The 57,671-nt window shown below is 39.6% G+C and carries 53 protein-coding genes and 1 tRNA gene (1 of these 54 only partly in view); 21 read left to right on the top strand and 33 right to left on the bottom strand.

The features are described from left to right. Together ACG59Z_RS09070 and ACG59Z_RS09065 are read right to left on the bottom strand one after the other, a co-directional pair. A protein-coding gene (locus tag ACG59Z_RS09070; protein ID WP_400198881.1) for a TIGR01777 family oxidoreductase crosses the window boundary here: on the bottom strand, positions 1–878 show its 5' portion. The gene continues 28 nt to the left of window position 1, outside the view; 878 of the gene's 906 nt are visible here — the first part of the coding sequence; the start codon lies at positions 876–878; the stop codon falls past the left edge of the window. Positions 879–960: 82 nt separating this feature from the next. After that, a complete protein-coding gene (locus ACG59Z_RS09065) occupies positions 961–1,413 on the bottom strand; it encodes an ABZJ_00895 family protein (protein ID WP_107972257.1) in 453 nt (150 codons plus the stop codon). A gap of 374 nt (positions 1,414–1,787) precedes the next feature. Here ACG59Z_RS09065 and ACG59Z_RS09060 point away from each other — a divergent pair, with 374 nt between their 5' ends. Further along, on the top strand, positions 1,788–2,165 hold the full coding sequence (locus ACG59Z_RS09060) for a VOC family protein (protein WP_400198879.1): 378 nt from the start codon (positions 1,788–1,790) through the stop codon (positions 2,163–2,165). A gap of 74 nt (positions 2,166–2,239) precedes the next feature. Here the strand turns inward: ACG59Z_RS09060 and ACG59Z_RS09055 are convergent, their stop codons facing one another. After that, complete coding sequence (locus ACG59Z_RS09055; protein WP_400198877.1) at positions 2,240–2,713, bottom strand: OsmC family protein; 474 nt, start codon at positions 2,711–2,713, stop codon at positions 2,240–2,242. A gap of 163 nt (positions 2,714–2,876) precedes the next feature. On the opposite strand from ACG59Z_RS09055, the gene ACG59Z_RS09050 reads away from it, so the two are divergent. Then, entirely contained in the window at positions 2,877–4,145 is a 1,269-nt protein-coding gene (locus tag ACG59Z_RS09050) for an exonuclease SbcCD subunit D C-terminal domain-containing protein (RefSeq protein ID WP_400198876.1), read from the top strand. A gap of 9 nt (positions 4,146–4,154) precedes the next feature. Further along, positions 4,155–7,751, top strand: a complete 3,597-nt coding sequence (locus ACG59Z_RS09045) for an AAA family ATPase (protein WP_400198874.1) — start codon at positions 4,155–4,157, stop codon at positions 7,749–7,751. 122 nt (positions 7,752–7,873) lie between these two features. Here ACG59Z_RS09045 and ACG59Z_RS09040 read toward each other — a convergent pair whose 3' ends face one another. Together ACG59Z_RS09040 and ACG59Z_RS09035 are read right to left on the bottom strand one after the other, a co-directional pair. Next, complete coding sequence (locus ACG59Z_RS09040) at positions 7,874–8,716, bottom strand: undecaprenyl-diphosphate phosphatase (protein ID WP_400198872.1); 843 nt, start codon at positions 8,714–8,716, stop codon at positions 7,874–7,876. A gap of 107 nt (positions 8,717–8,823) precedes the next feature. Then, positions 8,824–9,516, bottom strand: a complete 693-nt coding sequence (locus ACG59Z_RS09035; protein WP_400198871.1) for a YggS family pyridoxal phosphate-dependent enzyme — start codon at positions 9,514–9,516, stop codon at positions 8,824–8,826. 126 nt (positions 9,517–9,642) lie between these two features. Between ACG59Z_RS09035 and ACG59Z_RS09030 the strand changes: the two genes are divergently transcribed. Beyond that, positions 9,643–10,680 carry a type IV pilus twitching motility protein PilT gene (locus ACG59Z_RS09030; RefSeq protein ID WP_107972265.1) on the top strand — a complete coding sequence of 346 codons (1,038 nt, stop codon included), beginning with the start codon at positions 9,643–9,645 and terminating at the stop codon, positions 10,678–10,680. Between the two features lie 27 nt (positions 10,681–10,707). Continuing rightward, positions 10,708–11,826: a PilT/PilU family type 4a pilus ATPase gene (locus ACG59Z_RS09025; protein ID WP_107972266.1), complete on the top strand. Its 1,119-nt coding sequence runs from the start codon at positions 10,708–10,710 to the stop codon at positions 11,824–11,826. A 69-nt stretch (positions 11,827–11,895) separates the two neighbouring features. Here the strand turns inward: ACG59Z_RS09025 and fur are convergent, their stop codons facing one another. Further along, positions 11,896–12,333, bottom strand: a complete 438-nt coding sequence (fur, locus tag ACG59Z_RS09020; protein WP_002052029.1) for a ferric iron uptake transcriptional regulator — start codon at positions 12,331–12,333, stop codon at positions 11,896–11,898. A gap of 111 nt (positions 12,334–12,444) precedes the next feature. Here fur and ACG59Z_RS09015 point away from each other — a divergent pair, with 111 nt between their 5' ends. Beyond that, positions 12,445–12,843 carry an outer membrane protein assembly factor BamE gene (locus ACG59Z_RS09015; RefSeq protein WP_400198868.1) on the top strand — a complete coding sequence of 133 codons (399 nt, stop codon included), beginning with the start codon at positions 12,445–12,447 and terminating at the stop codon, positions 12,841–12,843. A gap of 55 nt (positions 12,844–12,898) precedes the next feature. On the opposite strand, the gene ACG59Z_RS09010 is transcribed toward ACG59Z_RS09015, so the two are convergent. From ACG59Z_RS09010 to ACG59Z_RS08965, 10 genes are all read right to left on the bottom strand, one after another. Next, entirely contained in the window at positions 12,899–13,222 is a 324-nt protein-coding gene (locus tag ACG59Z_RS09010) for an RnfH family protein (protein WP_400198866.1), read from the bottom strand. Beyond that, on the bottom strand, positions 13,222–14,289 hold the full coding sequence (locus ACG59Z_RS09005; protein ID WP_400198865.1) for a hypothetical protein: 1,068 nt from the start codon (positions 14,287–14,289) through the stop codon (positions 13,222–13,224). Before ACG59Z_RS09005 ends, ACG59Z_RS09010 begins: the two co-directional genes overlap by 1 nt. A gap of 152 nt (positions 14,290–14,441) precedes the next feature. Continuing rightward, positions 14,442–14,897: a bacteriohemerythrin gene (locus ACG59Z_RS09000; RefSeq protein ID WP_000782976.1), complete on the bottom strand. Its 456-nt coding sequence runs from the start codon at positions 14,895–14,897 to the stop codon at positions 14,442–14,444. Positions 14,898–15,148: 251 nt separating this feature from the next. Continuing rightward, on the bottom strand, positions 15,149–15,997 hold the full coding sequence (locus tag ACG59Z_RS08995) for a class II glutamine amidotransferase (RefSeq protein WP_032047991.1): 849 nt from the start codon (positions 15,995–15,997) through the stop codon (positions 15,149–15,151). Positions 15,998–16,105: 108 nt separating this feature from the next. Further along, positions 16,106–16,888, bottom strand: coding sequence for a GNAT family N-acetyltransferase (locus tag ACG59Z_RS08990; protein WP_400198864.1), 783 nt, complete (start codon positions 16,886–16,888; stop codon positions 16,106–16,108). Positions 16,889–17,006: 118 nt separating this feature from the next. Beyond that, positions 17,007–17,915, bottom strand: a complete 909-nt coding sequence (gene argB / locus ACG59Z_RS08985; RefSeq protein WP_263613091.1) for an acetylglutamate kinase — start codon at positions 17,913–17,915, stop codon at positions 17,007–17,009. Positions 17,916–17,929: 14 nt separating this feature from the next. Continuing rightward, the gene (locus ACG59Z_RS08980; protein ID WP_400198863.1) at positions 17,930–19,348 is read right to left on the bottom strand and encodes a phosphomannomutase/phosphoglucomutase; all 1,419 of its coding nucleotides are present in this window, start codon (positions 19,346–19,348) and stop codon (positions 17,930–17,932) included. A 188-nt stretch (positions 19,349–19,536) separates the two neighbouring features. Next, positions 19,537–19,989, bottom strand: a complete 453-nt coding sequence (dut, locus tag ACG59Z_RS08975) for a dUTP diphosphatase (RefSeq protein WP_000868152.1) — start codon at positions 19,987–19,989, stop codon at positions 19,537–19,539. A gap of 24 nt (positions 19,990–20,013) precedes the next feature. After that, complete coding sequence (gene rep / locus ACG59Z_RS08970) at positions 20,014–22,053, bottom strand: DNA helicase Rep (protein WP_263613088.1); 2,040 nt, start codon at positions 22,051–22,053, stop codon at positions 20,014–20,016. Positions 22,054–22,246: 193 nt separating this feature from the next. Next, positions 22,247–22,900, bottom strand: coding sequence for an OmpA family protein (locus tag ACG59Z_RS08965; RefSeq protein ID WP_263613087.1), 654 nt, complete (start codon positions 22,898–22,900; stop codon positions 22,247–22,249). 244 nt (positions 22,901–23,144) lie between these two features. Between ACG59Z_RS08965 and ACG59Z_RS08960 the strand changes: the two genes are divergently transcribed. From ACG59Z_RS08960 to ACG59Z_RS08935, 6 genes are all read left to right on the top strand, one after another. Continuing rightward, positions 23,145–24,071 carry an acyltransferase gene (locus ACG59Z_RS08960; RefSeq protein ID WP_002051994.1) on the top strand — a complete coding sequence of 309 codons (927 nt, stop codon included), beginning with the start codon at positions 23,145–23,147 and terminating at the stop codon, positions 24,069–24,071. Between the two features lie 14 nt (positions 24,072–24,085). After that, a complete protein-coding gene (locus ACG59Z_RS08955; RefSeq protein ID WP_400198862.1) occupies positions 24,086–25,132 on the top strand; it encodes a preprotein translocase subunit SecA in 1,047 nt (348 codons plus the stop codon). Positions 25,133–25,253: 121 nt separating this feature from the next. Then, positions 25,254–25,976 (top strand): septum site-determining protein MinC, encoded by a 723-nt coding sequence (gene minC / locus ACG59Z_RS08950; protein WP_400198861.1) that lies wholly within the window; start codon positions 25,254–25,256, stop codon positions 25,974–25,976. A gap of 70 nt (positions 25,977–26,046) precedes the next feature. Next, positions 26,047–26,859 carry a septum site-determining protein MinD gene (gene minD, locus ACG59Z_RS08945; protein ID WP_134262941.1) on the top strand — a complete coding sequence of 271 codons (813 nt, stop codon included), beginning with the start codon at positions 26,047–26,049 and terminating at the stop codon, positions 26,857–26,859. Between the two features lie 2 nt (positions 26,860–26,861). Then, positions 26,862–27,134, top strand: a complete 273-nt coding sequence (gene minE / locus ACG59Z_RS08940; protein WP_000896934.1) for a cell division topological specificity factor MinE — start codon at positions 26,862–26,864, stop codon at positions 27,132–27,134. Positions 27,135–27,217: 83 nt separating this feature from the next. Beyond that, positions 27,218–27,505, top strand: a complete 288-nt coding sequence (locus ACG59Z_RS08935) for a PA4642 family protein (RefSeq protein ID WP_001218560.1) — start codon at positions 27,218–27,220, stop codon at positions 27,503–27,505. 50 nt (positions 27,506–27,555) lie between these two features. On the opposite strand, the gene rhtC is transcribed toward ACG59Z_RS08935, so the two are convergent. Continuing rightward, on the bottom strand, positions 27,556–28,176 hold the full coding sequence (rhtC, locus tag ACG59Z_RS08930; protein WP_087606707.1) for a threonine export protein RhtC: 621 nt from the start codon (positions 28,174–28,176) through the stop codon (positions 27,556–27,558). A 150-nt stretch (positions 28,177–28,326) separates the two neighbouring features. Next, entirely contained in the window at positions 28,327–31,359 is a 3,033-nt protein-coding gene (locus ACG59Z_RS08925; RefSeq protein ID WP_400198860.1) for a DNA translocase FtsK, read from the bottom strand. A 269-nt stretch (positions 31,360–31,628) separates the two neighbouring features. Here ACG59Z_RS08925 and trxB point away from each other — a divergent pair, with 269 nt between their 5' ends. The 3 genes from trxB (at position 31,629) to ACG59Z_RS08910 (ending at position 34,261) form a co-directional block, all read left to right on the top strand. After that, positions 31,629–32,576: a thioredoxin-disulfide reductase gene (gene trxB, locus ACG59Z_RS08920; RefSeq protein ID WP_343569884.1), complete on the top strand. Its 948-nt coding sequence runs from the start codon at positions 31,629–31,631 to the stop codon at positions 32,574–32,576. 119 nt (positions 32,577–32,695) lie between these two features. Beyond that, the gene (gene aat / locus ACG59Z_RS08915) at positions 32,696–33,427 is read left to right on the top strand and encodes a leucyl/phenylalanyl-tRNA--protein transferase (protein ID WP_400198859.1); all 732 of its coding nucleotides are present in this window, start codon (positions 32,696–32,698) and stop codon (positions 33,425–33,427) included. An 18-nt stretch (positions 33,428–33,445) separates the two neighbouring features. Then, the gene (locus tag ACG59Z_RS08910) at positions 33,446–34,261 is read left to right on the top strand and encodes an arginyltransferase (RefSeq protein WP_263613083.1); all 816 of its coding nucleotides are present in this window, start codon (positions 33,446–33,448) and stop codon (positions 34,259–34,261) included. 43 nt (positions 34,262–34,304) lie between these two features. On the opposite strand, the gene rimI is transcribed toward ACG59Z_RS08910, so the two are convergent. From rimI to ACG59Z_RS08870, 8 genes are all read right to left on the bottom strand, one after another. Then, entirely contained in the window at positions 34,305–34,760 is a 456-nt protein-coding gene (rimI, locus tag ACG59Z_RS08905) for a ribosomal protein S18-alanine N-acetyltransferase (protein WP_263613082.1), read from the bottom strand. 109 nt (positions 34,761–34,869) lie between these two features. After that, the gene (locus ACG59Z_RS08900; RefSeq protein WP_002052039.1) at positions 34,870–35,745 is read right to left on the bottom strand and encodes a metal-dependent hydrolase; all 876 of its coding nucleotides are present in this window, start codon (positions 35,743–35,745) and stop codon (positions 34,870–34,872) included. 239 nt (positions 35,746–35,984) lie between these two features. After that, on the bottom strand, positions 35,985–36,866 hold the full coding sequence (locus tag ACG59Z_RS08895; RefSeq protein WP_400198858.1) for a metal-dependent hydrolase: 882 nt from the start codon (positions 36,864–36,866) through the stop codon (positions 35,985–35,987). Between the two features lie 203 nt (positions 36,867–37,069). Continuing rightward, complete coding sequence (tuf, locus tag ACG59Z_RS08890) at positions 37,070–38,260, bottom strand: elongation factor Tu (protein WP_002157016.1); 1,191 nt, start codon at positions 38,258–38,260, stop codon at positions 37,070–37,072. 94 nt (positions 38,261–38,354) lie between these two features. Then, positions 38,355–40,493 carry an elongation factor G gene (gene fusA / locus ACG59Z_RS08885; RefSeq protein WP_263613080.1) on the bottom strand — a complete coding sequence of 713 codons (2,139 nt, stop codon included), beginning with the start codon at positions 40,491–40,493 and terminating at the stop codon, positions 38,355–38,357. 178 nt (positions 40,494–40,671) lie between these two features. Further along, entirely contained in the window at positions 40,672–41,142 is a 471-nt protein-coding gene (rpsG, locus tag ACG59Z_RS08880; RefSeq protein WP_001138055.1) for a 30S ribosomal protein S7, read from the bottom strand. Positions 41,143–41,301: 159 nt separating this feature from the next. Next, positions 41,302–41,676: a 30S ribosomal protein S12 gene (rpsL, locus tag ACG59Z_RS08875; RefSeq protein ID WP_002050319.1), complete on the bottom strand. Its 375-nt coding sequence runs from the start codon at positions 41,674–41,676 to the stop codon at positions 41,302–41,304. A gap of 200 nt (positions 41,677–41,876) precedes the next feature. Further along, positions 41,877–43,193 carry an EcsC family protein gene (locus ACG59Z_RS08870; RefSeq protein WP_400198857.1) on the bottom strand — a complete coding sequence of 439 codons (1,317 nt, stop codon included), beginning with the start codon at positions 43,191–43,193 and terminating at the stop codon, positions 41,877–41,879. Between the two features lie 296 nt (positions 43,194–43,489). Between ACG59Z_RS08870 and ACG59Z_RS08865 the strand changes: the two genes are divergently transcribed. From ACG59Z_RS08865 to ACG59Z_RS08840, 6 genes are all read left to right on the top strand, one after another. Beyond that, the gene (locus ACG59Z_RS08865; protein WP_004738399.1) at positions 43,490–44,719 is read left to right on the top strand and encodes a beta-ketoacyl-ACP synthase II; all 1,230 of its coding nucleotides are present in this window, start codon (positions 43,490–43,492) and stop codon (positions 44,717–44,719) included. Between the two features lie 18 nt (positions 44,720–44,737). Then, positions 44,738–45,190 carry a protoporphyrinogen oxidase HemJ gene (gene hemJ, locus ACG59Z_RS08860; protein ID WP_004738397.1) on the top strand — a complete coding sequence of 151 codons (453 nt, stop codon included), beginning with the start codon at positions 44,738–44,740 and terminating at the stop codon, positions 45,188–45,190. Positions 45,191–45,360: 170 nt separating this feature from the next. Continuing rightward, positions 45,361–46,221: a pirin family protein gene (locus ACG59Z_RS08855; protein WP_400198856.1), complete on the top strand. Its 861-nt coding sequence runs from the start codon at positions 45,361–45,363 to the stop codon at positions 46,219–46,221. Between the two features lie 90 nt (positions 46,222–46,311). After that, positions 46,312–46,872, top strand: a complete 561-nt coding sequence (locus ACG59Z_RS08850) for a hypothetical protein (RefSeq protein WP_400198855.1) — start codon at positions 46,312–46,314, stop codon at positions 46,870–46,872. Positions 46,873–47,257: 385 nt separating this feature from the next. Next, positions 47,258–48,883: an NAD+ synthase gene (locus ACG59Z_RS08845; RefSeq protein ID WP_022575859.1), complete on the top strand. Its 1,626-nt coding sequence runs from the start codon at positions 47,258–47,260 to the stop codon at positions 48,881–48,883. Next, complete coding sequence (locus tag ACG59Z_RS08840) at positions 48,876–49,904, top strand: hypothetical protein (RefSeq protein WP_400198854.1); 1,029 nt, start codon at positions 48,876–48,878, stop codon at positions 49,902–49,904. Before ACG59Z_RS08845 ends, ACG59Z_RS08840 begins: the two co-directional genes overlap by 8 nt. A 43-nt stretch (positions 49,905–49,947) precedes the next feature. On the opposite strand, the gene ACG59Z_RS08835 is transcribed toward ACG59Z_RS08840, so the two are convergent. The 7 genes from ACG59Z_RS08835 to ACG59Z_RS08805 all read right to left on the bottom strand — a co-directional run bounded on the left by ACG59Z_RS08835 (position 49,948) and on the right by ACG59Z_RS08805 (position 57,630). Then, a tRNA-Met gene (locus ACG59Z_RS08835) sits at positions 49,948–50,024 on the bottom strand. Between the two features lie 157 nt (positions 50,025–50,181). Beyond that, positions 50,182–51,138, bottom strand: a complete 957-nt coding sequence (cntB, locus tag ACG59Z_RS08830) for a carnitine monooxygenase, reductase subunit CntB (RefSeq protein WP_311087063.1) — start codon at positions 51,136–51,138, stop codon at positions 50,182–50,184. Between the two features lie 47 nt (positions 51,139–51,185). Continuing rightward, positions 51,186–52,637 carry an NAD-dependent succinate-semialdehyde dehydrogenase gene (locus tag ACG59Z_RS08825; protein WP_400198853.1) on the bottom strand — a complete coding sequence of 484 codons (1,452 nt, stop codon included), beginning with the start codon at positions 52,635–52,637 and terminating at the stop codon, positions 51,186–51,188. A 63-nt stretch (positions 52,638–52,700) separates the two neighbouring features. After that, positions 52,701–53,816: a carnitine monooxygenase subunit alpha gene (gene cntA / locus ACG59Z_RS08820; protein WP_002120432.1), complete on the bottom strand. Its 1,116-nt coding sequence runs from the start codon at positions 53,814–53,816 to the stop codon at positions 52,701–52,703. A 42-nt stretch (positions 53,817–53,858) separates the two neighbouring features. Further along, the gene (locus tag ACG59Z_RS08815; RefSeq protein WP_400198852.1) at positions 53,859–54,833 is read right to left on the bottom strand and encodes an alpha/beta hydrolase; all 975 of its coding nucleotides are present in this window, start codon (positions 54,831–54,833) and stop codon (positions 53,859–53,861) included. Between the two features lie 11 nt (positions 54,834–54,844). Beyond that, positions 54,845–56,497, bottom strand: coding sequence for a BCCT family carnitine transporter (locus ACG59Z_RS08810; protein WP_202724699.1), 1,653 nt, complete (start codon positions 56,495–56,497; stop codon positions 54,845–54,847). Positions 56,498–56,517: 20 nt separating this feature from the next. Further along, positions 56,518–57,630 (bottom strand): tartrate dehydrogenase, encoded by a 1,113-nt coding sequence (locus ACG59Z_RS08805; RefSeq protein ID WP_400198851.1) that lies wholly within the window; start codon positions 57,628–57,630, stop codon positions 56,518–56,520. Positions 57,631–57,671: the final 41 nt, after the last annotated feature.

Below are 57,671 nucleotides of genomic sequence, written 5' to 3'. Positions count from 1 at the left end.
GCCATTTTTAATTTAGGATAAGCAAATTCAAATCCTTCTGCTTGCAGGGCTGCGGGTTTAACGTATTGGCCATTTAAGATCAATTGCGACTGTTCACCCAATAAACAGCGAAAAACCGTGCTTGGTGCTGACAACATTGGTTTCTTATTAAGTACCGCAGCAGCTTGTTCAACAAATACCTTTTGAGTCACGTTTTCTGGCGCTACGACATTGTGAATTTGGGCAGATTGAGGATGCTTAAATATAAACTCGATTGCGTTTAATACATCTTCAATGTGTACCCAAACCACAGGCTGACGACCATGACCAATTTGACCGACTAAATTGAGTCGAATCGGAAGCAACATTTTAGGCAAGATGCCACCACCCTGCCCAAACACTACGCCTAAACGAATAATTTTAGTATTTTGCTGAGTATCTGCTAAAGCTGCGTGTTCCCACTCTTGGCAAAGCTCGGACATAAAAATAGGCTGTGGCGGGCTTTGTTCTGTAAATACCTCTGTCCACTTTTCTTGATCGTCTATACCGTAATAGCCAATCGCTGAACCAGAAACAATCACTTCTGGAAAAATTTGAGATTGCTTGAGCCACACATAAAGTTTTCGGGTCGTATTTACACGGCTTTCAATGAGTTGTTTTTTACGTGACTCAGTCCAGCGTTTCTCACCAATATTTGCCCCAGCCAAATTCACTACATAGTCAATTTGACGTGTCGAAATATCTTCAAACTTTTGTACCCACTGTAAGGCAGGATGGTCAGATTCCTTTCCAGCCTGCCGTGTCACAGCAATCACGTTATAATTTTTTTGTAATAGGAACTTAATTAAATGTGTTCCGATAAAACCACTAGCACCAGTGATTAATACATTCTTATTCATATTTCCTCCAAAACGAGGACAGCAGTTTTATTTCATTATATAAGGATCATTTAGATCTAATCTTAGCTGTTTTTGTAGTGATCTATTGCACATTCAACATTTTGTCTGCCATGCGCTGTGCCTGTTTGCCATAGAACCAGTAAGTAATTAAGTAAAGTGGAATAGCTAACATTAAAATCATAATCACCATGATACTTAAGAACTGAGGCTGTTTGAGGTAAAGCATAAAGTTTTGCAAAATCTCAGGGTCTTGTCTTGAAAATAAAAACAGACCAAACAAAACACCACACAAGTTATAGCCCCAAAAGATGAGGGTAAAGCCTAAAGTAAATTTCTTTTTTTCTGGTACAGTCGGAGCACGGCGTTCTTTTTTTAAAAATCTAAACAAGACAAAAATCATTGCACCTAAATATGGAACGGCTGTTAAAATACCACCTACACTCGCTGGCAATAGTGCTGCAACTACACCGACTATTAAGGTAAGTACGATGCATATAGCAAAAAACCAGAGAAAGTAAGAACGTAATTTGGTCATATTTTTGCCTAATTTATGGGTTCAAAAAATAATTATAAATTTTTTTCGATTTTTTTTCATTTTTCTGTCAACCAATCCTGATCTCTCGACGTTATATAGGGTAACAAGGTCGCAGCAACCGAATACTTCCTTTGCACGGCATCCGCAAAATTGTTTCGGTGACCTTTCATTACGACTCTTTCTTCCTTCGGATTAGGTTTTGTTAGCAGCCAAACCCTTGATGAAGTCTTTGACCGACGATTCTCTCATCACTCGAATCGTCGGTTTTTATTTTCTAGCACGTTCATTTTACGCTCAACATACACAATCGTTATTTCATAGCCATGAAAGTCATGCGTATACTTTTTACACCATAAAAATATGTTTTAAATAATATGAACAATATTGCCTATTTTGAAATCCAGTCTTCAAACCCTGCCCGCGATGCGAAGTTTTACCAAGCTGTGTTTGGCTGGCAATTTAAATTAGATCCAAACTTACCGATTGAATATTATCGTATAGAAACGCCGTCACTCATGGGTGGATTATTAAAACGCCCTGCCCAAACGCCTCCAATGGAATATGGCACCAATGCATTTACCTGCTCGGTTCAGGTGGAAAACTTCGATGAAGTAGCTGCAAAAATTTTAGCGCAAGGTGGCATTGTCGCAATGGATAAATTTGCTATTCCGGGCCGTGCTTGGCATGGCTACTTTGTCGATTTAGACCACAACGTTTTTGGTATTTTCCAAGTCGATGAAAATGCAGCTTAAAGATCTTATTTAACAGCTCTATTTATTTTTAATGTATAGCCACCGCCTTTTTATCGGTGGCTATTTCATATTAATTATTCAGCAAAGCTAAAGCTGGCTTCACATGTAATTGGAAAATTTACTGAATTGGCAATCATGCATTCGTGATGTGCTTCTTCATGCAGTTTTGCAGCAAGCTCTGGTTCAGCACCTTTTTCTAAAACAACCTCGGGCCTTAAAATAATTTGAGTGAAGTGACCACGTTTGACTGGATCTGCATCTTCCATAAATCCCAGTGCGTGATCGACATAACTCAGCACATGAATATGATTGACTGCACATAGGTGCAAATACCAAAGCTTATGACAAGCTGAAGCTGATGCAACCAATAAATCTTCTGGGTTCCATCTGGTCACATCTCCCAAATAAGCAGGGTCTGATGAACCTTGAATAGTAACTTTTTGAGGATGTTGAATACTAAAATCGCGTTTATATGAACGATAAGATGAAGTGCCTGTACCCGTATTGCCTTCCCACTGTATTTTTACTTCGTATTCATGAATGGTCATTTTGTTCTCAAAGTTCATGGTTTAAGTGGATAGTAACAAAGCAGAGCTTAAAGGGACAAAATAATTCAGGTTTCATTGCTGGCTTAAATAACGAGCACTTTAAAATGTCTTGATAAAATCTCCTGCCAATTTATGCTAACGTATCTGTGTTTATTTTGGCTTGATGTCTGTTTCTATGTCCGTACATTTTTTACATACTTCTGACTGGCATTTGGGGCAGTTTTTTTATAATCATTCACGTCACTACGAACACCAACAATTTTTAAGCTGGTTGCTCATTCAAATTCAAGAAAAACAACCGCATGCCCTGCTCATTGCCGGCGATATTTTTGATGTGATTAATCCGGGTTCTCAAGCACAAAAACAACTCTATCAATTTTTAGCAGATGCACATCGCCTTGCCCCACACATGCAAACACTCATGATTGCGGGTAACCATGACTCAGGCTACCGTATTGAACAGGTCGAGCCACTCTTAGAAAAATACAATGCAAAAACCGTGGGCGTGGTTCGCTGGAATGAAGATAAAACCCTAGATCTCGATCGATTACTTTTACCTATTTATAATCAAAATCAAGATATTGTAGCGTGGTGCCTTGCCCTGCCTTTTTTACGTTCAGCCGAAATTACGGGCTTTAACGAGCATACCACCAATAGCAAAAATGCGATTGCCTATTTGCACCAGCAACTCATTGCCGAAGCAAAACGTCGCAAGACACCAGACCAAGCCCTGATTTTGATGTCGCATGCGCACATGCAAGGTGGAGAAACATCCGACTCTGAACGCCCCATTATTATTGGTAATGAAGAGGCACTTTCAACGACTTTATTTGAAGATGCAGTCGACTATGTGGCTTTAGGGCACTTACATAAACCACAAAAAGTAGGCCAGCCGCATATTCGTTATAGCGGTTCACCCATTCCCCTGTCTTTTAGTGAAATTAACTATAAGCACCAAGTGGTTGAGGTCAAAATTGACCCAGCTCAAGAGACAGACAACCGTTTGCAATTTGAAGCTATAGAAATTCCACGTTGCATACAATTGCACCGTATTCGTGGTGAATTAAACGAAGTGCTGCAACAACTCAAAGCATTGCCAAACGGTGTGATTGAGAATATTGACCACCGTGAATATGTCGATATTGAATATTATAGTTTAACGCCACCACAGCCGAATTTACGTCAGCAGTTTGAAGCGGCTCTACCACCTGACCGCTACCGTTTAGTACGTATTTCACGTCAATATGTGAATAAAGACACCACCGATTCAAATACCACTCAGCAAATCGCTCTTGAACCGCCAACACCAGAAAAACTCTTTCAAAATATCTGGGAAAAACAAGGTTACAGCGCCGATGATGCGGTCTTAAAAGATTTTCTGAGTCTGGTACAAGAAGCACAAAAAAATCTTGAAAATGATGCAACCCCTTAAGGATATGTCATGAAAATTTTATCCATTCGAATAAAAAATCTGGCATCTCTTTCTGATGAACACTTTATTGATTTTGAAAGCGCGCCTCTTGCCCATGCAGGTCTTATTGCAATTGTAGGAAAAACTGGTGCTGGTAAGTCGACCATTTTAGATGCCATGTGCCTAGCTTTGTTTAATCGGGTGCCTCGCCTTAAAGACAGCGACGGTAAATTAAAAGATGTTGATGGTTCAGAGTTACTCACTAACTCACCTTTGACTGTATTACGCCGTGGTACAGGACATGGTTTTGCTGAACTTTGCTTTATCGCACAAGATCAAAAACGCTATTTGGCACGTTGGGAAATTAAACGTGCGCGTGAAAACCCAAATGGTAAATTACAAAGCGTACAACGGCATTTAAAATGCCTGACCGATGGCGTGGTGCTTGCCGACAAAGCCAAAGCAGTTGATGAAAAAGTTAAACAAATTACCCAGCTTTCATTTGAACAGTTTACTCGTGCGGTATTACTTGCCCAGTCAGAAGTAACCGCATTTTTAAAAGCACGAGACAGCGAACGCGGTGAATTACTTGAGTACCTGACCAACTCCAGCATTTTCGCCAAAATTGGTGAGCTGGCTTTTCGTAAAACCGCAGATATTGCAAAGCAGCGTAAACAGCTTGAAGAGTTCTTAGGCCATATCGAAATTTTGTCTGATGAAGAGATTGCTGCATTTACCGAGCAATATCAGCAAGCCGAGCAAAACCATCAACAGTTAGAACAACAAAAAAATGTCTTAGACAAACAACAACAATGGTTTGAACGTAAAGCGAAACTTGAGCAAGAAGTTCAAGCTAAACAACAACAGTTTCAAACCCAGCAAAACCATCATCAGCAACTTGTGCCTGAACGTGAGCAATTAAAACGGCTCGAAGTTTTTTCTGAAATACGCCAACAGGTTTTTCAGCAAGCTCAAAATTTACAAACCCTACAACAACTTGAGCCGCAAATTCAGCAAGCTCAGACCAAGTTTAATGAGTTGGTGCAAATTTTTGAAACGGGACAAAAACAATATCAACTTGCAGAACAAGAACTCAAACAGACACTCGATTTTGAGCAACAGCATCAACAAGCTTTAAATCAAGTTCGACAGTCCATTCAAGAACGTGCTTTTATTGCCGATGAATATAAAAAGTGCAAAGAAAAGAAAAATGTACTTGAGCAGAAACTCAGTCCAGTGCAACAACAGCAAAACAGTGTGCAACAGCACATTGCACAGCTTGAGCAGAACCAAATTCATCTACAACAGCAGCTTACTCAGACTCAGCAATATGCTGTGTTGGACAAAGGCCTCTCAGCGCATCTGCATCAGCTCGGACAATTTATTCAAAATTACCAAGCGATTGAACAACAGCTCGGTAACCCTACCCTTGCCCGCCAAAAGCTAGCGGAAGCTAAAAGTGAACTCGAACAACTCGTAACTTCACTAGGCACAGTTGAACAGATTGAGTTAAAACTTGAACAACAGCATAAAGACAAAGATCAGAAGCTTGCTCAAATCACTCAGTTAGATCTGATTCAACAGAAAATAAAAATTTATCATGAGCTATATGCTGAGCTTCAGCAATTCACTGAAAAACAAACTCAAGTCTCAGCCCAAGAACAGCAGCTTAAAACCGTTTGCCAGTTAGCTGAACAAGACTACCAAACAGCAAAAACTGAACGTGAAAAGTTACAGCACATCCTGCAACAGCAGCGTTTATTACACACCGAAAATATTGAGCAGCTACGGGCCAATCTTAAAGATGGCGAAGCTTGTTTAGTGTGTGGAAGCACACATCACCCCTATCGTGTTGATGACAGTGCAATCTCTAAAGCTTTATTCGACTTGCAGCAACAACAAGAGCAACAGGCAGTAGCGCTAGAACAAACTAAATTTAATGCATGGCAAACCCAGCAACATGCACTTACTCAGTGCCGTGCCGAGCTTGAGCAAGTTCAGAAATACCTAGCTCAACTGCAAGTAAAACAGACGCACTTACAGCAAGAACTTGAGCAAGCGTTTAACCTCAATCAATTACACATTGAGCTTAATCAAGCTCCTGAACAAATCTTACAAACACTTAATGAGCTGAGACAAGCGACGCAAACTGCCATAAGTTTATTTGACTCAGAAAATGTGCGTTTAACCCAAGCCATTAAACAACACAATCAGCTTGTTCAAACTATTCAGCGCAATGAAAGCTTGCTCAATACAGCACAGCAATGGCAACAACAAGTTCAACATATTGTTGAGTGTTTATCGGAAACCGAACAGCACGCATGGCAGCAAGCAAGTAGCCAAACAGCTAAGCAGACTTGGGCTATTCTTGATGCACGTGCTAAGCAACTTGAACAACAAGAACAGCTTTCACAGCGTTTTGAACAACAGCAGCAAGAACTTAAAATGCTGTCTGCTAGCCTTGAGCAAATGATCAAGCAAATTGATGAGATCGATCAAAATCTCCAAGAGATTACGCTTAAAGGCCAACAAAATAATGAAAAAGCGGTATCGCTCATTCAGCAAATGACGGGCCATTCGGATATTAAGCCGCATGAATGGTTAATTGAGCATGACGCTAAACGTCAGCACCAACAAACGGCGTATCATGAGGCTAAACAACGTTTCGAACAAACCAGACAGCACTTTGAACAACAAAAACAGGCGCTCGATCAACTTAAACATCAGCATCAACACACAGAACAACATCAGCAGCAGATTGATGGGCAAATTCAAAACTGGTTAAAAGCCCATACTGATTTTCAGGTATCTGATCTTACGGCGCTCATACAGATTAATTCTGCACAAGAGCAAGACATTCGTAACCGTCTTAATCATGCCGAGCGTTTATTAAGTGAAGCCTCTTCTGCTCTTAAGACCATGCAAGAGCAATTGAGTGAGCATTTACAAACTCAACCAGATATTGAGCATGAAAAGCTTGTGAGCCTCATTCAAGACAATATTGCAGAACTTAAAGCACAACTTGAAGTACGTGATCGACTTAAGCTTAAGCTCGAAGTACATCAGCAAAACCTTGCGAAGCAGCAACAATACGCCGAACAAATTCAAAACATTCAGCAAGAAGAACATCGCTGGAGCAAAATTTCAGGTTTGATTGGTGACGCCAAAGGTAAAGAGTTCCGCGACTACGCTCAGCAATATCATTTAGATATTTTAGTAGAACATGCCAACCAACAACTGGCGATGCTTTCTCAGCGTTATACGTTAAAACGTTTAGATCAATCTTTAAGTCTTGCGATTATTGACCATGACATGGATGGAGAAACCCGCTCTGTTGCCTCTTTATCTGGCGGTGAGTCATTCTTAACTGCGCTGGCTTTGTCTTTAGCCATTGCCAATATGGCCTCGGGTTCAATGAAAATTGAATCGCTGTTTATTGATGAAGGTTTTGGTACTTTGGATGCCTCATCTTTGCATATGGTTATGAATGCTTTGGATCAATTGCAAAATCAGGGTCGTCAGGTCATTCTCATTTCACATATTCAAGAAATGCATGAGCGTATTCCTGTACAAATTCAAGTGAAACCACTTGGTGCTGGCGCAAGTACAATTGAGGTCGTGGGTTAACTTACCAAGATTTCCTATCTTAAATTTGATTGAATCTTATATAACAAAGAGGCGTATTATTTACGCCCCTTTGTTTCTTGTATGGTCATGTACTAATTTTTTATTTTTAAAACATAAAAGAATTAATTCACGCAGAGTACGACAATCGCAAAACCAATACAGTACAGACCGAACAAATGCCAACGGCCATGTTCTAACCATGAAGACAACCATTTCAATGCCAAAAGACCAGCACCAAAGCTAAAGCACATACCCAACAAGCTTAGAACCATCGAATGGAACACTTGTCCATGAGCTACGGTTTGTAAGCCTTGAGCGTGAACTAAACGATATAATTCTTTTAAAATTACTGCTGGTGTTAATACCACAGCCAACGCAAAACTGAACTCTTCAGCCTTTTGGCGAGATACACCTAAAAATAGCCCTGTAGAAATGGTTGCACCTGAACGTGAAAAACCACGGAAAGGTAAACATAACGCCTGTACTGCCCCAATAATAGAAGCACTACGCAAACTGATTTCACCCGATTGTCCGCGATCTAAACGCGAAGATAAAATAATCAGGACACCTGTTGAAATTAGTGCAGCAGCCATGAGTTTTGAGTTACTAAACAAATGCTCAATTTCGAAACTGCTCGCGCCACCGAAAAACACATGTTTAATAATAGATTGGAGCGCTAAACCAAGTACACCAGTAATTAGGGTTGCCAAAATAATATAGAAGGCTTGTTTTTTAAAACTTTCCCAAGAAGAAAAATAAGTTTTTTTCCAAGATTTCCAAAAGTAAACGATCACTGCAAACATCGTACCTGTATGCAACATTACAAGTAAGAATGTCATGTCAGGTGCAGATGGATCATACCCCATTAACTTTTCAGCTAAAATAACGTGTGCGGAACTAGAAACTGGCAATAATTCAGCAAACCCCTGAATGACTGCCAGAATGAAAACATGCAACAAATCCATACATTACACACTCAAATATTAAAATATCTGGTTTATAAATGAGGAAAATTAAATTTAAATTAACTGATTACAGTTCCACCACAAAATATTTAGCTAACCCGTAAAAGTTATTTTTTCTCAATCGGGTCACGCTTACCAAACAAAGCTGTACCTACACGGACCATGGTCGAACCTGCGGCAATTGCGGCATCTAAATCACCCGACATTCCCATGCTTAATGTATCCCAGTCTTGCACATGAGCGTGTTGCTCTTTCACCTCATCAAATAGCTTTTTAGCATCTGCGAAAGCTGCAGTATTGTCCGGTGCCGGAATGACCATTAAGCCACGTAGTTTAATTTTCGGCAGTTGACTAATTTGAGCAACTAACTCGGCAACTTCTTCCGGCGCACAGCCATCTTTACTGTCTTGGCCATCAATATTCACTTGCAAACAAATATTAAGTGCAGCTTGGTCATCACCACGTTGGTTAGACAAACGCTCTGCAATAATCAAACGATCTACACCATGTACCCAATCAAACTTTTCAGCCAAATGCTTAGTTTTGTTGCGTTGAACATGCCCAATAAAATGCCATTCAATGTCTAAGTCATGCAGAGCTTCAATTTTATCCAAAGCTTCTTGTAAATAATTTTCACCAAATGCCCTTTGCCCTGCTGCATACATTTCATGCAATCTTTCACTTGGATGTGTTTTTGATACGGCTAAAAGTTGCACAGTTTCAGGCGCACGCTGAGCATGTTCACAAGCAGTTCTGATTTGCTGTAATACGTGCTGTCGCGCATCTTGCAGGTAATTCATTGACAAGGTTCTCATTTTCAAAAAACTTTTTTGCTTTTCACCTAAAGCGAGGTGTTGGTAAGCCTCGGTGAAAGCCGTATATTATTCTACAAAATAATGACATATTTTAATTTACTTGGGGAAATTATGGATATTACAGAGCTACTCGCCTTCTCTGTGAAAAATGGCGCGTCCGATTTACACTTATCTGCTGGCATGCCACCAATGATTCGTGTCGATGGTGAAGTTCGTCGTATTAACTTACCAGCCTTAGAACATAAAGATGTCCACCGTCTTGTTTATGACATCATGAACGATAAACAGCGCCGTGACTATGAAGAAAAACTTGAAACTGACTTTTCTTTTGAAGTACCTAATGTTGCACGTTTCCGTGTGAATGCATTTAACCAAAACCGTGGTGCTGGCGCAGTATTTCGTACCATTCCATCTAAAGTACTCACCATGGAAGATTTAGGCTTAGGTCAAATCTTTAAAGATATTTGCGACTATCCTCGCGGGATTGTACTGGTGACAGGGCCAACAGGTTCGGGTAAATCAACTACGCTTGCGGCAATGATGGACTATATTAATGAAAACCGTTATGACCATATTTTAACGGTTGAAGACCCAATCGAATTTGTACATCAGTCCAAGAAATGCCTGATTAACCAGCGTGAAGTACACCGTGATACACATGGCTTTAATGAAGCACTTCGCTCAGCACTACGTGAAGACCCTGATATTATTTTGGTCGGTGAGATGCGTGACCTTGAAACGATTCGATTAGCACTTACTGCTGCCGAAACAGGTCACTTGGTATTTGGTACGCTTCACACCACGTCAGCTGCAAAAACCATTGACCGTGTAATTGACGTATTCCCTGCCGAAGAAAAAGACATGGTTCGTGCCATGTTGTCTGAATCTTTACAAGCCGTTATTTCGCAGACCCTACTTAAAAAGAATGGCGGTGGTCGTGTGGCAGCACATGAAATCATGATTGGTATTCCTGCCATTCGTAACTTAATTCGTGAAAACAAAGTCGCACAAATGTATTCAGCTATTCAGACAGGTGCCAACCATGGTATGACGACCCTCGACCAAAGCTTAAAAAACTTGGTGTCTCGTGGTGTAATTAGCCCGCAAACGGCTCGTACAGCGGCGAAACAGCCTGAATCATTCCTATAAAAATAACAAAACAGCGAGAATACAATTATGGATTTTAATGACTTGCTCAACCTGATGGTTGAGAAAAAATCATCGGATCTTTTTATTACAGATGGCGTTGCACCATCAATGAAGATTAACGGGCAAATTGTTCCAATTTCAAAAAATAGTCTTTCAGGCGAAGTAATTGGTCAACTCTTACATTCCATCATGAGTGACAAACAGCGTAAAGAATTCGCAGACACTCGTGAATGTAACTTTGCCATTATGAACCGCGATAAAACGGCGCGATTTCGTGTGAGTGCTTTTCAGCAACGCGATATGCCGGGCATGGTACTACGTCGAATTGAAACTAAAATTCCTTCAATTGATGACTTACAGTTACCCACTGTGCTTAAAGATTTATCGATGACCAAACGTGGCATTATTATTTTCGTAGGTGCAACAGGTACTGGTAAATCGACTTCATTGGCTTCAATGATCAGCCATCGTAACCATAACTCCAAAGGCCATATCATTACCATTGAAGACCCAATTGAGTTTATTCACGAACATGCGGGCTGCATTATTACACAACGTGAAGTCGGTATCGATACTGACTCATTCGAAATTGCTTTAAAAAACACGTTACGACAAGCACCCGATGTCATCTTAATTGGTGAGATCCGTTCGCGTGAAGTGATGGACTATGCAATTGGCTTCGCTGAAACAGGTCACCTTGTATTAGCTACCATGCACGCCAACAACGCTAACCAAGCGCTCGACCGTATTATTCACTTCTTTGAAAGTGACCGACATAGTCAGCTCTACATGGACTTATCGCTTAACTTAAAAGCCATGATTGCACAGCAGCTTATTCCAACACCAGACGGTAATTCACGTCGTGCAGCGATTGAGATTTTAATTAACTCACCATTAATTTCAGACTATATCCGTAAAGGCGAAATTCATGAAATTAAAGATTTAATGAAACGCTCACGTGAACTGGGGATGCAGACCTTTGACCAAGCTTTATTTGATTTATATAAAGCAGGCCAAATTACTTATAAAGATGCCCTTAAACATGCCGACTCACCAAACGATTTACGTTTAACGATTAAGCTTGCAAATGAAGGTCCTGATCAAATTACAGACGAAAAACAGCATTTAACTTTCGACCGTCAGTAATTTCTTCATAAAAAAAGGAAGGTTAAACGTAACCTTCCTTTTTTATTTGTTTTCTTTATGTGAAAACGATTATTTCTTGCGCAGTGCATCCTGACATTCAGGTTCATTACAGTAACCATAGAGATTTAATGAGTGACCCGTTAAGGTGAACCCATGTTGTTCTGCTACAGAATGCTGTTCTTTCTCGATAACATCATTAGTAAATTCAATAACTTTGTTACAGTTTTGGCAAACCAAGTGATCGTGGTGATCTTCTTGCATAATTTCGAAAACAGAATGGTTATTTTCAAAATGATGACGTTGAATAATGCCCGCAGCTTCAAATTGTGTTAACACACGGTAAACTGTCGCAAGTCCGACATCTTCCCCTTGCTCTAACAAAGTCTTGTAAATATCTTCAGCGCTAAGATGATGCTGTTTTGAATTTTCTAATAATTCCAAAATCTTAATTCGTGGAAGGGTAACTTTAAGTCCAGCTTTGCGCAAATCTTGATTGGAAATAGGCATGAAAAAAGGTCTCTCAACAAATCTCAAGTTGGAATAGGCAATAGAATTTATATGAAGTATGATCTATCCTTTGATCAAATGCATCATAATTTATTGGGATAGTGTAGCAAAATGCAAAAACTCATGCTGACGTTATTCGTCACTTCACTCCTAGCTGGTTGTTCAATCTTTGGTGTATATAAGGTTGATATTCCTCAAGGGACTCCATTGACTAAAGCTCAAGCCTCTCAAGTACAAGTCGGCATGAATTTCCAGCAAGTGCGCTTTTTGCTTGGTAGCCCAACAGTGACTGATCCCCTCAATCCACAACGTTGGGACTATATCTACAACTATATCCCGGGAACATATGCTAAAAAAGCGAAAATCCCCGCAGCACATGGTCAGCATTTAAAAATTTACTTTGATGGAACTGGAACTGTAACTAAAATTGAAGGTTTAGAAACTATTCCAGAATCGCAACCAGGTTTACCTGCTTCTAAAGAGGCGATCTTAACTGCCCCACCACTATAATCGTTTTTTCTAATAAAAAGAAACCCCTCAAGTGAAAAAACTTGAGGGGTTTTGCTTATTGAGCTGATTGCTTAAAGCGATTGCCTTTAATGTATCTGCCCACAGGATTCTTCGCGGCACGTTTCCGGCGAATATCTTTTGGATTAATCGTTAAAGGTCTATAAACCTCAACTCGATCACCTGCTTGTAGTACTGTATTAGCTTCTACTTTTACACCAAAAACACCGAGCTGAAGTGGTTCAGGCAAATCAACTTGACTTGATAAACCACTAACTTGAACTGCCTGTGAAGCAGTCATTCCCTGTTCAAATAGAACAGAGATTAGGAACTGTTGCTCTGGCGCCGCAAACGCCACCCAAACTTGTTGAATGCGTTCCATTAGATACTTTGCCCAATTACAGCAATCATTGCCACAATAATTGAAAGTGGCAATACAATACGTACAGCAATACGCCATAAATTATAGAAAAGCTCATTGCTGAAATTCATCGATTTACGTAAGTGACTAATTTTCATAATCCAACCTGCAAAAATTGCATAGATCAAACTAATGAGTAAGCCCCAAAGCATAAGAACAAGCGTAAATAAGTGATGAAGTTCAGGCACCGCCCAAACTGCAATCGCAACAACAAGAATTACCCATTGTAAAACAGGCATAAGCTGACGCTGAGCAAGTTGCTCTCTTGCCAATTGCACAAATAACGCTGAGGTCATCACACCTGTAAATATCCACGTAAGGACAGGTAATTGAGCTTGAAGCGAGAAGAAACCAAAAGCAATTACAGCGATGAGCTGAGCCAACCAAATTGGAAGAACAGTTTTAGTTGCACCTTCTTGAGTCTGAACAGTGCCGACACTATTTTGCCAGTAAAGTCCTAAACCTAAACCACTCGCTACAAGCGCAAGTACGGTTGCATTACCCCACTCTTTAAACTCTACATTGGTCCAATGCCAAGGCTGTAAAGTCGTACCCATCATGTTTGCTAACACGATAGAAGCGATTACCCCTAAGGTCATTAACAAAACAAGAATTTGACGAGGAATAAATGATAAGACCAAGGCAGCAACTGCAAGGCCTGCAAAAATGATTTGACCTGAAATGCTTGGAGCAAACTGCGCAACTAATATATTGCTTGCGGTGCTCAGCACATTACCCGCCAAGAAAGGAATAAAAACAACAGCAAGCCAGCCAACCACGCGCCATTTAGGCGAGCTATCTGCTTCACGAGTTAAACTCGATAACGCATTTAAAGCGGTTGTTTTAGATCGTTTTGCTAAAGCAATTTCCAAATAACAAACTGGTAATGCCAATAACAACATTGTGCCAAACCACAATAACCAGAAATCGAGCTGACGATCAATCTGGATGCCCATGGTTGGTGCCAAAGTGGCCATGATGACAAAAGATAAGCAAAACGCCATAAGAGGCGATAACCAACGTGACATAGGTATGTCCTGCATTATGCATTCCTTGAAAAAGTCTTTAGATATTTTGCCCGTCTCATGCATGAAAATCAAAGTTTGCGCCATAAAAAAAGCAAACCACCGAAACGATAGTTTGCCGCGCTAACTGTATATTAGAGTTTTTCGAGTTAGAGTTATGAGAAAAAACGGGCGAACCAGTTCTTTCCTTTCTTCTTTTCTTTTTCTCTAATAATCCCCATCATATTTTCTTTTACTGCTCCCACATAATCAGCATCATCATGTTGAATATGATTAATTAACCATTTAGCCAAAATCTCTTGTAATTCAGCTTCAATCGTATGTCCCATTTCAAAACGTTCTCGGTATAACTCTATTTTCTTAATAAACAAGTCATGTACACGTTTATGAGGTACTCTATATTTATAATCAGCTTCTTCTTGCAAACTTTCTTCAAAGGTAAAATGTGACTGCGTATAATCAATAATGTTATCTAAAACATCCTTAATACGACGTCTATCTTCATCATCTTTTACATCATCAATTTCGTTAATATAATCAAGAATCCGTTTGTGTTGCTCATCAATAACATCAATACCCGTATTATATTCTGAAGCCCATTTCATTTTCATACACCACCCCCAATGATGTTCAATGACTGTTGCATAAGCCGCATCTTATCTTTAAAGGGTATAAATAAAAACAAACCTATTTCGTCGGCTTTATATAAATAAAAATAGATAATGAATTAAGTATCTGATTTTTAATAAATTAAATAATATTAACCGACTAAAACAATAAAGTATTTTTTAAACAAAATACTTTATCATTAATTAAGCAAATATATATATTAATTAAGCATTTACACTCATTTACTTAAAAATTAATATTGGTCTGCCCGAGTAATACGTTTAAGTTCAGGGTTTTTCTCTTCACGTATTAATCTTTCAACATGTGTTATTGATTTTTTTATAGGCTGACCATGTTGAAATAAAATCATTTCACCGGGTTGATAAGCTGTCCAAGTTTCATTATGTGTTAAAGGCTCAGTAGTAATTACTGCAACTCGATCTTCAGGAGTAGTCACCTGACTAAAATCAACTTCGACATCTAAATCAATTAAATGTGCATTATTAAATGGATATTCACGAACTAACCAATGTAATTTAGTAATGGCATAACTAAATAATGCTTTACCATTAGATAAACAGAAATTAAATGTGCCATATTCTGCAATTTGCGGAGAAATTTTCTCTAACACTTCAAATATCTGTTCAAGACTTGGCTCTTCATAACCAAATACTTCTACGAGTTGGTCGAGTAAATAACAAAATGCTCTTTCGCTATCTGTATTTCCTACAGGTGTAAAACGCCCGCTCAAAGGTGGATTAAAATCATGTAAATCACCATTATGGGCAAAAATCCAGTGACGTCCCCATAACTCACGAATAAAAGGATGTGAGTTCTCAAGCGTGATTTTGCCTTGAGTCGCCTTACGAATATGGGCGATTACATTACGTGATTTGATGGGATAGTTACGAATAAGATCAGCTATTGGAGATTCAACCGCAGACTGGTTGTCTACAAATAAACGGCATGCCTTGTCTTCAAAAAAGGCTATACCAAAACCATCACTATGGTCCGAGGTAATTCCTGCGCGCTGTGAAAAACCACGGAAAGAAAAAGTGATATCCGTTGGTGTTGCACAATTCATTCCTAATAGCTGGCACATATTGTTCTAAACTTTTCGCTTCATTACCTCATACATACTATTGTGCATGAGAGTAAAATAGCTTGTAAATCCCAATATGCGCTCGCTATTACAAAATATAAGATATCTTTATCGTTGAGCCATTTTGTTCATTACAAAGGAAGTCGCGATTTTATTTACTTCCAAAAATACAAAATAATCGAGACAGTTAAATTCAGCATCAAAAAAGGCATTTTTAGACAGTTTAGATTGCATACTCAAATACATTTGGAACAGTTTTGGCATACGTTCATCTTGAGGAAAACTGAACTCTGGATATTCAGGTTCATAAATTTTTTTAGAACGAATATCGATGGTTTTGCTGTCTGGTAATTGTTGAATCTGGCGGTGCGTATAGTACGCTCTGGCCAAATTATCTTGCAGGTGAATACTTACACAGCCCATCAAGTATTTAGCTCGCATTGACCACAACACTTTAGGTGCTAGATTCAGCCATAACGTTGAAAGTGCCTTACCATTACGAAAACGTGGATGTACGCAGGTACGCCCTATTTCTAATACATTTGGCAAATGCGATAAGTGAGGAACAATATCAAACTCATGAGCACTATAGCTTTGCGCTATTTCATGGCCTTGAAAGAGCTTGAGTCGCGTATAAGCCACTATCTCTCCCGTCCATTTCTCACGTAATACTGCATGCTCACAGCTAAAATCGTAAATATCTTGATCTAAGTTATCTTCAAAATGAATACCGAATTGTTTACTAAATTGTTGTGCGCGAAACCGTTGTACATCTTGTAATTCTTTTAAATTATCAACCCATTCAAAGCGAAATTGTGTTTGATTCGTAGTCTTATGACGATTTAGAGGTAAAGTCCACGTTTGGCGATATTGATTAAATTTTTCCAGCATAATGAACGCTCCTAGTGACACCCCTTACACTAGTCAAAGCTCATGACAAAAAAATGACCAAAATTAAATGACATAAAAAAAGACCACTTAGCGTGGTCTTTTAATCAAAATACTCACTTTAGTGAGATGCATTTGAACGGTTAGAAATGAGCGTACCCACACCGTGATCTGTAAAGATTTCAAGTAATGTTGCATGTGGTACACGACCATCTACAATGTGTGCACTCACAACACCGCCTTTTACGGCATCAAGCGCGCAACCTACTTTAGGAATCATTCCGCCGTAAATCACGCCTGTCTCGATTAAACGGTCAACTTCTTGTGTGGTTAAACCAGTTAAGAGATTTTTGTTTTCATCTAATACGCCAGTAATATTCGTAAGCAGAATTAATTTTTCTGCGCCTAATGCTTCAGCAACCTTACCAGCGACCAAGTCAGCATTAATGTTGTAGGTATTACCTTTTTCATCGACACCCAATGGTGCAATAACCGGAATAAAGTCACTTTGGGTAAACATCTCTAATACGTCTGTTTTTACCCCAGTTACTTCACCCACCATACCTAAGTCGATATGTTTGATAGAACCGTCTTCTTCGTGCTTTTCCATTAATAATTTACGGGCACGTAATAGATTGCCATCTTGACCAGTCAAGCCAATTGCACGTCCACCATGTTTATTAATCAAATTAACAATAGATTTGTTTACGCTACCGCCTAGGACCATTTCAACCACTTCCATAGTGGCTTGATCGGTCACACGCATACCATCAATACGATCAGACTCACGGCCTAATTGTTTTAAGAAAGAATCAACTTGTGGGCCGCCACCATGTACAACAACCGGGTTTAAACCCACAGTTTTAAGTAAAACGATATCGCGAGCGAATGAACTTTCCAATTCCGGATCAGTCATCGCATTACCACCGTATTTCACCACCAGCGTCTTACCAGAAAAACGTTGAATATATGGCAAAGCTTCAATCAAGATTTTTGCTTTGTCGACGCCAAGATGCTGATGTTGTGGCATTGCGCCTCTCCTTATTAGGCCTCAGAAAGTTCTTGTGCAATTTGCGGGTAACGCTCTTGCAACATATCAATAAATTTTTGCTGAATTTCCTTTAAACGCAAAGGACTATCAGCATCAAATCTTACGGTAAAATACTCACCCGTATTTGATGCTCGAATAATGCCAAAACCATCATCAAAATCAAGACGTACGCCATCAATTTTACTAATATGAGCGCCTAAACGATGGCTCAAAATTTCAATATCTTGCAATACATGCTTAGGGTCTGATTGGTGAGTACTGATATAGGTATCTTCGGTACAGCATCTTTCAGGATAAATAGAAAATAAATCTGAAACTGTTGCCGCACTAGACTCGGTGAAATATTCCATTACGCGCAGTGCAGCATATATACCATCGTCATATCCAAAACCGCGTCCGTCATTAAACACATAGTGGCCAGCATATTCACCACCAAAAATGGCATGACCTTTGGACTTAGATAAATAAGAACGGAGGAAACTACTACCCGTACGAATCATTTTCGGTTTACCACCGAGTCGCTCTACGGTTCTTTGCACCATCAGTGAGCATTTCACATCAAATACGATTTCTTTATCTGGTTGTTGTTCCAGACACATTTGTGCAAATAGCGACAATAAACGGTCAGCTGTAAGTATGTTGGCTTTCTCATCGAGTAATACGACACGATCACCATCACCATCAAGCGCAATACCAATATCGGCAGCTTGCTCAATAATCGTTTTTCGTAATTCTTTTAAATGGGCAGCATGTGAAGGGTCTGGCGCATGGTCAGGGAACTCGCCATTTGGAGTAGTACGTAAGGCAATGACTTCACAACCCATTTTTTCAAGTACCAGTTTCGCACAATGCCCTGCCGAACCATGTAAACCATCTAATACGATTTTTAATGGGCGTTTGAGTTGAATATCGTTAAAGAGAGCCTGTTGGTATTTTTTGCAAAATTCTGATTTAAATTGAGGAGTTGATAATTCTAATAATGAAATTGGATGAGTCGGAACATACGTTTGGGCAAACTCACCGACTTGCTGAATCATTTCTGGAGATGGAGGTTCACCTCTTAAAATCCATTTAATACCATTATCTGATTTCGGATTATGGCTAGCGGTTACCATAATTCCGTTACCACCAAACTCACGTGCAATGTAATACATCATCGGGGTCGAGCAGCAACCAATGTTTGTAACAGTTAAACCCTGCTCTACCAATATCTCTTCGATTAAATGCGCATAAGCTGGGCTGGTAAGGCGGGCATCATAACCAATGACCAGTTGAGTTTGTTCTGCTTGTTTATATTGTTGTGCCAATCCATAGGCAATTGAACGGACGACGTCCGTAGTTAAATAAGAAAGTTTGCCTCTAATATCGTAAGCACGGAAAATATTTTTTGGGAATGAGTGTCTTACATTCATAGCGTATCTTCTATTTAAAGATCAATCTGATCTATCGCAAAAACATAGAGTATTCAAAAGGGTATTTGCTAAAAAAGTTAAAAGAGTATGAGTAAAGCGTGTTGTAATATAATTCATTGTAACATTCAAGGTATAAAAAGAAACACCTGTAAAACAGGCGTTTCTTTTCACTATTTTTTATAAGTAAATTATTGTTTACCAGTGTGACCAAAGCCGCCCGCACCGCGTAAAGTTTCTTCAAATTCCTCTACTTGTTCAAACTCAGCCTGAACAACTGGGACTAAAACATATTGTGCTAAACGCTCGCCCGGTTCTAAACGGAATGTCGTTTGACCACGGTTCCAAACTGAAACCATCAATTCACCTTGATAGTCCGAGTCAATTAACCCAACTAAATTACCAAGAACAATACCGTGTTTATGGCCTAAACCTGAACGCGGTAAAATTAAACCAGCAAAATTCACATCATGAATATAAATTGCCATACCTGTTTTAACTAATACAGTTTGGCCTGGTTCAATTTCAATTGCTTCATCTAAACAGGCACGTAAATCTAAACCTGCTGATCCTGCTGTTGCATATGAAGGTAAAGGCCATTCTTTACCTAAACGCGGATCGAGCAATTTAACTTGAACTTTCATGGGATTTCCTAAAAATTAAAAAAATTAACGCTTTAATAAAGCTTTTAAATTTGCCAAATATTGTTGAGCCTGTTCTTTAGGATCAACATTTGCTGCAATTTTCTTTTTACGCCCTAACCATTCGAGTTCGTCTTGTGGAAGCTCATCAAGGAAACGGCTTGGGGTCATTTGTTTCATTTGACCACCATTTTTACGCTGTTCTGCCAAAGTCAAAGTTAAGCCCTGACGTGCGCGGGTAATACCCACGTACATAAGACGGCGTTCTTCTTCAATGGTTTCAGCTGCGATCGAGTTTTTATGCGGTAAAAGCTCTTCTTCAAGTCCCATAATGTACACATATGGGAACTCCAAACCTTTTGCTGCATGCAAAGTAAGTAGGTTTACTTTGTCAGTGTCCTCTTCTTCTTGCTGCTGTTCTAACAGGTCAAGTAATACTAGTTTGCGAATGACGCTTTCAATGTTCTTTTCATCAACATCTTCTGCACGATTAATCAGATTTTGAATACTGGTAAATAAATTCTCGATGTTATCGAGCTTACTTTTCTCTTGAGCAGGTGTTGCTGACTGTTCACGAATATAGTCGATATAACCCGCTTCATTCATCATTTGACGAACTTTAGGCACAGGCTCATCATCTTCTAGCAACTCACGCGTAAACGTCGCGATAAAGTCCGCAAACTCATGCAATTGAGTTTCTGCTTTTTTAGGAAGGACCATGCTTAAGCGTTGGTCAGAAGAAGCACCAAGTAAAGACAAATTATTTTCTTGGGCAAATAAACCTAGCTTCTCAAGAGTAACTGGGCCAATCGCACGTTTAGGGGTATTAATAATACGTAAGAAAGCACTGTCATCTTCAGGGTTAATAATCAAACGCAGATAGCTCATCACGTCTTTAATTTCTGCACGAGCGAAGAACGATGTACCGCCAGAGAGTTTGTACGGGATTTGCATTTGGCGAAGCTGGGTTTCTAATACACGTGCCTGAAAGTTTCCACGGTATAACACAGCGTAATCTTTCCAGTTCTTACCATTCATCAGTTTATGAGTCAGTAAGTCTTTGACTACACGTTCTGCTTCATCATCATCATTACGACAGGTAATAATTCGGATGACCTCGCCATGCCCTTTATCACTCCACAATTTCTTATCAAAAATATGCGGGTTATTTTGAATTACACAGTTCGCAGCTTTCAAAATACGGCTGGTTGAGCGGTAATTTTGCTCAAGCTTAATAATATGTAAATTTGGGAAATCTTGTTTAAGCAAAGCCATGTTTTCAGGCTTCGCTCCACGCCATGCGTAAATCGACTGGTCATCATCACCCACAGCTGTAAACTGCCCCATTACACCAACCAACAATTTCACTAAAATATATTGCGCGGTATTGGTATCTTGATATTCATCGACCAATAAATAACGAACACGGTTTTGCCACTTGTCACGTACTTCTGCATTTTCTTGTAATAAGCGGGTTGGCATAACAATGAGGTCATCAAAATCGACAGCATTGTAGGCACGTAAATTACGTTCATAAAGTTGGTAAAGGTGAGCAAACTGCACATCTTCAGGAGTTTCACACGTCGAATGTGCTTGTTCAGGCAAAATCAGATCGTTCTTCCAATCTGAAATTTTCTTCATTGCCTTGGCAATTAATTCTTTACTCTCCGCACCCGACAAATTATCGCGATGCATCAAATCCATCAAAATGCGTTTACAGTCATCTGCATCCAAAATCGAAAAATTAGCTTTTAAAGGTAAATTTTTAAGTTCTAAACGTAAAAGATTTAAACCAAAAGTATGGAAAGTCGAAACGGATAAACCTTTTGCTTCTTCACGAGATAAAAGCTTGGTCACACGCTCTTTCATTTCACGTGCAGCTTTATTGGTAAAGGTCATCGCTGTAATACGATGCGCAGGAATACGGCAATGTTGCACCAAATAGGCAATTTTACGCGTAATTACCGATGTTTTACCTGAACCAGCGCCAGCAAGCACCAATAAAGGGCCTTGAGTATATTTCATGGCTTCTTCTTGCTTGTTGTTCAGTTGACTGGCAGATGACATCGTGTATTACCTCTTAATTTTTCGAGCATGATTATAGTCATCTCTTTTTTAGAATCCCAATAGTAAATCTACGGATATGTATAAATGATGTCTAATAATGCAATTTATGCGCCGCAGAATGTCGTGATTATTTCTTGTACTGCACCCATAAAAAAACCACCCGAAGGTGGTTTTTGAAACAATAAACTAAATCTTATTGTTTAGCATAAATGCTGATTTCTACGCGACGGTTTTGTTCACGACCAGAAGCAGTTGAGTTGTCTGCGATTGGGTTAGAAGAACCATAACCTTGTGCATCGATACGGCTAGATGGAACGCCTTTACCAGCTAAATAGCTTTTAACTGATTGAGCACGTGATTGAGATAATGGGATGTTGATAGAGTCATTACCAGTGTTATCTGTGTAACCAGTTACCAAAATCGCGCTCTTGTTATCTTCAGCCAATGTTTGCGCTACTTTGTCCAAAGTTGCATAGAAGTTTGGCTTGATGTTTGATTTGTTTGTATCAAAAGTGATGCTACCAGGCATGATCAATTGAACAGAACCATCTGGGTTACGACCAACTTCTACGCCAGTACCAGCCATTTGTTGACGTAATTTTTTCTCTTTTTGGTCAAGGTATAAACCACCAGCTGCACCAAGAACTGCACCGATTGCCGCAGCACGGTTGTTTTGACGGCTAGAGTTTGCACTTGATTTAGAAATACCGTAACCAGCTGCTGCACCGATTAATGTACCTAATGCGGCTTTATCGTATTCAACGCCACCAAGGTTGTTACCTGTTGTTTGACAACCAGAAAGTACTACTGCTGCCCCTACCACTGTTGAAATAACTAATGCACGCATTGCATGCCTCCTCACTTTGAGTGTTTTGTTGTTGAGTGAATAATGAAACAAAAAGGAAGTATAAAACATTGATATTTTGTTAATAATAAACAGTTTAGTTAGTTTTTTGTAATATTTTGATGCACTTTAAGACGTGCACTCATCACAATTTCTTCATTGTTGTCTAAGATATCGTTGTATTTCATTTCACGATAGTTATAGTTGAACAACTTTCTATGGATTTTGGATATTCGGGGCCATTTATATGTCAACTGCACCCAATAAGCAATCTGCGCTAAAAAAAATTACACGTGGACTCACTGTAGGTACAGTCATCACAGGTAGCACCTTTTTTCATGGACCACCTGTATTGGCTTTAGGCTTAACCAAGTTATTTAAAAAATCATCCAAAGTAGATGAAACCAACATTCAAATTACAAACAGCTGGCTCAGTGTCAATAATTGGCTCATTGACCATGTTCTACCTAATTTAAAATGGGATATTACGATCGACGAAGGTCTTGATTTAAGTATGCAAGGCCGTTACTTAATGACGTGTAACCATCAAAGCTGGGTGGATACTACCGTAAACCAGTATTTCGGCTTAACCCGTATGCCCCTTACCCGCTTTTTTACCAAGTGGGAACTCATCTTTATTCCGTTCGTTGGTCAAGCCTTTAAAATTTTAGGCTTCCCAATGATGAAACGTCATACCAAAGAGCAAATTGCGAAAAACCCTGAGCTTAAAGACCGCGATATGATGGAAGCACGTAAAGCGTGTGAACAGCTCTTGAGTCAACCTTTTACTTTATTAAACTATTTGGAAGGTACTCGTTTTACTCAGGAAAAACATGACCAACAAAATTCGCCTTATAAACATTTATTGAAACCTAAAGCAGGCGGTTTGGCTCTGGCTCTAAATATTTTGGGCGACAAAATTGATGCTTTAGTTGATATGACCATTGTCTACCCTGACGGTGTACCGGGTTATGGCGATTTCTGGTTAGGTGATGTTTCACAAATTGCGGTAAATCTTCGTAAAATTGAAATACCAGCTTGGGTACTCGGCGGTAACTATGAAGATGACCCAGTGTACCGTGAACGTTTTCAACAATGGGTACATGAACTCTGGACTGAAAAAGATCAACTCATCGAACAAATGAAAGCTCGATATACTACTTCAACTCATTAAAAGCATTTATAGCTATGCAGAACAGTTCCAGAAAACAAGCAAAATATTACCATATGGACCCAAGCAGCGCTTCATTTAAGCTGTTTTTGATTTATGACATCTTTATGGTGTTTATCATTATTTTCAATCTGTTCTGTCTTGCAGCAAATTTCTTTTTAATGAGCAGTATTGGGGCATGGTTTTTTGAACATATTCACCTGCCCCAAGTACTTACGTTTTATAAAACTTATTTACACCCTTGGGTAATTACGACTGAAGCTTGGTTTATTGGCTTTTTAATTACTGAATTTGTTGTCCGCTGGGGCATTTCAATTATTTATAAACACCACAAGCGTTGGTTTTTCTTTCCATTCATTCACTGGTATGAAATTTTAGCCATCATTCCTCAGTTACGTTTTTTACGTTTATTTCGTGCTGGTATTATCGCGTATCGCTTATATGAACTAGGTTATCCTGTTATTCCTGAAAGCTGGAGAAAAACTGGACTATTTTATTACCGTGTTGTTATGGAAGAGTTATCTGACCGTGTTGTTATTACGGTTATTGATGGCATTCGTAATGAGCTTCAAACTAGCTCAACACATAAGCAAATTATTCATGAGTTGGTTAATCATCATCGCGAACAATTTACGATTACCCTAACCTCTATATTGCAAGAATCTTTAGCAACTGCTTTAAAAGAACAAAAACCTGCAATCACAAAAGGTGTGGGACAAATTGTTGATCAAGCAATAGAAGATACGCCAGAGTTAACCCAATTATTACGCTTAATTCCTTTAGTGGGTGGCCGTATCGAACAGCAAATTCAAAGTATTGGTCAGCGACTCGGTGAAAATATCAGTGCCGGTTTAATTGAACCTTTAATTGAAGGATCAAAAGATCAGCCCAATGCGATGTATCAATTAATTTCAGAAAAAATAAGTAACGTGAATATTAATAACCGTGAGCTTGAGCAACTTGTCGAGTCTGTGGTATTTGAAAGTCTTGAAGCAATTCGCAAACAAGTTAAAGTCAAACAATGGCAACAAACCCTTGCGGAGCGTGATCGAATCAAAGAATAAGCATTTACTTAATTTTTTATGAAACACGCTAGAGAATTGGCACGATTTGTTCTAGCATTTGCTCTATTTACAATAAACTTAACGATATTACAGCTCGTTTTAACGCCTTGAAGGAAGACTTATGGCTGATATCCGGATTACCGGCAGAATGGTTAACTTTAGCAGGATAACCTTCGATACGAATGATCATGATGTGATCCGCCAGCAATTATCAAATATTCTAAATGAAGGTTCCTATCAGGGAACTGTCGTTATTATAGATAGTACAGTTGAGCAAGAGCTTATTGCTTTAATTCAGCTGTTAGTAAGCTTAGGTTTGCAACCGATGGCGGTCATTGACGGCATTTTAGGTGATGAGGCACGCGCCATTCAGTTCCCTGTATTACCAGCCGACCAGCCATTACAACGCATCAAAGCAACCACAGAGCAAGTTGCAATTGTAGAGAAACCGGCACCTGCACAAGCTTCACCAGAAACAAAAAAACCACTAAATAATAATGCAGTTGCCCATATTACCTCTTATCATGATGAAATTTTGCGTACAGGCCAATCTCTTGTACAAGACCAAGGCGATATTATTTTAAAAGCTGGCATGAATAGTGGATCTGAAGTGATTGCTTCAGGAAATATACATATTTATGGCACGGTTCGTGGTAGAGTCATTGCTGGTGCGGGTGGGCACGCTGCTGCACGCATTTTTTGCCAATCTTTAGAGGCTGAACTCGTTTCCATTGCCGGAACATATTGTGTCGCAGATGATATCCCTAAACATGTGGTAAAAAAGCCAGTACATATTTATTTAAATGAAAAGCAAGAGCTTGAATTTGAAGCTCTAGAACTTTAGTTTATTAAACAAATCACCAAAAAACAGCCCTTTTAAGGGTGTATGTATGACCATAATAGGAGTGGATTCGGTGGCCAAAATTGTTGTCGTAACATCAGGCAAAGGTGGTGTAGGTAAAACTACAACGAGTGCATCTTTTGCAACAGGTTTAGCCCTTCGTGGTCATAAAACTGTTGTGATTGACTTTGATGTAGGCTTACGTAACCTTGATTTAATTATGGGGTGTGAGCGTCGTGTTGTTTATGATTTCGTCAATGTAATTAACAATGAAGCACGTCTGCAACAAGCCCTTATTCGCGATAAAGATATCGAAAACCTTTATATTTTGCCGGCTTCACAAACCCGTGATAAAGATGCTTTGAGCGACGAAGGTGTTGCTCGTGTAATTGATGAGCTTGCTCAAGAATTTGATTACATTATTTGTGACTCACCTGCGGGGATCGAGCGTGGTGCAATTTTAGCAATGTACCATGCAGATGAAGCAATCATTGTGACAAACCCTGAAATTTCTTCAGTACGTGACTCTGACCGCATCATCGGAATGTTAGACAGCAAAACTAAAAAAGTTGAACACAACGAAGGACGTATACGTAAGCATTTATGTATTACACGTTTTAACCCTGAACGTGCTGACCGTCAGGAAATGCTGACGATTGATGATATTTCTAAAGATATTTTACGCGTACCGACATTAGGTGTTATTCCTGAATGTCCAAGTGTATTACAAGCATCAAACGAAGGTAAGCCAGTTATTCTGTACTCAGAAACTAAAGCTGGCCAAGCGTATGATGACTTGGTTGCTCGCTTTCTTGGCGAAGACCGCCCTTATCGACACATCACAGCTCAACCTAAAGGCTGGTTAGCACGACTATTTGGAGCGTAGATATGGCAGGATTCTGGAGTAAATTATTTAGCAGTGAAGAAAAACCATCAAGTGCTCAAACTGCCAAAGATCGTTTAAAAGTTATTGTTGCATCAGAACAAGGTTTAGGCCGTCGTTTAAGCCAAGACAAGATTGACCAAATGAAGAAAGAAATCATGCAGGTGGTGAGTCGTTATGTAAGCGGTGTAGGCGAACAGCATATCCAAATGCAAGTTCGTTCTGAAGCAAATATCGAAATGTTAGAAATGAATATCAATTTACCTGAAGAACGATAATTCTATTTCTGACTATTCAACAAATCAGAATCAAGGCAAAATAACGCAAGTTATTTTGCCTTTTTTAAAATGAGGAGATTGTCATGGCATTATCACAGCCAGCAACTTTCAATGAAGAATGGTCCGATGAGCGTGTTTTTGCCTACCTCAACCAACTTCCTCCAAATGGTGTGAACGCAGATTTTCACGTGCTCTACCATGCTTTCAAACATATGCGTCCAAATGACTATGAACGTCTTTTGACTAAATTTGTTGCAGATGGACGAGACATCAATGCAACAAACCCTGAAGGCGAACGCATTCATGACGTGATTGCTAAATTTCCACGTCAATCAGCGCCGTTTTTAGAAGTTTTAGCAAAGTTTGCTTAAGTTTAAAAATAAAAAAAGCCTCTTTTAAGAGGCTTTTTTACTGTCTGGATTTAGCGATTTCCAATCAGGAAAATACCGAATACGGTAAAAATACCACCGGAAATACCATCAATCCATTTTGAAAAATTACGGTAAGCCACTCTGAAACTCGGTAACGAGAAAATAAACGTCACAAAGCAGAACCATAAAATCGTTTCAACTGACACAATAATAAAAAGTAACCAATGAACTTGATCAAGCTGAGGATTCGCTAAAAATAAAGAAAACACACTACCAAAATAAATTACAGCTTTAGGATTTGATAAATTGGTGAGTAATCCTTTCATAAAAAATAAGTAAGGTGCTTTAGGCAACTCAACAGCCGTAACCTCTTCCTGCTGATTTTTTGAAAATGCTGAACGCAACATTTGATAGCCTAACCAACATAGGTACAAACCACCTGCGATGAGTAACCCTTGCTTTAACCAAGCCATTTTCTCGAAAATAATATTTAAGCCCATCAGTGCTAAAGATGCCCAAAACATAACGCCTGCTGTTATTCCTGCTACAACCAGCATTGCTTCTTTACGAGATCGGCTTACCGCGGTCTGCGATACTAGAAAGAAATCAGGCCCTGGAGTAATAAGCGCACAAAAATGAATAAAAGCTAACGTAATTAACGCGACTAGCATGTTGTCCTCCTGATTTGTTCCATTGTTTTTTATTTAGAAGCACACATTAGCATTTTTTACTATTTGATAAAATCTCAAACTTTCAGTTCAGGGCTATTATTTTGGACTATAAAAAAAGCCTCCGAAGAGGCTTTATTTCAAGTAAAGATATTAAACTAAAATATCTCGCTTACCATTGGCACCCATAGCACTCACAATACCGTTCTCTTCCATTTGGTCGATAATACGGGCAGCACGGTTATAACCTAAGCTAAACTTACGCTGTAATGAAGATGTAGATGCCTTTCGAGTTTCTAGAACAAACGATACGCATTGGTCATAAAGTGCATCACGGTCTGAAGCGCCATCACCCTCTTCAAAGCCACGAGATGTAGGTTCTTCATCAAATGGCGTCAAGATCTCATCTACATAGTCAGGTTCACCGCGTTCACGCCATGCATCACAGATACGGTTCACTTCATCATCACTAATAAATGCGCCATGTACACGTTCTGGCTCAATCTTACCTGGCCCTAAGAACAGCATATCACCATGACCTAACAAGTCTTCTGCACCACCTGCATCCAAAATAGTACGTGAGTCGATTTTACTATTTACACGTAAAGCTACACGAGTTGGAATATTGGCTTTAATCAAACCCGTAATAACATCTACCGATGGACGCTGAGTTGCAAGCAAAAGGTGAATACCGGCAGCACGAGATTTTTGCGCCAAACGCGTAATCATTTCTTCAGCTTTTTTACCTACTTGCATGATCATGTCGGCAAACTCATCTGCCACAATTACAATTGATGGTAACGGTGTTAAACGAGGTGCACGCTCTTGTGTCGCTGAGTCACTTGGCTTCCATGTTGGATCAATCAAGTCTTCCCCATTTGCAATCGCTTCTTCAACTTTTCGGTTGTAGTCACTTAACTTACGAATTTTAAGGAATGACATAAGCTTATAACGACGCTCCATTTCATTTACACACCAGTTTAATGCACTAACTGCATCTTTCATGTCAGTCACTACAGGCGTTAATAAATGCGGAATATCATTATAGTTTGCAAGTTCAAGCTGTTTTGGATCGATTAAAATTAAACGTAGCTGGTCTGGCGTATATTTAAGTAACATCGATAAAATCATCGAGTTAACCGCAACAGATTTACCCGAACCTGTAGTACCCGCAACTAACATATGCGGTGCTTTTGCTAAATCTGTTAATACTGGATTACCAGAAATATCTTTCCCCATTGCCATGCTAATCAGTGCGCTTGGATCTCGATATGTTGGCGTTTCCAATAACTCGATCAAACGTACCATTTCACGGGCACTATTAGGTACTTCAATACCAATATATGGTTTACCCGGAATAACTTCTACAACACGTACAGAAGCCATAGACATTGAACGCGCCAAGTCACGGGAAATATTAGTCACTTTAGATGCTTTCACACCCGGTGCTAAGTCTAATTCAAAGCGTGTAACAACTGGCCCTGGCTGAGCTTCAACGACCTGAGCCTTAACATTAAACTCTTGTAATTTAATCTCAAGCAATTCAGACAAACGAGAAAGCTGCTCTTCGGTAAAGTTAACTTTCTTATTTGGATCAACCTTATCAAGCAGTTCAAAGCCCGGTAATGTTGGCAAATCTAAACGCTTCTTGGCTACTTGCATTGCACGAGACATTGGTCGACCAGATGCATCAGTTAATGGCGCATCAAAATCGAACTCATCTTCAAGATCATCTTCCGGCTTTCCGGCAGTTTCTTGCCAAGCTTCAATAAATTCTTCTTTCGAAAGCTTCTCTGCACCAATCGTAGTTTGAATAGGTGCTTTTACAAATGCTGAAGATTGCGCATAGCTACTTGCTTTGACCGGTTGAGTTGCTGGAGCAATATCTTCATCAATTAATAAGTCATCGAAATCATCAAACACCTGTTCATTTGATAAGTTTTTAGGTGGCTGATTTAAATTCGATACAGGTACAGATGTTTCAACTGATGTATGAGGTGTTTGCGGTACTACTGCTGGTTCAACATAATGGTCTTGAACGAACGGCGTATGTACATCAGTAGCAGTTTTACTATTTGGAACTGCGGCAAGCAATTCATCAAAAATCTCATCATCATTCCAATCTAAACCTTGATGACTATTCGATGCTTGAGGTTGTGCTTGTTTAGCCTGATAAGCCGTTTCTTGGAATTGCTCATGACTTGGATGTTCATTTGAATCATCCGCAGCTCTTAACAATGCATCAATTTCTTGCTTATGACTTGCATCATCGCGCTGTAAAGCACGCCAAACCTCACCTGTCGCCACTAAACGATCACTGTCTTTTTTAAGCTGTTGAGCTTGTTCAAGTGTACGCTCAAAGTTTTCTGGCTGAGGAGCTGGTTTTTCTTCAACAGTTTCAGGCTGACTTTGCTCTTTCGCTAACACATCGGCAAATAAACGCTCCGCCATTTCATCGTGTCGTGTAGAGCTAGCTTTGGCTTGAGTTTTTTCTGACTGAACATTTAGCTCTGCTTCATCACTAACTTCAGCTTTAGGCATCTCGGCAACTTTTACCGTTGCTGTTTTATTTGCAGGCTGTGTAGTTAAGTCATAAGCAGATTCATTTGGCGATACGTTCTTATAGAATAAATCTTGTAAATAACTTGGCATTGCTTTGAGCGTAACCCATGTTTTGCTCCACTGCACCCCAAATGCCAAAGTGAACAATACCACTCCGAAAACCAATAAAAATAAGGTCGCACCATAAATCGTTAACAGTTGAGATAAGCTTTGTCCCAACTCATAACCAATAATCCCGCCTGCCGCATTATCTAAAGTATCTGCGGGTACATTCCAGTGTAAGTAAAGCAAACTCGACACAACAAGAATTAAGAAGAATTGAGCAGCATAACGGAATGGACGGTTTAGAAAACTATGCGGCCACCATACTTGGATGGCTTCAACAAATAGGAAAATTGGAATAAGTAAACTTGCCCAACCTAAAAAGCCAAACAGCAAATCTGCAATCCATGCACCGGCAATACCACTTGCATTGGATACTTGCTGAGTATCACTTGAAATATGCATCCAGCCCGGATCAAATGGCGTATATGTTACTGTCGCCAGAAACATATAAATACCAAAAGAGACCAAGAATAATGTCATCAATAAGCGCTGTGCATAAACACTTGACACCGCAGTCATATACTGTCCTGTAACCCATTTAATTATTGGTTTAGAGATGTGAAGACCTACATTTCAGATCTTCAACGAATGAACTTTATATTATGCACCTGTTCTTACAAAAAAGGTGCATGATTCTTTACAGTTGTTGTTAACATAAGGCTCTTCTATATTGTTATATAACTTAATTCGATTGTCCTGATCAATATTATCCACATTGATTTCACGCTATTGGTCGGCAATTTCACGTATAATTTTCAAAATTCTCGAAATAAATAAGGATACCCTCAATGAGTGCTCGTCATTCTCGGTTAATTATTCTCGGTTCTGGCCCTGCGGGTTATAGTGCAGCTGTCTATGCAGCACGTGCAAATCTTAAACCAACACTTATTGCTGGTTTACAACTTGGCGGCCAACTTACAACAACAACCGAAGTTGACAACTGGCCGGGCGATCCTGAAGGTTTGACTGGTCCTGCTTTAATGGACCGTATGCAAGCACATGCTGAACGCTTCGGAACCGAACTCGTCTATGACCATATTAATGAAGTGGACTTAAATGTACGTCCTTTTGTTCTTAAAGGTGATATGGATGAGTACACTTGTGATGCATTAATTATTGCAACTGGTGCTACAGCTCAATACCTTGGTTTAGAGTCTGAACAAAAGTTTATGGGCCAAGGCGTAAGCGCATGTGCAACATGTGACGGTTTCTTCTATAAGAACCAAAAAGTAATGGTTGTAGGTGGTGGTAACACTGCCGTTGAAGAAGCGCTTTATTTATCAAATATTGCTGAACATGTAACCCTTGTTCACCGCCGTGATTCTTTACGCTCTGAGAAGATTTTGCAAGATCACTTATTTGCTAAAGAAAAAGAAGGCAAAATCAGTATCGTTTGGAACCATGCAGTTGAAGAAGTTCTTGGCGACAATACTGGTGTAACAGGTGTTCGCTTAAAATCTACAAAAGATGAAAGCAAACAAGATGTCCAAGTTCAAGGCTTATTCGTTGCCATTGGTCACAAGCCAAATACTGGAATGTTTGAAGGCCAGTTAAACTTACGTGATGGTTATATTCAAGTACAAAGTGGTACTTCAGGTAATGCAACAGCAACTTCTGTAGCAGGTGTTTTCGCTGCTGGTGATGTTGCTGACAGTATCTACCGTCAAGCCATTACTTCAGCTGGTTCAGGCTGTATGGCAGCATTAGATGCAGAAAAATATCTAGATAATCTTTAAGTTTAGATATTTCAAACAGCCGTTTTATAACGGCTGTTTTTTTATCATTTATAATAATTACTGGCTGCCTCAAATTAATTTTTATAGCATAACCCTTAAGCACATATTATTTTAGTCTTATGAACACACTACCTCTATCTCAATATATTTTCCCAGATCCAGAGGAAGCCGATCCAGATGGTCATGGTCTAATTTGTATTGGTGCTGATCTCTCCCCTTCTACGCTCTATGAAGCATATACCCATGGACTTTTCCCTTGGTTTAATGAAGATGAACCTATTTGTTGGTGGAGCCCTCAACCACGCTGTGTGATTTATCCTCAAAACTATAAACCAAGTAAATCGCTCATTCGGAACATGAAAAAGCACGATTACACCATTACGGTAAATCGTGCTTTTGAACAAGTCATCCGCTCATGTTCACTACCTCGAAGCTATGCCAACGAAACTTGGATTAGCGAAGATATTATTCAGGGTTATTGTGCAATGTTTGATGCAGGTTATGGCTATAGCGTAGAGGTTTGGCAAGACGAACAGCTGGTAGGTGGTTTATATGGGGTAACGATCGGTAAGGGTTGTTTTGGCGAGTCTATGTTTAGTACTCAAACCGATGTTTCTAAAATGGCTTTTTATACTTTAATGTTAATCGGTCAAGAAAATCAGCTTCCTTGGGTCGACTGCCAACTGGTAAATAGTCACTTAATTAGCCTTGGGGCTTGTACACTTTCTCGGCAGGAATATCTTAAATCGTTACAAGATGTAATTATTCACCCCTGTATCAATTGGAAAAAGTATCAAGAACGTGTATTTTCAAGTAAAACAATAGCATTAAATGCAAAATTAATGGAATGATAACAGGAGGGACCAATCATGAAATCATATCACCCGAAGTCCCTTTTAAATGATCTGCAATATTATATTACCCCACCTCACGATTGCAGCTATTTAGAAAATAAGTCAGCACGTATGGTCTTTTTAGACCCGATTCATCGAATTGATGTAGTGACTCTTTCAGAGCTTTCTCGTTTAGGTTTTCGTCGTAGTGGCGACTTTGTATATCGACCTGAATGTCATTTATGCAGACAGTGTTTGTCTTGTCGTGTACCAGTTGCCGACTTCCAAATGAACAGTATGCAAAAAAAATCATGGAAGCGAAATCAAGACCTTACTATGACTGTTCTGCCAACCCGACAAGCTGCGCAAATACATTATGATCTATATGAACGTTACATTAACGAGCGCCATGCCGATGGTGATATGTTTCCACCAAGTTTAGATCAGTTTGAAAAATTTCTAGTTCATAGCTGTACAGATAGTTTCTTCTTGGAACTATGGAAAGATAACCGTCTTATTAGCGTTTCTACCTGTGATTTAATGGATGATGGATTATCTGCGGTCTATACTTTCTTTGACCCAGATGAACACCGTAGATCTTTAGGTGTTTATTCGATTCTAAATCAGATCGAATATGTAAAATCACTTGGTTTAGAATATCTTTATTTAGGCTATTGGGTGCCACACTCAGCCAAAATGAATTATAAATCTCAATATACCCCCCTAGAACTTTTACTAGACGGGCAATGGCGCCGCTTAAATCGATCATTATCGCCTGAAGAGATCAATCAGTTAGGTAACTCTCTCATGACAACATTACCTTCTGAGTGGAATAATTTAATTATTAAATAGCTCGATTCTGTCTTGCTGTTAAGTCCGCAGCAAGACAGCCATTTTAAAATAAAGAAGCGAAATCATCGGTACAGCTTTTTACCATAATAACGGCATTTTCACGCCCACCCTCTTGAGTTGGGTAATAATTGCGACGCACATCAATTTGATGAAAACCTGTTTTTTCGTATAGCCCTATTGCCGCTTTATTACTTTCACGAACCTCTAAAAAAATCTGTACAGGTTGATTTTCTAAGCGCTCAATCGATGCATCTAACAATTGATATCCCAAGCCTTTGCCTTGCATTTCAGGATCAATTGCCATAAGCAATAAATTCGCTTCATCTAACACAGGTTGTAAAATACAAAAACCAACAACCTTATGATTTAACTCAATTACCGTACATTGATAAGAGTTCACAGACTCTACAAATTGCTGCCTAGACCATGGATGTGTCTGAACAAGCTTCTCAATTTGAGCAACACTATCAATATCGGAGGCTTGCATAGTACGAATCATGAGTTTCAACACACTTTCAGATTTCAAAGTAAACGTATTATAGAAACTTAAATAAAAAAAACGAGCAAAAAAAAAGAGCAATTAAATTGCTCTTTTTTTAATACGTTTGTTAAAGCCCTAACTTTTCACGCCAAGTTGCTAATAAAGCCGTTGTATCCGAATCATTTGGATGAAATTTTGGTCTTAAGAAATCAAGTAACTCTGGAATTTGACGTGTCATAAAACCTTTACGGCCATACATAAACTTAAGCATGTACTTGGTGTCTTTCCAAGTTAATTTGTCATCAGTCTTGAGTAATTTAGCAGTAAAATAAGATTGAGTTGCGAAGATTAAAGCCATTGCAATAATTAAAGCAGTTGAGCGCATAAAATAAGCTTTTGGCCCTTGCCCATACATGCTTGTATACACATCAAATGCCACAGCTTTATGTTCATTTTCTTCTACCGCGTGCCACATCCATAAGTGATACATAGTGTCATCTTGGAACATGGCTTGAATTTCAGGATTTTGTAAAAGTTCAGCTGCAATCGTCGATGTAAAATGTTCTAAAGCGCATGTACCGGTTAAATCAATCATTTCTTTAGTATAACCAAAAGGTTTCATTAACTTGGTTACAACTGCCGTACCCATTTTAATGACTGTACCTGTTTGCTTTTCCATTTTGCGAACATCATATCCATATGCTTGCGCAGAAGCATTAAAAGCTAAATGCTCTTTAGAATGCATAGCTTCTTGACCAATAAAAGCACTTATTTCTTTTTGAAGAGCCGGGTCAGCTAATTTAGGATCATTTCGCACTGCACGCGTACTATTTACAAAGAACTGCTCGCCTTCAGGAAAAAGAGCCGATAATGCTGTCATAAAGTGAGTCAATCCTGCATCGTAATTTGCCCAATAACGTGGGACTTGAGCAAATTCAAAGTCCATACGACGTACAGGGAAGCTTGCTCCAGCACGATTAGAAATATTTACTTTAGCATTCATGTCAGACTCCTTTAAGTGAACCATCAATTCACTTATATCCTTATTTATTTTCTTAATATTTATAATAATACGCCTTTAAAAGCGCTATTTAAGTGCAGATGAGGACAGCAAATTATCAGATGAGGTCATCACTAGCCCCTTTCTAGAGCAAAATGAATACCTATCATTTTTAAAAATGGGCAGTAGTTTCAAGACAACAAAAAAGGACTGCTAACAGTCCTTTTCACTTTGTTTTTAACTTAAAGTCCAAGTTTGGCTTTCCATGTTTTTAATAGACCAACTGTGTCTAAATCATTAGGGTGAAAGCCTGGTTTAAAATAAGCCAACATCTCTTTAGCCATACCCGTAATAATACCTTTGGATGGGCTATAACCATATTTATAAATCACAGACAATTCGTCTAAGTTTAATTTTTTATCTTGTCTTAAAAGACGTAGCACAAACGAAGATTGAATTGCGAAAATAAGTGCCATCGCAAATACAAGTGAGCTTGTACGTAATGCATAAGCTTTAACACCTTTACCAAATACACCCTCGTACACATCAAAAGCAACGGCTTTATGCTCATTTTCTTCTATTGCATGCCAATACCACATGGTTGACATTGTTTTATCTGTCATAAGCTCTTGAATATGGGTATTAACTAAAAGCTGAGATGCAATCGTTGCAGTAAAATGCTCAAGAGCCGTAGTCGCGGTTAAATCTACCATTTCTTGCGTCATACCAAATGGTTTTACGATCTTTGCAAAAGTCTTACGCGCAGTCTGAATAGCTGTATCAGTAAATTTTTCCAACGTCTCTACATCATGACCAAACTTTTGTGCAGATGCATTAAAGTTCACATGCTCTTGGGTATGCATCGCCTCTTGACCAATGAACGCACTAATTTCTTTTTGTAGTTCTTCATTATCTTTAATCGCTGGGTGGTAACGCACTGCACGTACACTATCAATAAAGAATTTTTCACCAGCAGGAAATAGCGCCGATAATGCTGTCATAAAATGCGTAAGCCCAGCAGAACCATCCATCCAGTATTCTGGTACATCATTAAACTCAAAGTTCATACGACGTACAGGAAAGCTTGCTCCAGCACGATTCGTAATATTTACTTTAGCGTTCATAGTGAAAGCTCCTTGCTAGTAACCATAGTTACTTAAACTTTATTGTTCGTTTTCTTGTTTCTTATCATACAAACTTAATAAAAAGGCTTAAGTGCAAATAGGGTCATTGAAGTATCAGTTAAGGCCAGCTTTCTATTGAATTGTCGAACAATTAAGCATAAAAAAAGCGCCCCAAAAGGAGCGCTTTTTTCACTGAAAAGTGATTATGCAGTTACTTTCGCAACAACACCAGCACCTACAGTACGACCACCTTCACGGATCGCAAAACGTAGACCTGGGTCCATTGCGATTGGGTGGATTAATTCTACTGACATTTCAACGTTGTCGCCTGGCATTACCATTTCAACGCCTTCTTTCAACTGGATCGCACCAGTTACGTCAGTTGTACGGAAATAGAACTGTGGACGGTAACCATTTAAGAATGGAGTGTGACGACCACCTTCTTCTTTAGAAAGTACGTATACTTCTGCGTCGAATTTAGTGTGCGGCTTGATTGTACCTGGTTTAGCAAGTACTTGACCACGTTGTACGTCTTCACGCTTAGTACCACGAAGTAATACACCACAGTTCTCGCCTGCACGGCCTTCGTCAAGAAGTTTACGGAACATTTCTACGCCAGTTACAGTTGTTTTAACTGTATCTTTAATACCAACGATCTCTACTTCTTCACCAACTTTAACGATACCAGATTCTACACGGCCTGTTACTACTGTACCACGACCTGAGATTGAGAATACGTCTTCGATTGGCATTAAGAATGCTTTGTCGATAGCACGTTCTGGTTCTGGGATGTAAGAGTCAAGAGCTGCTACAAGAGCAAGAACTGATTCTTCACCGTAAGGACCTGCTTCACCGTTAAGAGCAGCAAGAGCTGAACCACGGATTACTGGAGTGTCATCACCTGGGAAGTCGTAAGTAGAAAGAAGTTCACGAACTTCCATTTCTACTAATTCAAGTAATTCTTCGTCGTCAACAAGGTCGCATTTGTTTAAGAATACGATGATGTAAGGTACACCAACCTGACGAGAAAGAAGGATGTGTTCACGAGTTTGTGGCATTGGACCGTCAGTCGCAGCACATACAAGGATCGCGCCGTCCATCTGAGCAGCACCAGTGATCATGTTTTTAACGTAATCGGCGTGGCCCGGGCAGTCAACGTGTGCGTAGTGACGAATTGGAGAATCGTATTCTACGTGTGAAGTATTAATTGTAATACCACGTGCTTTTTCTTCAGGTGCTGAGTCGATTTGTGAGTAATCTTTCGCTTCACCGCCGTAAGTTTTTGCACAAATAGTTGCAATCGCAGCAGTTAAAGTTGTTTTACCATGGTCAACGTGACCGATTGTACCCACGTTTACGTGTGGTTTATTACGTTCAAACTTGGCTTTAGCCATGATGATCTTCCTTTATTAACTACTCATGGAGGGTCACCCCATGAGCACTTGGTTTTCAACTAAGAATTAGTTAGGGCTTATAGTAATCGAAAGATTACTCGTCGTCACCTTTTTTACCGCCAGCTTGGAATTTAGCAATGATGCCTTCAGCCACGTTACGTGGAGTTTCAGCATATTTAGCAAATTCCATTGAGTAAGTCGCACGACCTTGAGACATAGAACGCATTTGAGTCGCGTAACCAAACATCTCAGCAAGAGGAACTTCTGCTTTAATTGCTTTTGTTCCACCAGGAAGATCGTCCATACCTTGAACCATACCACGACGACGGTTTAAGTCACCCATGATATCGCCCATGTAGTCTTCTGGAGTTTCTACTTCAACTTTCATGATAGGTTCAAGAAGGATAGGATCCGCTTTCATGAAACCATCACGGAAGGCATAAGAACCAGCCATTTTGAACGATAATTCGTCAGAGTCGACATCGTGGTAAGAACCGTCGAAAAGAACAGCTTTAACGCCTACAACTGGGTAACCAGCCAAGACACCATTCTTCATACGTTCTTGAATACCTTTATCAACTGCACCGAAGAATTCTTTAGGTACTACACCACCAACAACTTCTTCAGCGAATTCGTATTCTTTACCAGCAGCTTCAACGTCAAGCGGTTCTAAACGAACATATACGTGACCGAATTTACCTTTACCACCAGTTTGACGTACGAATTTACCTTCTTGCTCAACAGTTTTCTTAATCGTTTCACGATAAGCAACCATTGGTTTACCGATATTCGCTTCAACACCGAATTCACGCTTCATACGGTCAACGATGATGTCAAGGTGAAGCTCACCCATACCAGCAATAATTGTTTGACCAGACTCTTCATCAGTACGTACACGGAACGATGGATCTTCTTTCGCCAAACGACCTAAAGCGATAGACATTTTTTCTTGGTCTGCTTTAGTTTTTGGTTCAACAGCCAATGAAATTACTGGCTCTGGGAATTCCATACGCTCAAGAGTAATGATGTTTTTCTCATCACATAATGTATCACCAGTTGTAACGTCTTTAAGACCTACACACGCTGCGATATCACCTGCACGGATTTCTTCAAGATCTTGACGCTCGTTCGCGTGCATTTGCACGATACGGCCGATACGTTCACGCTTAGATTTAACTGGGTTATAAACCGGATCACCTTGTTTAAGAACACCAGAGTAAACACGTACGAATGTTAAGTTACCTACGAATTTGTCGTTCATGATTTTGAACGCAAGCGCAGAGAACGGAGCTTCGTCAGATGCTTCACGAGACGCTTTAGTTTCGTCTTTGTCGTCAAGGATACCTTCGATCGCTTTAACTTCTGTAGGTGATGGTAAGAATTCAATTACAGCGTCCAACATACGTTGAACACCTTTGTTTTTGAACGCAGAACCACAAAGCATTACTTGAATTTCAGAAGCTAATGTACGAGCACGTAAACCAGCGATGATGTCTTCTTTAGAAAGATCACCTTCTTCTAGGTACTTGTCCATTAATTCTTCAGAAGCTTCAGCAGCTGCTTCAACCATGTTAGTACGCCATTCTTGAGCAGTATCAACTAGGTCAGCAGGAATATCACCGTATTCAAACTTCATACCTTGAGAAGCTTCATCCCAGATGATTGCCTTCATTTCGATAAGGTCAACAACACCTTGGAATGTGTCTTCAGCACCGATTGGCACAACGATTGGCACAGGGTTACCGCCCAAACGTGTTTTCATTTGTTCAACAACACGGAAGAAGTTTGCACCAGTACGGTCCATCTTGTTCACGAATGCTAAACGAGGCACTTTATATTTGTTTGCTTGACGCCATACAGTTTCAGACTGAGGCTGTACACCACCAACTGCACAGTAAACCATGCACGCACCGTCAAGCACACGCATAGAACGTTCAACTTCGATTGTGAAGTCTACGTGTCCCGGTGTATCAATTACGTTGATACGGTGTTGTTGGAATTGGTTAGCCATACCAGACCAGAAACAAGTTGTAGCAGCAGAGGTAATTGTAATACCACGCTCTTGCTCTTGTTCCATCCAGTCCATTGTTGCTGCACCGTCGTGTACTTCACCAATTTTGTGAGATACACCTGTGTAGAACAAAATACGTTCAGTTGTAGTTGTTTTACCTGCGTCAATGTGCGCAGAGATACCGATGTTACGGTAACGAGTAATTGGGGTTTGGCGAGCCATGATGTCTACATTCCTAAATGTTATCTTTAAAACAGGACGCATCAATTAAATTGATGCGCACGAATACTCAAACGGGGCAACTTAAATACCCGCAAAGCCCCCACTTTGGTAGAGAGCAATGTTGAATCTAGCTACTGTATGCATGAGTATTCTCCTGATTAGGGACTGTTTTATCCGCTTAGAAACGGTAGTGAGAGAAGGCTTTGTTAGCTTCTGCCATACGATGCACGTCTTCACGTTTTTTGATCGCGGCACCTTTGCCTTCAGCTGCATCAAGCAACTCGCCAGCAAGACGTAAAGCCATAGTTTTTTCAGAACGCTTAGCAGCAGCATCTACTAACCAACGCATTGCTAAGGCAGTACGACGGGATGGGCGTACTTCCATAGGTACTTGATAAGTAGCACCACCAACACGGCGTGCTTTTACTTCGACCATAGGACGAACTTTCTCAAGAGTAGTCTCGAAAAATTCAACTGGGTCTACTTTGTTTTTTTCTTGAACGCGTTCTAAAGCACCGTAAACGATACTTTCAGCAATAGATTTTTTACCATCTTGCATTACGTGGTTCATGAATTTAGCGATTGTTTGGCTGCTAAATTTTGGATCTGGAAGGATCTCACGAGCAGCGACTACGCGACGTCTTGGCATTTTAATACACCTAATAATATGACACTTCAGGATAATCCAGCAGTTTGTACAAGTGTCATGTACACGACGCTGGCCTTACTATACGTCGCTTGAATTACAAATCTATGAAGAATTCAAACAAGCGAAACGCTAAAGGGCTTTTAGACTAGTTTCCTAGAATTACTTCTTAGGACGCTTAGTACCGTATTTAGAACGTGATTGATTACGATCTTTAACGCCAGCACAGTCCAAAGAACCACGAACGGTATGGTAACGTACACCTGGTAAGTCTTTAACACGACCACCACGGATAAGAACAACACTGTGCTCTTGTAAGTTATGACCTTCACCACCGATGTAGCTAGATACTTCAAAACCTGAAGTTAAGCGAACACGGCAAACCTTACGCATAGCTGAGTTAGGTTTTTTAGGTGTAGTTGTATAAACACGTGTACAAACACCACGACGTTGTGGACAAGCCTTCAACGCAGGAACTTTGGATTTTTCAACCAAAGTCGTACGACCCTTACGGATCAACTGATTCGTTGTTGCCATATGGCAATTCTCCCGTTATTAAAAAACCTTAAAAAGAAAACACCTCTTTTTAAGGGCACATAATTGTAAGCCAAGATGCAAAAATGGTCAACATGGCAATACTTACCAAATGTTGACCATATCAATGTTTGACAGGATGATTTACAAATTTAAATAAGGGTGAAATTTAATTTTCAAACCCTATCTTTGTAATTGTATTGTTAAGAGTACTTCTGATCCTCTACAACATCATCATTTTCAATTTCTAAGGCTGGTTTTTGTTCACTGTGCTCATGCTCGACGACATGCTTTTCTGCAAGCTGTTCGATACCTTGATGAACATTTTCTTGCACTTTTTCTTCACTTTTTTCAGAAGTATTCGACTTAACCACAACAGATACTTTTGAAATTACATCATGATTTTCAATTTTATGATGTTGCGCTGCATGAACACTGCCATTTTCTCCAACATTTAACAGACGAGGACTCGCCTTTTGAATGAGAGTTACCGCAGCATAATAAGCTTGTAATGGTGATAAATGTTCGCTTGGGTGCTCATTTAAATAATGTCGTGCTGCACCAAAAATAGCTTGTGCCTTATGACCTACATCTTCTTGTAACTTCCAGCTATAAACAGCACTAAGTACTGCACCTGCCACTGGAGTAAACTTACCCACCGCAGCAAGTTGTGGAACTTTATTTAACCAGCTCCATTTAAACTCACCATTTTCATCGACTAACCAGCTTTTTAAAGTCTCAATATCATTTGAAGACCCAAGTACTTGTTGAAACTGTTGAATATCTTGCGTCTCTAACATATTACGTAAAGCTTTAAGTGCTAAAAGCACCGTCTGCTTCTCTGCAATCAGACTGATATCAACTTCTTTAAAAATAAATTCAACGACATCTTGGTCAGTGGCTTCAGTTAAATCAAAACCGTGTGATCTGCCTGTTTGATAAATTGTTCTTAAAACCAATACTAAAGAAACTGGAATATCTACGGCTGCACCAACCATACCCGATACACCAGTAATCGCACCTTGAATACTTGCGATGAGTTTATTTTGTTCAATTAAAGCCTGACTTAAACGTTGTGAACGTGAAGTATCTTTAGTCAGCTCAAATAGATCTTTTGCACCCGCTTCTTCTAAGATTTTTTCAGTCAGCGTACTTTTTGAACTAAAGTCATTCAGCCAATCAAATAAATAGGTCGATATTTTTTCATTCCAATCAGGCGAAATAAATGTCGCAATACCATTGACCTTTCTAAAATGACGGCCAAACACCTGACGCGTAACTTTAGGTAAATGTTCACGTAACATTTGTTGTGGACTTTCATACTGTTCCACTTCAAACGGACTTTTACTTCTAGCATTACCATCTACTGTTTTACCACTTGCAAGTGGCTCAACTACCTTACTAACCTCACCTATTTGGCTTTGCTGCAAGATGTTTAAACCAGTAGAACTGAGCTTTTTAGCCACTCCGAAGACCTGAGAAAACAAATTGTCAGATTGATTATTATTAAATTTTGTCATCCAGTACCTCGATTTTTTAATTTATCTAATTAGAGATAAATACTAGGTGGAATGTGGATTTATCTCAACTTGAATGTGTGTATTTTAGTTAACCCTAAATGCAACATACTATGTATTTGGTTATTTTTTTTAAATGCAAAATTGACATAAAGATTTGCCATAAGAAATAAAAAACCTTTCTGCTATCATGGTAACAACGAAAACATATGTCTAATGTTCTTACAGCTATATTCTCCTATCATTTAATAGCTGCTCATGTTCATAGACTTTAAATATCACCATAAAGGGACCTGTAGATGAAACGTGTTGTAATCACTGGTATGGGTATTAACTCATGTATCGGTAACTCTTTAGAAGCAGTTACTCACTCACTTCAAAATGGAATCTCCGGGACACGTTTTAACCCAACTTATGCTGAACTCAATTTTAAGAGTCATGTCAGCGCTGCTGCAGAACAAGATTTTGACAATATTGATCGTAAATTAAAACGATTCATGGGCGTATGTGCGATGTACGCTTATAACTCTGCTGTTGCCGCTGTTGAACATGCTGGCTTAAAAGCAGAAGATTTAGCAGATAATCCACGTTATGGTATTGCTGGCGGTTCAGGTGGTGGTTCAACTGCTTCTGTTGTAGAAATGACTGAGCTTTTAGAAACTAAAGGTGCTCGTAAAGTTGGTCCTTTCTTCGTTCCACGTAACATGACGAACACAATTACTGCAAACGTTGGTGTTGCATTTAAACTTCAAGGTATTGCTCACTCAATCGCAAGTGCTTGTGCAACTTCTGCAGATGCAATTGGTTATGCATATAACCTTATCGCATTAGGCAAACAAGATCTTATGCTTGCTGGTGGTGGTGAAGAAGATCATTGGTCTCAAAGCTTATTGTTTGATGCTATGGGTGCTTTATGTTCTAAATATAACGACACACCTGAAACTGCATCTCGTCCATATTCAAAAGACCGTGACGGTTTCGTTATTGCTGGTGGTGGCGGTTTCGTTGTTCTTGAATCTCTTGAACATGCTCAGGCACGTGGTGCAAAAATTCTTGCTGAAGTTGTTGCCTATGCTGCGAACAGTGACGGTGCAGACATGGTTGCTCCAAGCGGTGAAGGTGCGACTCGTTGTATCTTGATGGCTCTTGAAGAAGCTAAACAACACGGCGTAGAAAAAATTGACTATGTAAATACACATGGTACTTCTACACCAGCTGGTGACGTTACTGAACTTAAAGCAATGGAACGTGCTTTTGGTGAAGGTAAAGTTCCACCTTTAAGCTCAACTAAATCTATGACTGGTCACAGCTTGGGTGCTGCTGGTGTTCATGAAGCAATTTACTCTGTATTAATGCTTCAAAATGACTTTATTGCTCCAAACATTAACGTGACTGAGCTTGATGAAGGTACTGAAGGCTTTGATATTGTGCTTGAAAAACGTGATGCAAAATTGAATACTGTAATGAGTAACAGTTTTGGCTTTGGCGGTGTAAACGCTTGCCTAATTTTCAAGAAGTGGGATGCATAATCCCACCTAGGATTAACAATGGATGCACCTTCTGATGCTTTTTTGTGGGTAAAAGCATTACATATTATTGCTGTGGTTTGTTGGTTCGCTGCTTTGTTCTACTTACCACGTCTTTATGTTTACCATGCAATGAGTGATGATGCGGCAAGTCATCAACGCTTTGAAGTGATGGAACGTAAGTTGTATCGAGGTATTATGTGGCCGTCTATGATTGCCACATTAATTACCGCACACTTTCTTGTAGAGTGGGGCGATGCAACTCGACATTACCATGAAGCCACTTGGTTTTATCTAAAAGTTGGATTAGTGGCTTTATTAGTGGTTTACCATTTTGTTTGTGGTTACTATCGCAAAAAGCTTATTGGAAATGCTCACTATAAATCACATAAGTTCTGGCGCTTCTTCAATGAAATGCCAACCTTAATTTTATTTGCTGTTGTGATTTTAGTTGTTGTAAAACCTCAGTTTTAACTGGGGTTTTTTATTATCTAGGACTCTCACCTCCTGCTCTTATGCATTTTACTGACCCAACCTATTCATAATTTATTATTCAGAGCAAAAGACTTTTACACCAGCCTTAATACATTCTTATAAAAACATCTGATCTTTTTTATAAATTCAATCAATAGAAAGGATAAAGCATGAAAAGTCTGGCTTTTATTCATCGTAACGATACTCGCTTTGCGGTCGGTGATTTTTATCCAGTTCTTTCTGTTTTTTCCTACCATGAGTTAGGCAACACCCTCTCACCCTTCTTACTACTCGACCATTTGGGTCCCGGAAAAATTGCACCCTCTATAAAACGTAGAGGAGTTAATGATCATCCTCATCGTGGATTTGAAACGGTAACACTTGTTTATGCAGGTGAATTGGAACACAAAGATTCATCTGGTGGAGGTGGTTTTATAAGTGCTGGCGATGTGCAATGGATGACCGCAGCCTCTGGTGTGATTCATCGGGAATTGTTTAGTGAAGAGTTTTCTCGATCTGGTGGTGCTTTTGAAATGATTCAGCTTTGGGTCAATTTACCAGCAGCAGATAAAATGAACTCCCCTCGCTATCAAAGTTTAAAGAAAGCTGAAATACCAGTGGTGAAACTGGAAAATGAAGCTGGATTTGTACGTATTATTGCAGGGCAATTTAACCATGTTATGGGCCCCGCACTTACCCACACCCCTATTACTGTTTTGGATGTAGAGCTCCATACAGGTCAGCAAGCCACCTTCCCTGCTCAATCTGGTGAAACAGCTTTAGTTTATTTACGTTCAGGTCGGGCACAATTTCAAAAAGATGAAGAAGTTTTAGAGGAACAAGGCCTAGCAGTCATGTCAAATCAAGGAGAGCATTTCTCTATTACTGCCCTGCAAAGTTGTAAATTACTTATTCTGACAGGACAACCCATCACAGAGCCGATTAATGGTCATGGTCCATTTGTAATGAATACTTATGATGAGATTTTACAAGCCTATGATGATATTAAAAATGGAAGATTTACCAAGTAAAACAGCCTAACTGCCGCATGATAAACGAATGACAGTTATTTGTGTCTGTCTTTCAACATAGTTGATGTATGTTATGCTACAAATCAATAGATGAACTTATTTACTAGCAAAACTATGTTCACTCTCAACGCTTTTAAACTTGTCATATATCGACAATTTATTATTTTCACCCTTTTTATTTTTCGTCACTTAAAAAGCTATCCAATTCGATTTCTTACGCCTGAAGAAAAGGTTTTGGCGCAAAGGGTGTTTGGGGATTTGCTAGATTGCGAACGACCTAAAATTATTGCTACTCGTTACTTACCTTGGCAATCTCATGGAATTTTGATGGCGCCAAATGGAAATATTTATGTCAACATTTCTGACTACAGTAGTAATTACGCGCTAGAATCTAAATTCATTCAAGGCATTTTTATTCATGAGTTGGCTCATGTCATGCAATACCAACGAGGTATTCATGTACTACTAAAAGGTGCCTTACTGCAAACGACCTACTATCTGAGTTTTAAATATTACAACCCATATAAATACACTTACCATCCTCAGAAAGCTTTTAGCTCTTACAATATTGAGCAGCAAGGAGAAATTGCTAGAGATATCTGCTCAGGTAAACTGCCAAATATTATTTGTTCACCTCACTTTGATTTGTAACTAAATAATCAAGATCGTCTTCTACGTAATTTTTTTGCTAACTTACTGGTAGAAAATTTATAAACAAAAAAATATGAAAATAAAGTTGAGATCTAATTTTATTAATGTCAAATTATTGAAAATAAGTATAAAAACTTATTCCAAATTTTGGAGTGTTAAGGCAGTATACAAACAATAAAAATAATGAAGCTTGTTTCTATTGTATACAGAAAATCTCGTTATTTTTACGCAGAAAATATGTGATTGGTATATATTATTGATCTTGACATTTTTGTTTACTATTTTACTTGTTTATTATCGTGCCATACACATCGTTGAAAAATTATATTCATAAAAATCAACACTATGTGTATTTATATTCGTTATGATCTAGGATTAGGTTTGAATGAAAAGTTTTAAAGTTGCCCTTGCTCAGTTTTCTCCGCATATTGGCAATATTGACTCAAACACCCAAAAGATGATTGAGCAAGCAAATCAGGCGAAAAAACAAGACGCTGACCTGATTATTTTTCCTGAGCTTTCTGTGATTGGTTATCCAGCTGAAGACTTATTGTTACGTCCAAATTTAAATAAACGTATGCAAAAAGCTTTTGCTCAACTTAGTGAAGTTAAAGATATTGTGATGGTTTTCGGCTTCGTAAACCAAACAGAAGACGGCGAACGTTATAATTCAGCTGCTGTCATGAAAGACGGTCAGGTTTTAGGTGTCTTCAATAAGCATAACTTGCCAAACTATGGCGTTTTTGATGAAAAACGTTATTTCCAAAAAGGCCATCAGCACTTGGTTTTTGAATACTTAGGCCATAAGTTTGGTGTACTTATTTGTGAAGATATCTGGTCAATAAATACAGTTAAACAATTAAGCCAATTAAATGTTGATACTGTACTTGTGCTTAATTCATCGCCATATGAAGTGGGCAAACCACAGCATCGTATTCAAACATTAAGTGAACTTGCAAAACAGCTTCATTTAAACATTGTTTATGTCAACCAAGTCGGTGGACAAGATGATTTAATTTTTGATGGTACAAGTTTTGTCAGCAACCAAAATGGTGAAATTGCTTTACAAGCTCCAAGCTTTAAAGAAGACCTTTATATTGCTGAGTTTGACCGTGACACAAAACTCTATAAAGTTACCGAGTCTGCGCCTGCATTAGAAACTTTTGCAGAGATCTATCAAGGCTTAGTTATGGCAACGCGTGACTATGTAGAACGTTCAGGTTTCCCTGGTGTGATCTTAGGTCTTTCTGGTGGTATTGACTCTGCCCTTACACTTGCTATTGCTGTAGATGCAATTGGTGCGGAAAAAGTACAAGCTGTAATGATGCCATATACTTACACTTCTCAAATTAGTGTAGAAGATGCGGCTGAACAAGCTCGTCGTATGGGTGTAACTTTTGGTATTGCTGAAATTCACTCAATCGTAAATAGCTTCATGCAAACGCTCTACCCGTTCTTTGGTAATTCACCAGCCGATGCAACTGAAGAAAATTTACAAGCACGTGCTCGTGGCACATTGCTTATGGGCTTATCTAACAAGTTTGGTAATTTAGTACTCGCTACTGGCAACAAATCTGAACTTTCAGTTGGCTACTGCACACTTTACGGTGACATGGTGGGTGGCTTTGCTGTTCTAAAAGATGTTTATAAAACTATCGTGTTTGAATTAGCAAAATACCGTAATAGCTTAAGTGAAACTCCGGTTATTCCTGAGCGTGTGATTACGCGACCACCTTCAGCAGAACTTCGTCCAGATCAAAAAGACCAAGATTCTTTACCAGCTTATGATGTATTGGATGCCATCCTTTACGCATACATTGAAGAAGATTTAGGTCAGGCCGACATTATTGCCAAAGGTTTTGATAAAGAAGTTGTTGAAAAAGTCATCCGTTTAGTTGATCGTAATGAATACAAACGTCGTCAAGGTGCGATTGGCCCGAGAATTACCTCTCGTGCATTTAGTCGCGAACGACGTTATCCGATTGTCAACGGTTGGACAGCGAATGACTGAGCAGAAAAACTCATCAAAAACTACAGCACTTGCTCAAGCACTTTTGCTTGAGCAGGTGGAATTTTTCAAAAAACAATTATCTATAGAAAACTCACCTATTTATTTCCAGCAGTTCATTCAGTTGTTTATGCAACATGCTGACGAAATTAAACTTCATGAAGTTGTAGATTTAGAACAATTACAAGCTGTTGTGAAACGCTATGCTTTTGAAATGCAGCTAGGTGCTGGTTTACTTGAGTTTATTGGGGAAATCGCGCAGCGTATTTATTTATCTGCTATGAAGTCTCCAATTCAGTTACAAGATCTGGTCTCTGACCACCAATTTGAAATGTGGCTTTCTAAATTTTTAGAAATGGAACATATTCCTCATTATCTTAATCAGTTTTTAAGAACTAGCCCTTCTGTACAACAGCTTTGCCAATATATTGCAACCTCCACTCTAGAACAAAAATTACCAAAATTTTTAACTGCCTCGACAGTAAATGACTACCATTTTGAATGGCAACATAAACTCAAAAAATTCTCTTTTTTACAACAGCAACGTCTCGAACATAAACTTGAAACGTGGATTGCCAGTTTTATTCATGAACAACTTACAGAATTAAGCCTTTTATCGGCTGAAGATTTAGAAAGCCTAGTACGTCATGTCTGGGAAGACATTAGACATAAAAAAATGTATGAGTTTATGAAACAGCTCACTCCTCTCGATGTTGAGGAGTTCTTTGTTTTAATTTATGAGTACTGGAAAGAGCTACGCCAGTCGCAATTTATGCAAGATCTTATTTTGTATGGCGTCGAAGTCTTTTATGACTTTTATAAAGACCAAAGTCTATTTGAAGTGTTAAGTGAGATTGGTTTAACCGAAACCGATTTACAAACTGAAGCTTTACGTTTTTATCCGAAGGTTATGGATGCCTTTAATGAGCACGGTATTTTAGAACCATTACTTCAAGCGCTCTTAGCTCCTTTTTATCAAAGCTCAAAAACACTCGATATGATTGAAAAACATTTTAATGAGTAAAAAATAGATAAAAAGAAACCACGCAGGAGCGTGGTTTTTAAAATGGTGGCTATGACGAGACTTGAACTTGTGACCCCCGCATTATGAGTGCGGTGCTCTAACCAACTGAGCTACATAGCCGTAAACTGTGTGCGCATTATCTATAGTTCTGTATAGCAGGTCAATACTTCAAAACTCTTAATGCCTACCAAATGAACAAATATGATTCACACCACCATTATTTGTTCATTTTTTAGCAAATTCTTACTTTAAGCAATTGATCGGCCACAGAAATATATTAGAGATCTAATACTAGTTTTTTACCTTTAGCTCGCGATACACAAATCATCATGCTCTTCTGTGAAGCCTTTTCGGCATCACTTAAGTATTGATCGAAGTGCTCTGCTTCACCTTCTAAAATAGCAGTTTCACATGTACCGCAAACCCCTTCTCGGCATAAACATTCCACATTGATATTTAATGTCTCAATGGCTTGTAAAATAGTCTGGTTACTTTGTACTTCAATTTCCTGATTAGACTTGGCAAGTACTACCGTAAAAGCTTCCCCATCTTCTGGAACTGTTGAGGCAAATTGTTCCCAATGAATATATTCATCTCGGTAACGGTGCTTATTACAACAATCAATCACTGCATCAATCATAGGTTTAGGACCACATACATAAACATGTGTGCCTTTTGGTTGTGATGAAATGAGTTGATCTAAGTTAAGTGTACAGCCTTCTGAGTCAACATAACTAAATACACGCTCTGCATGTTTCTGCTTTAACTCATCAAGTAAAGCCGCATGTTCAGGTGAACGATAAGCATAATGTAGCTCAAAGTCTGCCCCACGTGCTGCAAGCTCATCCATTTGTGGCAAGAATGGTGTAATACCAATACCACCTGCAATTAAAATATGTTTATTGCCTGTTTCCGCTAATGGAAATAAATTTTTTGGTTCTGAAATCTGAATTTCACAGCCTTCATTACATTGATCATGCATGAAAACCGAACCGCCCTTACCTTCCACATCTTTACGAACACAGACTTGGTAAGTCGATAGATCTTGCGTACAACTCATCAATGAGTAGGCATTGGAAAGTTGTTCATTCATTTTGACAATAATATGGCTTCCCCCACTAAATCGAGGAAAGTTCTGCCCATCTTGACGTTTGAACGTAAACCGTTTGATTAAAGGGGTTAGCTGTTCCACACGAGTAACAACTGCTGGGAACATTTCATAATGACTAGCCATATTAGAATCCTTCTTTTACCGCATATTCTTGTTGTTAGGGCTTATCCTTAAAGCCCTAAACACATGTATTTAATGGTCATGAATTCTTCAAGACCATATTTTGAACCTTCACGCCCAACACCTGATTGTTTCACACCGCCAAATGGTACCACTTCATTTGAAATTGCTGTGGCATTCATACCGACCATTCCATATTCAAGCTGTTCTGACACTCGCCATAAACGTGAAATATTTTCGCTATAAACATACGCTGCCAAACCGAAGATAGTGTCATTTGCTTGAGCAACCACATCTGCTTCATCTGTAAAGCGAATGAGCGGCGCAACCGGACCAAAAATTTCTTCTTGGACAATTTCCATCGTACGGTCTACGTTCGTTAGAACCGATGGCTCATAAAAGGTTTGTCCTAAAACATGTTGTTTACCGCCGCAAGCAACTTTAGCTCCTTTACTTACCGCATCATCAATCAACTGCTGTGCTTTTAACACTGCTTTTTCATTAATTAATGGGCCAATTTGCACGCCATCTTCAAGTCCATTACCGACTTTAAACTTTTGTACTTCTTGTACAAACTTCTCGGCAAAAGCTTGATAAATATTGTCATGTACATAAATGCGGTTAGCACAAACACAGGTCTGGCCTGCATTACGGAACTTGGCAAAAATCGCACCTTGTACAGCTTTATCTAAATCGGCGTCATCAAACACAATCAGAGGAGCATTACCGCCTAACTCAAGCGCCAATTTTTTAATGGTACTTGAGCACTGCTGCATCAATAAACGCCCTACTGGAGTTGAGCCCGTAAAGGTCAATTTTTTCACTTTTTCATGTGAAGTAAATACCGAACCAATTTCTTGTGATTTACCTGTAACGACGTTAATCACACCAGCCGGAATACCTGCTTTTTCTGCAAGCTTCGCAATCGCTAAAGCACAATAAGGCGTTTCATTCGCTGGCTTAATCACGACCGTACATCCAGCTGCTAAAGCTGGTGCTGCTTTACGAGTAATCATGGCAATTGGGAAATTCCACGGCGTAATGGCAGCCACCACACCCACAGGTTCTTTACTAATAATAAAGCGCTGCTGGTTATTTACGGTTGGAATCACATCACCATAAATACGCTTACCTTCTTCGGCAAACCATTGAATAAATGATGCAGCATAACGCACTTCACCTTTCGCTTCTGCCAAAGGTTTACCTTGTTCAATGGTCATGATTAAAGCAAGTTCATCGATATGATCGAGAACCAGTTTGTACCAAGCCAATAAAATATCTGCACGGTTTTGGGCAGTTAAAGCTTTCCAACTTTTTAAAGCCGTATAAGCAGCCTCAACTGCTTGAGTCGCCTCAGCCGCTCCCATATTTGGAATTGTGCCAATTTCTTCGCCTGTTGCAGGGTTAGTCACTGGAACTGTTGCATTTGACTGTGCAGCTAGCCATTGCCCGTTAATATAGGCTTGTTGCTGAAATAATTCTGTGCTTTGTAAACTCGACATATCATCTTCCTAACTGAAGAATCAGGTGTAAGTGATATTTACACCTGAATAAATCCATTTGTTTTATTTATGATGCTGCGCCACTAAATGTTGGAAGTAAGCAATACCATGCTCACTAATTCCTGAACGTTGCTTATCAGTCATAATACGGCCTTGACCTCGATAACCACGTGATTTCAAACCACGTTGTACGCTTTCGACCAAGTTCAAATCTTCAGGACGGAATACATTGCGATACCACTCAATCAAATCTTTCTGATCTTGAGTGAGCTCTTCGTTCGTGAAGTAAATATCGTAATGCTGCAAAGTCGTTTCTGCATCTACTGGAAACTCATAGATCACCGTCATGAAATTGCTGCCCGGTGGTACGTTGAACATCGTGCAAGGCCAAGTCCAGAAACCATGAAACTCAGGATCTGTTACTGATGGATCAAGCTTGAATGACTTCTCAGATGAACGTGCAAAGCCATATTGCAATGTCCAGTTCTGATGTGTGGTATGCCAATATTTATCAACTTGTACGGAGTCAGCAAAACCAGGATGCGCTGGTCCACAGTGATAGCACTCTAGATAGTTATCAACAATTACTTTCCAGTTTGCTGGCGTTTCTGTCACAAAACGTGCCGCCAGTTTCAAATCTTTAATCACGCTACATGCTTGATTTAAACGCTCAGCAAATTCTGGAAGTTGGTCTTCTACGCATGTCGCATTTTCATCCATATTAATGAAAACAAAGCCGGCATATTCCTCAACTTTTAAAGGCACCATGCTTGAGTTTTCTTTGTCGAAAGATTCAACATGGTCACAGTTACGTGCTAAAGCTAAACTACCATCTAGCTTGAAAGTCCAAGCATGGTATGGGCAGGTAATTACATTTTTTGCTTTACCACTGCCACTTAAAAGCTCGTGACCACGGTGTGGACATACATTATAAAACGCACGTAAAACGCTATCTTTACCGCGAATGATGACAATATTTTCACCAATTACTTTACGGGTAATATAGTCATTCGGTTGTGCCAATTCACTGCCATGTGCAACACAAATCCAGCTTTTAGCAAAGATTGCTTCTTTCTCATGCTCAAAAACTTGCGATGAAGTATAGAAAACTTTAGGAAAAGTCCATGCAACATCTGGGTTTGCACAAAAATCTTCAGGTAATTTTTCAACTGCACTCATGTTATTACTCCATTAAATTCTTTTCGTCCAAATGACTCGATATTAAATTGATGTCTTTTCGACACTGCTCGACATGCGGCGTATCGCACTCAGCATGTTTTGATATAACTGTTGAACTTCTGGGCAGTCACGCATCAGACGTAAACTGCCATGTAATAAACCTTTGCCTAAATGAAACTCGCTCGGAATGCCTGTTTGTTCCAATTTTTGGGTAAAGAAATAGCCGTCATCACTTAAAGGGTCATACTCCGCAACCGCTACGAAACTCATAGGCATATCTGAAAAATCAGTTGCCAATAAAGGCGCTAGACGTAAATCCTGCCAATCTTGTGAGTTAGGTGCATATTCCTTTAAATAAAAATGCATATCTTCTGTCGTTAACAACGGCGCATGGGCATGCTTTTGTGCGGCTGGTGTATCAAGCGCTGTAGTTAAACACGGATAAACCAAAGCCAGTCCTTGAGCTTGCATACCACTATGCTGTAGATGCACTACAAGGGCTGCTGCTAAATTACCGCCAGCACTATCCCCTGCTAGAACGATATTTTCGCTATCGATCTGCCAAGTTGAACCATGCTTTTTAAGCCATTGATAAACTGCTAAACAATCTTCATAAGCTGCCGGAAAGCGGTGCTCCGGTGCCATGCGGTAATCTACGCTAATGACAACTGCATTTAAGTCCTGACACAAATAGCTGGTAATAAACTCATGTGAATCGAGCCCACCGACCATCCAACCGCCGCCATGTAAATACAACACACAAGCCCAACCTGACTCAGGTCGATTTGTTTTTGGTAAATACACACGAACAGGAACTTGATGCTCATCATTTGCAACAAAGCGATCTTCAACTTCAATCTTGCCATCACGTGGCAAAGTGTAGTGTCGGCACATCGCGTCATAGGCTGCACGGACTGAGTCAATATCTGCATCTGCTGGTGAATAAATGCTGCTCCAATACACAAGGCTTTGCATTTCTTCACTTAAGGCATAAGTAGTCTGTTCATGTGTATTCATTACTGTTCCCTTTAGCTGGTTTTTCTATCCAGTTTGATTGAGCTTGCAAGCTCAAGCTGCATCCGTTTTGCATGTTCATCTTGAGACTGGTTTAAACCAATTTCCGAATCATCATAACCTTGTTGCTCAATTAAATGCGATGGGACTTTGGCATAATCCTGAATCAGCCATTTCACTAAACCATAGGTTTGAATCAGAATAATCACGATGAATGGTAAAGCCGTCACAATCGTCGCTGTTTTCATGGTGTCTAAAGGTGCCTTACTAAAGATCATGGCAATTGGAACTAAAGTCAGCATGACACACCAGAACAGACGTGCATTTGGCGATGGGTCTTGTCCTTCACTTAAACCACGTGTACATGTTGCTGAAACCGCATAGCCTACCGCATCCATGTGTGCTGCCAAGAACACCACCATAATGCCGAGGAAAATCCACATCATGAGTTTTCCGGCAGGTAACAGGCTAAGCAATTGACCAATCGCAACCTCACCACCTTGTTGGCTTAAGATTTGTGGCACATTTACAGCCCCATGAATAAAGCTATAAACACTATAGTTTTCAAACACACCAAAGATGAACCAAAGACCGACACTACCACCAATCACCATGGCAAAGATCACTTCTTTAATGGTACGACCTTTAGAAACACGCGTTACGAACAGTGCCACACCCGGTGCATATGAAATCCACCATAACCAGTAGAAAACAGTCCATTCACGAGTAAACTTGCCATCACCCATTGGGTCGGTAAACAAACTCATATCAACAAAGTTGGTTGCCATCAACCCAAAACTCATTAATGAATTATTCAAAATGAATTGCGTTGGACCAAAGCAAAGTACATAAATCGCAAATAACACCACGCCCAAGCACACCATGTGACTTAAACGCTGCATGCCTTTATCCATGCCCACATAAGAACTGAGTGCGAACAGAACCGAAACACCTAAAATAATGATGACTTTAGTCATAAAGGTGTTTGGGATACCTGTGAGCTGAGACAAAATATTGGTAAATGTCACGGCGGTGAGTACTAATGAAATCGTCAATGCACCAAACATGCAAAGCAAGAACATAAGGTCAACTAAACGTCCAACCACGCCAGTTGATTTAAAGCCTGTTACCGCTTCAATCACGGAAGCTAAACTCAACCCTTTGTTTTTTCTCACATGGTAGCTGTAGCACAAAGAAATTGATGCTAATGCATAAATTGCCCAAGCACTTAAACCTGAATGAAAAAACGAGTAAGCCACACTATATTTCAATGCTTCTGCTGACTCAGGCGGTAAGCTCAAACCCGGAGTTTGATAATAGTAAGCCCAGTCCAAGAAGCCCCAATACAGCGTAGAAGACCCAATACCTGACAAGATGAACATAAAAATCCATGACATCGTGGTGTATTGGGGTTTCCCTTCACCTAGTTTGATTTTGCCGTATTTACTAAAGGCCAGACCAAAAGTAAAAATGATAGCTAAAAAAGCAAACAGTAATACTGGGGTTGTAAATACCGATGTCGTCCACTGCATCCATGTTGCAGCAATCTTGATCGACTCTTGCGAATAAATCGCCAAACCAGCAACTGAAATAAATACAAACAGTAAACTGGTTACGGCAAGAACTTTATCCGTATAAATTTTTGTGTTTTGATTATCCATATCCATACATCCATTTTTGGATGGCGTTATTCCATAGCGAACACGTCCATTTTAGTTTGGGCTACACACGATGCAATTGCATCTCCTACCTCATAAGTTTTTGCCTGACCGCCGATATCGGCTGTTTTTGGCCCATTAATTAAGACATTCTCAATCGCGTGCATAATGTCCTGACCAGCTTGAATGCAACGTTCATCTTCTTCACCAAAGAATTCGAACATCATGGCACCCGACCAAATCGCAGCGATTGGGTTGGCAATTTGTTTACCGTAAATATCTGGAGCTGAACCATGTACAGGTTCAAACAGTGATGGGAATTTTCTTTCTGGGTTTAAATTTGCTGAAGCAGCCAAACCAATGGTTCCCGTACATGCAGGACCTAAATCGGAAAGAATGTCGCCAAATAAATTGGATGCCACAACCACATCAAAACGCTCAGGTTGCAACACAAAACGCGCCGCTAAAATATCAACATGCTGTTTATCAGCCTGAATTTGTGGATATTGTTTTGCCATCGCGTCAACGCGTTCATCCCAGTACGGCATGCTGACAGCAATACCATTTGATTTGGTCGCTGCGGTAATTTTTTTCGCATCACGCTGATTTGCAAACTCAAATGCATAGCGCAAAATTCGATCTACACCATGGCGTGTAAATACTGCTTCTTGTAAAACAAACTCTCGGTCTGTCCCTTCAAAAGCTTTACCACCAATGGCTGAGTATTCACCTTCACTGTTTTCACGAACCACGTAAAAATCGATGTCGCCCGGTTTTTTACCTACCAATGGACATTTCACACCCGGCATTAAGCGCACTGGACGTAAATTCGCATATTGGTCAAAGCGACGACGGAACTGGAGCAGCGACCCCCAAAGCGAAATATGGTCAGGCACTTTATCTGGCCAGCCTACAGCGCCAAAATAAATTGCATCGTAGCCCTGCAAAGTTTCAAACCAGTCATCCGGCATCATTTTGCCGTGCTCAAGGTAGTAATCGCAGCTTGCCCAATCGAAAGCATCGAGTTGAAGCTCAATGCCATGCTTCTCTGCTGCTGCCTTTACAACCTTAATGCCTTCTGGTAGAACTTCTAAACCAATGCCATCGCCTGCAATCGTGGCAACTTTATATCTTTTTGCCATAAGCTTCCTTCACACCTTCGACTAATATCCTTGTATGGCTT

The sequence above is a fragment of the Acinetobacter sp. ABJ_C1_1 genome, assembly GCF_044684115.1.
In the GTDB taxonomy this organism is placed as follows: domain Bacteria; phylum Pseudomonadota; class Gammaproteobacteria; order Pseudomonadales; family Moraxellaceae; genus Acinetobacter; species Acinetobacter nosocomialis_A.
This window is presented reverse-complemented; position numbering and strand designations above follow the sequence as displayed.

Coding starts and splice junctions, on each gene's coding strand:
- ACG59Z_RS08925 (WP_400198860.1), bottom strand. CDS start 31,359: ATGACTGCGGTGTCAAGTGTTTATGCACAGCGCTTATTGATGACATTA.
- ACG59Z_RS09040 (WP_400198872.1), bottom strand. CDS start 8,716: ATGGATTTGTTGCATGTTTTCATTCTGGCAGTCATTCAGGGGTTTGCT.
- ACG59Z_RS08855 (WP_400198856.1), top strand. CDS start 45,361: ATGAAAAGTCTGGCTTTTATTCATCGTAACGATACTCGCTTTGCGGTC.
- ACG59Z_RS09005 (WP_400198865.1), bottom strand. CDS start 14,289: ATGTCACGTTGGTTATCGCCTCTTATGGCGTTTTGCTTATCTTTTGTC.
- tuf (WP_002157016.1), bottom strand. CDS start 38,260: ATGGCTAAAGCCAAGTTTGAACGTAATAAACCACACGTAAACGTGGGT.
- ACG59Z_RS08810 (WP_202724699.1), bottom strand. CDS start 56,497: ATGGATATGGATAATCAAAACACAAAAATTTATACGGATAAAGTTCTT.
- ACG59Z_RS09065 (WP_107972257.1), bottom strand. CDS start 1,413: ATGACCAAATTACGTTCTTACTTTCTCTGGTTTTTTGCTATATGCATC.
- ACG59Z_RS08865 (WP_004738399.1), top strand. CDS start 43,490: ATGAAACGTGTTGTAATCACTGGTATGGGTATTAACTCATGTATCGGT.
- ACG59Z_RS09050 (WP_400198876.1), top strand. CDS start 2,877: ATGTCTGTTTCTATGTCCGTACATTTTTTACATACTTCTGACTGGCAT.
- ACG59Z_RS09045 (WP_400198874.1), top strand. CDS start 4,155: ATGAAAATTTTATCCATTCGAATAAAAAATCTGGCATCTCTTTCTGAT.
- rep (WP_263613088.1), bottom strand. CDS start 22,053: ATGTCATCTGCCAGTCAACTGAACAACAAGCAAGAAGAAGCCATGAAA.
- fusA (WP_263613080.1), bottom strand. CDS start 40,493: ATGGCTCGCCAAACCCCAATTACTCGTTACCGTAACATCGGTATCTCT.
- ACG59Z_RS08935 (WP_001218560.1), top strand. CDS start 27,218: ATGGCATTATCACAGCCAGCAACTTTCAATGAAGAATGGTCCGATGAG.
- ACG59Z_RS09035 (WP_400198871.1), bottom strand. CDS start 9,516: ATGAATTACCTGCAAGATGCGCGACAGCACGTATTACAGCAAATCAGA.
- ACG59Z_RS08845 (WP_022575859.1), top strand. CDS start 47,258: ATGAAAAGTTTTAAAGTTGCCCTTGCTCAGTTTTCTCCGCATATTGGC.
- ACG59Z_RS08965 (WP_263613087.1), bottom strand. CDS start 22,900: ATGCGTGCATTAGTTATTTCAACAGTGGTAGGGGCAGCAGTAGTACTT.
- rhtC (WP_087606707.1), bottom strand. CDS start 28,176: ATGCTAGTCGCGTTAATTACGTTAGCTTTTATTCATTTTTGTGCGCTT.
- ACG59Z_RS09015 (WP_400198868.1), top strand. CDS start 12,445: ATGCAAAAACTCATGCTGACGTTATTCGTCACTTCACTCCTAGCTGGT.
- ACG59Z_RS09030 (WP_107972265.1), top strand. CDS start 9,643: ATGGATATTACAGAGCTACTCGCCTTCTCTGTGAAAAATGGCGCGTCC.
- minC (WP_400198861.1), top strand. CDS start 25,254: ATGGCTGATATCCGGATTACCGGCAGAATGGTTAACTTTAGCAGGATA.
- fur (WP_002052029.1), bottom strand. CDS start 12,333: ATGCCTATTTCCAATCAAGATTTGCGCAAAGCTGGACTTAAAGTTACC.
- ACG59Z_RS08850 (WP_400198855.1), top strand. CDS start 46,312: ATGAACTTATTTACTAGCAAAACTATGTTCACTCTCAACGCTTTTAAA.
- ACG59Z_RS09025 (WP_107972266.1), top strand. CDS start 10,708: ATGGATTTTAATGACTTGCTCAACCTGATGGTTGAGAAAAAATCATCG.
- ACG59Z_RS09055 (WP_400198877.1), bottom strand. CDS start 2,713: ATGACCATTCATGAATACGAAGTAAAAATACAGTGGGAAGGCAATACG.
- ACG59Z_RS08960 (WP_002051994.1), top strand. CDS start 23,145: ATGTCAACTGCACCCAATAAGCAATCTGCGCTAAAAAAAATTACACGT.
- ACG59Z_RS08870 (WP_400198857.1), bottom strand. CDS start 43,193: ATGACAAAATTTAATAATAATCAATCTGACAATTTGTTTTCTCAGGTC.
- ACG59Z_RS08955 (WP_400198862.1), top strand. CDS start 24,086: ATGCAGAACAGTTCCAGAAAACAAGCAAAATATTACCATATGGACCCA.
- ACG59Z_RS08825 (WP_400198853.1), bottom strand. CDS start 52,637: ATGTCGAGTTTACAAAGCACAGAATTATTTCAGCAACAAGCCTATATT.
- trxB (WP_343569884.1), top strand. CDS start 31,629: ATGAGTGCTCGTCATTCTCGGTTAATTATTCTCGGTTCTGGCCCTGCG.
- ACG59Z_RS08805 (WP_400198851.1), bottom strand. CDS start 57,630: ATGGCAAAAAGATATAAAGTTGCCACGATTGCAGGCGATGGCATTGGT.
- ACG59Z_RS09060 (WP_400198879.1), top strand. CDS start 1,788: ATGAACAATATTGCCTATTTTGAAATCCAGTCTTCAAACCCTGCCCGC.
- ACG59Z_RS08840 (WP_400198854.1), top strand. CDS start 48,876: ATGACTGAGCAGAAAAACTCATCAAAAACTACAGCACTTGCTCAAGCA.
- ACG59Z_RS08990 (WP_400198864.1), bottom strand. CDS start 16,888: ATGCTGGAAAAATTTAATCAATATCGCCAAACGTGGACTTTACCTCTA.
- ACG59Z_RS08815 (WP_400198852.1), bottom strand. CDS start 54,833: ATGAATACACATGAACAGACTACTTATGCCTTAAGTGAAGAAATGCAA.
- rpsG (WP_001138055.1), bottom strand. CDS start 41,142: ATGCCAAGACGTCGCGTAGTCGCTGCTCGTGAGATCCTTCCAGATCCA.
- ACG59Z_RS08980 (WP_400198863.1), bottom strand. CDS start 19,348: ATGAATGTAAGACACTCATTCCCAAAAAATATTTTCCGTGCTTACGAT.
- rpsL (WP_002050319.1), bottom strand. CDS start 41,676: ATGGCAACAACGAATCAGTTGATCCGTAAGGGTCGTACGACTTTGGTT.
- ACG59Z_RS08995 (WP_032047991.1), bottom strand. CDS start 15,997: ATGTGCCAGCTATTAGGAATGAATTGTGCAACACCAACGGATATCACT.
- ACG59Z_RS08910 (WP_263613083.1), top strand. CDS start 33,446: ATGAAATCATATCACCCGAAGTCCCTTTTAAATGATCTGCAATATTAT.
- minE (WP_000896934.1), top strand. CDS start 26,862: ATGGCAGGATTCTGGAGTAAATTATTTAGCAGTGAAGAAAAACCATCA.
- dut (WP_000868152.1), bottom strand. CDS start 19,989: ATGAAAGTTCAAGTTAAATTGCTCGATCCGCGTTTAGGTAAAGAATGG.
- rimI (WP_263613082.1), bottom strand. CDS start 34,760: ATGATTCGTACTATGCAAGCCTCCGATATTGATAGTGTTGCTCAAATT.
- cntB (WP_311087063.1), bottom strand. CDS start 51,138: ATGGCTAGTCATTATGAAATGTTCCCAGCAGTTGTTACTCGTGTGGAA.
- cntA (WP_002120432.1), bottom strand. CDS start 53,816: ATGAGTGCAGTTGAAAAATTACCTGAAGATTTTTGTGCAAACCCAGAT.
- argB (WP_263613091.1), bottom strand. CDS start 17,915: ATGCCACAACATCAGCATCTTGGCGTCGACAAAGCAAAAATCTTGATT.
- ACG59Z_RS09010 (WP_400198866.1), bottom strand. CDS start 13,222: ATGGAACGCATTCAACAAGTTTGGGTGGCGTTTGCGGCGCCAGAGCAA.
- aat (WP_400198859.1), top strand. CDS start 32,696: ATGAACACACTACCTCTATCTCAATATATTTTCCCAGATCCAGAGGAA.
- ACG59Z_RS09000 (WP_000782976.1), bottom strand. CDS start 14,897: ATGAAAATGAAATGGGCTTCAGAATATAATACGGGTATTGATGTTATT.
- hemJ (WP_004738397.1), top strand. CDS start 44,738: ATGGATGCACCTTCTGATGCTTTTTTGTGGGTAAAAGCATTACATATT.
- ACG59Z_RS08895 (WP_400198858.1), bottom strand. CDS start 36,866: ATGAACGCTAAAGTAAATATTACGAATCGTGCTGGAGCAAGCTTTCCT.
- ACG59Z_RS08900 (WP_002052039.1), bottom strand. CDS start 35,745: ATGAATGCTAAAGTAAATATTTCTAATCGTGCTGGAGCAAGCTTCCCT.